The organism is Paenibacillus sp. FSL R10-2778 (assembly GCF_038593035.1).
Lineage (GTDB): Bacteria > Bacillota > Bacilli > Paenibacillales > Paenibacillaceae > Paenibacillus_AQ > Paenibacillus_AQ odorifer.
Map to the genome: position 1 here is coordinate 3,862,731 of NZ_CP151956.1, position 56,048 is coordinate 3,918,778.

Annotated in this window: 67 protein-coding genes and 1 pseudogene (1 of these 68 only partly in view); 9 read left to right on the forward strand and 59 right to left on the reverse strand. The window is 44.4% G+C overall.

The features are described from left to right. The 13 genes from glnA to mutS all read right to left on the reverse strand — a co-directional run. Positions 1-1,175: the 5' portion of a type I glutamate--ammonia ligase gene (gene glnA, locus NST40_RS17205; protein ID WP_036687730.1), read on the reverse strand. Its footprint begins 154 nt before the window's first position; 1,175 of the gene's 1,329 nt are visible here — the first part of the coding sequence; its start codon is at positions 1,173-1,175; its stop codon lies off the left edge, out of view. Between the two features lie 33 nt (positions 1,176-1,208). Next, positions 1,209-1,619, reverse strand: coding sequence for a MerR family transcriptional regulator (locus NST40_RS17210; RefSeq protein WP_019910684.1), 411 nt, complete (start codon positions 1,617-1,619; stop codon positions 1,209-1,211). A gap of 62 nt (positions 1,620-1,681) precedes the next feature. Next, positions 1,682-2,956 carry a methionine gamma-lyase family protein gene (locus NST40_RS17215; RefSeq protein WP_076277325.1) on the reverse strand — a complete coding sequence of 425 codons (1,275 nt, stop codon included), beginning with the start codon at positions 2,954-2,956 and terminating at the stop codon, positions 1,682-1,684. A 133-nt stretch (positions 2,957-3,089) separates the two neighbouring features. Beyond that, positions 3,090-4,379: a GTPase HflX gene (gene hflX, locus NST40_RS17220; RefSeq protein WP_076128387.1), complete on the reverse strand. Its 1,290-nt coding sequence runs from the start codon at positions 4,377-4,379 to the stop codon at positions 3,090-3,092. A gap of 254 nt (positions 4,380-4,633) precedes the next feature. Then, positions 4,634-5,608: an AAA family ATPase gene (locus tag NST40_RS17225; RefSeq protein ID WP_076098759.1), complete on the reverse strand. Its 975-nt coding sequence runs from the start codon at positions 5,606-5,608 to the stop codon at positions 4,634-4,636. Between the two features lie 317 nt (positions 5,609-5,925). Next, positions 5,926-6,582, reverse strand: coding sequence for a YdcF family protein (locus NST40_RS17230; protein ID WP_076277324.1), 657 nt, complete (start codon positions 6,580-6,582; stop codon positions 5,926-5,928). Between the two features lie 2 nt (positions 6,583-6,584). Further along, on the reverse strand, positions 6,585-7,139 hold the full coding sequence (locus NST40_RS17235) for a DUF402 domain-containing protein (RefSeq protein ID WP_076190185.1): 555 nt from the start codon (positions 7,137-7,139) through the stop codon (positions 6,585-6,587). Between the two features lie 186 nt (positions 7,140-7,325). Further along, on the reverse strand, positions 7,326-9,884 hold the full coding sequence (locus NST40_RS17240; RefSeq protein ID WP_076218629.1) for a PBP1A family penicillin-binding protein: 2,559 nt from the start codon (positions 9,882-9,884) through the stop codon (positions 7,326-7,328). A 139-nt stretch (positions 9,885-10,023) separates the two neighbouring features. Then, a complete protein-coding gene (hfq, locus tag NST40_RS17245; protein WP_036687741.1) occupies positions 10,024-10,263 on the reverse strand; it encodes an RNA chaperone Hfq in 240 nt (79 codons plus the stop codon). Between the two features lie 19 nt (positions 10,264-10,282). After that, entirely contained in the window at positions 10,283-11,263 is a 981-nt protein-coding gene (miaA, locus tag NST40_RS17250) for a tRNA (adenosine(37)-N6)-dimethylallyltransferase MiaA (RefSeq protein ID WP_175619957.1), read from the reverse strand. After that, positions 11,253-12,002, reverse strand: a complete 750-nt coding sequence (locus tag NST40_RS17255; RefSeq protein ID WP_305954107.1) for a class I SAM-dependent methyltransferase — start codon at positions 12,000-12,002, stop codon at positions 11,253-11,255. The genes miaA and NST40_RS17255 overlap by 11 nt, the downstream gene beginning before the upstream one ends. Before the next feature lie 74 nt (positions 12,003-12,076). Then, entirely contained in the window at positions 12,077-14,062 is a 1,986-nt protein-coding gene (gene mutL / locus NST40_RS17260) for a DNA mismatch repair endonuclease MutL (RefSeq protein ID WP_342409758.1), read from the reverse strand. A 42-nt stretch (positions 14,063-14,104) separates the two neighbouring features. Then, a complete protein-coding gene (mutS, locus tag NST40_RS17265) occupies positions 14,105-16,834 on the reverse strand; it encodes a DNA mismatch repair protein MutS (protein WP_342409759.1) in 2,730 nt (909 codons plus the stop codon). A gap of 207 nt (positions 16,835-17,041) precedes the next feature. On the opposite strand from mutS, the gene NST40_RS17270 reads away from it, so the two are divergent. Next, positions 17,042-17,839, forward strand: coding sequence for a GNAT family N-acetyltransferase (locus tag NST40_RS17270; RefSeq protein ID WP_076218627.1), 798 nt, complete (start codon positions 17,042-17,044; stop codon positions 17,837-17,839). 14 nt (positions 17,840-17,853) lie between these two features. Here NST40_RS17270 and NST40_RS17275 read toward each other — a convergent pair whose 3' ends face one another. From NST40_RS17275 to NST40_RS17335, 13 genes and pseudogenes are all read right to left on the reverse strand, one after another. Beyond that, complete coding sequence (locus tag NST40_RS17275) at positions 17,854-19,164, reverse strand: hypothetical protein (protein ID WP_342409760.1); 1,311 nt, start codon at positions 19,162-19,164, stop codon at positions 17,854-17,856. Between the two features lie 150 nt (positions 19,165-19,314). Then, the gene (locus NST40_RS17280) at positions 19,315-19,872 is read right to left on the reverse strand and encodes an outer spore coat protein CotE (RefSeq protein WP_036687755.1); all 558 of its coding nucleotides are present in this window, start codon (positions 19,870-19,872) and stop codon (positions 19,315-19,317) included. Between the two features lie 226 nt (positions 19,873-20,098). Continuing rightward, positions 20,099-21,121 carry an HD-GYP domain-containing protein gene (locus tag NST40_RS17285; RefSeq protein ID WP_051491532.1) on the reverse strand — a complete coding sequence of 341 codons (1,023 nt, stop codon included), beginning with the start codon at positions 21,119-21,121 and terminating at the stop codon, positions 20,099-20,101. A 164-nt stretch (positions 21,122-21,285) separates the two neighbouring features. Continuing rightward, positions 21,286-22,272 (reverse strand): aromatic acid exporter family protein, encoded by a 987-nt coding sequence (locus NST40_RS17290; protein WP_076128366.1) that lies wholly within the window; start codon positions 22,270-22,272, stop codon positions 21,286-21,288. A gap of 93 nt (positions 22,273-22,365) precedes the next feature. Next, on the reverse strand, positions 22,366-23,202 hold the full coding sequence (locus tag NST40_RS17295; RefSeq protein ID WP_076128364.1) for an ABC transporter permease: 837 nt from the start codon (positions 23,200-23,202) through the stop codon (positions 22,366-22,368). Continuing rightward, positions 23,202-23,978: an ABC transporter ATP-binding protein gene (locus tag NST40_RS17300; RefSeq protein WP_076142119.1), complete on the reverse strand. Its 777-nt coding sequence runs from the start codon at positions 23,976-23,978 to the stop codon at positions 23,202-23,204. The genes NST40_RS17295 and NST40_RS17300 overlap by 1 nt, the downstream gene beginning before the upstream one ends. A gap of 50 nt (positions 23,979-24,028) precedes the next feature. Then, a pseudogene (locus NST40_RS17305) lies at positions 24,029-24,637 on the reverse strand (ABC transporter substrate-binding protein); the annotation flags it as partial. Positions 24,638-24,698: 61 nt separating this feature from the next. Beyond that, on the reverse strand, positions 24,699-24,911 hold the full coding sequence (locus NST40_RS17310; protein ID WP_076277319.1) for a hypothetical protein: 213 nt from the start codon (positions 24,909-24,911) through the stop codon (positions 24,699-24,701). 38 nt (positions 24,912-24,949) lie between these two features. Continuing rightward, the gene (locus NST40_RS17315) at positions 24,950-25,420 is read right to left on the reverse strand and encodes an ArpU family phage packaging/lysis transcriptional regulator (RefSeq protein WP_076277318.1); all 471 of its coding nucleotides are present in this window, start codon (positions 25,418-25,420) and stop codon (positions 24,950-24,952) included. A gap of 56 nt (positions 25,421-25,476) precedes the next feature. Continuing rightward, on the reverse strand, positions 25,477-26,004 hold the full coding sequence (locus NST40_RS17320; protein WP_342409761.1) for a hypothetical protein: 528 nt from the start codon (positions 26,002-26,004) through the stop codon (positions 25,477-25,479). A gap of 169 nt (positions 26,005-26,173) precedes the next feature. Beyond that, positions 26,174-26,674 (reverse strand): hypothetical protein, encoded by a 501-nt coding sequence (locus NST40_RS17325; protein WP_342409762.1) that lies wholly within the window; start codon positions 26,672-26,674, stop codon positions 26,174-26,176. Positions 26,675-26,687: 13 nt separating this feature from the next. Further along, positions 26,688-26,966 carry a hypothetical protein gene (locus NST40_RS17330; RefSeq protein ID WP_342409763.1) on the reverse strand — a complete coding sequence of 93 codons (279 nt, stop codon included), beginning with the start codon at positions 26,964-26,966 and terminating at the stop codon, positions 26,688-26,690. A gap of 423 nt (positions 26,967-27,389) precedes the next feature. Continuing rightward, positions 27,390-28,145, reverse strand: a complete 756-nt coding sequence (locus NST40_RS17335; protein ID WP_342409764.1) for a phosphoadenosine phosphosulfate reductase family protein — start codon at positions 28,143-28,145, stop codon at positions 27,390-27,392. A gap of 132 nt (positions 28,146-28,277) precedes the next feature. On the opposite strand from NST40_RS17335, the gene NST40_RS17340 reads away from it, so the two are divergent. Further along, positions 28,278-28,649 (forward strand): 4-fold beta flower protein, encoded by a 372-nt coding sequence (locus NST40_RS17340; protein WP_342409765.1) that lies wholly within the window; start codon positions 28,278-28,280, stop codon positions 28,647-28,649. 197 nt (positions 28,650-28,846) lie between these two features. Here the strand turns inward: NST40_RS17340 and NST40_RS17345 are convergent, their stop codons facing one another. The 25 genes from NST40_RS17345 to NST40_RS17465 all read right to left on the reverse strand — a co-directional run bounded on the left by NST40_RS17345 (position 28,847) and on the right by NST40_RS17465 (position 44,159). Continuing rightward, on the reverse strand, positions 28,847-29,212 hold the full coding sequence (locus NST40_RS17345) for a hypothetical protein (protein ID WP_342409766.1): 366 nt from the start codon (positions 29,210-29,212) through the stop codon (positions 28,847-28,849). Between the two features lie 142 nt (positions 29,213-29,354). Beyond that, positions 29,355-29,735 (reverse strand): hypothetical protein, encoded by a 381-nt coding sequence (locus NST40_RS17350; protein WP_342409767.1) that lies wholly within the window; start codon positions 29,733-29,735, stop codon positions 29,355-29,357. Then, complete coding sequence (locus tag NST40_RS17355) at positions 29,732-30,133, reverse strand: hypothetical protein (RefSeq protein WP_076277310.1); 402 nt, start codon at positions 30,131-30,133, stop codon at positions 29,732-29,734. Before NST40_RS17355 ends, NST40_RS17350 begins: the two co-directional genes overlap by 4 nt. A 203-nt stretch (positions 30,134-30,336) precedes the next feature. Then, positions 30,337-30,516 (reverse strand): hypothetical protein, encoded by a 180-nt coding sequence (locus NST40_RS17360; protein WP_144024925.1) that lies wholly within the window; start codon positions 30,514-30,516, stop codon positions 30,337-30,339. Continuing rightward, a complete protein-coding gene (locus NST40_RS17365; protein ID WP_076218632.1) occupies positions 30,513-32,015 on the reverse strand; it encodes a DNA cytosine methyltransferase in 1,503 nt (500 codons plus the stop codon). Before NST40_RS17365 ends, NST40_RS17360 begins: the two co-directional genes overlap by 4 nt. After that, positions 32,012-32,176, reverse strand: coding sequence for a hypothetical protein (locus tag NST40_RS17370; protein ID WP_179087479.1), 165 nt, complete (start codon positions 32,174-32,176; stop codon positions 32,012-32,014). Before NST40_RS17370 ends, NST40_RS17365 begins: the two co-directional genes overlap by 4 nt. Before the next feature lie 12 nt (positions 32,177-32,188). Beyond that, positions 32,189-32,872, reverse strand: coding sequence for a hypothetical protein (locus NST40_RS17375; RefSeq protein ID WP_342409768.1), 684 nt, complete (start codon positions 32,870-32,872; stop codon positions 32,189-32,191). A gap of 208 nt (positions 32,873-33,080) precedes the next feature. Beyond that, positions 33,081-33,329, reverse strand: a complete 249-nt coding sequence (locus NST40_RS17380) for a hypothetical protein (protein WP_342409769.1) — start codon at positions 33,327-33,329, stop codon at positions 33,081-33,083. Further along, on the reverse strand, positions 33,301-34,653 hold the full coding sequence (locus NST40_RS17385; RefSeq protein WP_036687867.1) for a DnaB-like helicase C-terminal domain-containing protein: 1,353 nt from the start codon (positions 34,651-34,653) through the stop codon (positions 33,301-33,303). The genes NST40_RS17380 and NST40_RS17385 overlap by 29 nt, the downstream gene beginning before the upstream one ends. Beyond that, positions 34,643-35,029, reverse strand: coding sequence for a replicative helicase loader/inhibitor (locus NST40_RS17390; RefSeq protein ID WP_081389398.1), 387 nt, complete (start codon positions 35,027-35,029; stop codon positions 34,643-34,645). Before NST40_RS17390 ends, NST40_RS17385 begins: the two co-directional genes overlap by 11 nt. Continuing rightward, the gene (locus NST40_RS17395) at positions 34,962-35,885 is read right to left on the reverse strand and encodes a replication protein (protein WP_342409770.1); all 924 of its coding nucleotides are present in this window, start codon (positions 35,883-35,885) and stop codon (positions 34,962-34,964) included. Before NST40_RS17395 ends, NST40_RS17390 begins: the two co-directional genes overlap by 68 nt. 18 nt (positions 35,886-35,903) lie before the next feature. Then, positions 35,904-36,524: a hypothetical protein gene (locus tag NST40_RS17400; RefSeq protein ID WP_342409771.1), complete on the reverse strand. Its 621-nt coding sequence runs from the start codon at positions 36,522-36,524 to the stop codon at positions 35,904-35,906. Between the two features lie 194 nt (positions 36,525-36,718). After that, complete coding sequence (locus tag NST40_RS17405) at positions 36,719-37,048, reverse strand: hypothetical protein (RefSeq protein ID WP_076316019.1); 330 nt, start codon at positions 37,046-37,048, stop codon at positions 36,719-36,721. Next, positions 37,048-37,866, reverse strand: coding sequence for a PD-(D/E)XK nuclease-like domain-containing protein (locus NST40_RS17410; protein ID WP_342409772.1), 819 nt, complete (start codon positions 37,864-37,866; stop codon positions 37,048-37,050). The genes NST40_RS17405 and NST40_RS17410 overlap by 1 nt, the downstream gene beginning before the upstream one ends. Beyond that, a complete protein-coding gene (locus tag NST40_RS17415; RefSeq protein ID WP_342409773.1) occupies positions 37,853-38,662 on the reverse strand; it encodes a RecT family recombinase in 810 nt (269 codons plus the stop codon). The genes NST40_RS17410 and NST40_RS17415 overlap by 14 nt, the downstream gene beginning before the upstream one ends. A 3-nt stretch (positions 38,663-38,665) precedes the next feature. Further along, the gene (locus NST40_RS17420) at positions 38,666-40,297 is read right to left on the reverse strand and encodes a hypothetical protein (protein ID WP_342409774.1); all 1,632 of its coding nucleotides are present in this window, start codon (positions 40,295-40,297) and stop codon (positions 38,666-38,668) included. Between the two features lie 87 nt (positions 40,298-40,384). Further along, positions 40,385-40,597 carry a hypothetical protein gene (locus NST40_RS17425; protein WP_076218643.1) on the reverse strand — a complete coding sequence of 71 codons (213 nt, stop codon included), beginning with the start codon at positions 40,595-40,597 and terminating at the stop codon, positions 40,385-40,387. Between the two features lie 15 nt (positions 40,598-40,612). After that, complete coding sequence (locus NST40_RS17430; protein ID WP_076218644.1) at positions 40,613-40,885, reverse strand: hypothetical protein; 273 nt, start codon at positions 40,883-40,885, stop codon at positions 40,613-40,615. A gap of 380 nt (positions 40,886-41,265) precedes the next feature. Continuing rightward, entirely contained in the window at positions 41,266-41,457 is a 192-nt protein-coding gene (locus NST40_RS17435; protein ID WP_342409775.1) for a hypothetical protein, read from the reverse strand. Then, complete coding sequence (locus NST40_RS17440) at positions 41,454-41,624, reverse strand: hypothetical protein (protein ID WP_179087480.1); 171 nt, start codon at positions 41,622-41,624, stop codon at positions 41,454-41,456. The genes NST40_RS17435 and NST40_RS17440 overlap by 4 nt, the downstream gene beginning before the upstream one ends. Then, a complete protein-coding gene (locus NST40_RS17445; RefSeq protein WP_036687892.1) occupies positions 41,621-41,875 on the reverse strand; it encodes a hypothetical protein in 255 nt (84 codons plus the stop codon). Before NST40_RS17445 ends, NST40_RS17440 begins: the two co-directional genes overlap by 4 nt. A gap of 21 nt (positions 41,876-41,896) precedes the next feature. Then, positions 41,897-42,424, reverse strand: a complete 528-nt coding sequence (locus tag NST40_RS17450; RefSeq protein ID WP_342409776.1) for a sigma-70 family RNA polymerase sigma factor — start codon at positions 42,422-42,424, stop codon at positions 41,897-41,899. Then, the gene (locus NST40_RS17455) at positions 42,421-42,825 is read right to left on the reverse strand and encodes an ORF6C domain-containing protein (protein WP_342409777.1); all 405 of its coding nucleotides are present in this window, start codon (positions 42,823-42,825) and stop codon (positions 42,421-42,423) included. The genes NST40_RS17450 and NST40_RS17455 overlap by 4 nt, the downstream gene beginning before the upstream one ends. Continuing rightward, the gene (locus NST40_RS17460; protein WP_342409778.1) at positions 42,794-43,723 is read right to left on the reverse strand and encodes a DUF3102 domain-containing protein; all 930 of its coding nucleotides are present in this window, start codon (positions 43,721-43,723) and stop codon (positions 42,794-42,796) included. Before NST40_RS17460 ends, NST40_RS17455 begins: the two co-directional genes overlap by 32 nt. A 193-nt stretch (positions 43,724-43,916) precedes the next feature. Next, positions 43,917-44,159, reverse strand: a complete 243-nt coding sequence (locus tag NST40_RS17465; RefSeq protein ID WP_342409779.1) for a helix-turn-helix transcriptional regulator — start codon at positions 44,157-44,159, stop codon at positions 43,917-43,919. A 168-nt stretch (positions 44,160-44,327) separates the two neighbouring features. Between NST40_RS17465 and NST40_RS17470 the strand changes: the two genes are divergently transcribed. Next, positions 44,328-44,975: an XRE family transcriptional regulator gene (locus tag NST40_RS17470; RefSeq protein ID WP_342409780.1), complete on the forward strand. Its 648-nt coding sequence runs from the start codon at positions 44,328-44,330 to the stop codon at positions 44,973-44,975. 288 nt (positions 44,976-45,263) lie between these two features. Here NST40_RS17470 and NST40_RS17475 read toward each other — a convergent pair whose 3' ends face one another. From NST40_RS17475 to NST40_RS17485, 3 genes are all read right to left on the reverse strand, one after another. Next, positions 45,264-45,959, reverse strand: a complete 696-nt coding sequence (locus NST40_RS17475) for a hypothetical protein (protein ID WP_341163962.1) — start codon at positions 45,957-45,959, stop codon at positions 45,264-45,266. Positions 45,960-46,056: 97 nt separating this feature from the next. Then, entirely contained in the window at positions 46,057-46,281 is a 225-nt protein-coding gene (locus NST40_RS17480) for a hypothetical protein (protein ID WP_342409781.1), read from the reverse strand. 25 nt (positions 46,282-46,306) lie between these two features. Then, on the reverse strand, positions 46,307-46,978 hold the full coding sequence (locus NST40_RS17485) for a hypothetical protein (RefSeq protein WP_342409782.1): 672 nt from the start codon (positions 46,976-46,978) through the stop codon (positions 46,307-46,309). Between the two features lie 256 nt (positions 46,979-47,234). On the opposite strand from NST40_RS17485, the gene NST40_RS17490 reads away from it, so the two are divergent. The 3 genes from NST40_RS17490 to NST40_RS17500 all read left to right on the forward strand — a co-directional run bounded on the left by NST40_RS17490 (position 47,235) and on the right by NST40_RS17500 (position 48,728). Further along, positions 47,235-47,423, forward strand: a complete 189-nt coding sequence (locus tag NST40_RS17490) for a type II toxin-antitoxin system HicA family toxin (protein WP_342409783.1) — start codon at positions 47,235-47,237, stop codon at positions 47,421-47,423. A 37-nt stretch (positions 47,424-47,460) separates the two neighbouring features. Next, positions 47,461-47,883 (forward strand): type II toxin-antitoxin system HicB family antitoxin, encoded by a 423-nt coding sequence (locus tag NST40_RS17495; RefSeq protein ID WP_342409784.1) that lies wholly within the window; start codon positions 47,461-47,463, stop codon positions 47,881-47,883. 251 nt (positions 47,884-48,134) lie between these two features. Next, the gene (locus NST40_RS17500; RefSeq protein WP_342409785.1) at positions 48,135-48,728 is read left to right on the forward strand and encodes an Ltp family lipoprotein; all 594 of its coding nucleotides are present in this window, start codon (positions 48,135-48,137) and stop codon (positions 48,726-48,728) included. A gap of 70 nt (positions 48,729-48,798) precedes the next feature. Here the strand turns inward: NST40_RS17500 and NST40_RS17505 are convergent, their stop codons facing one another. After that, positions 48,799-49,137: a YolD-like family protein gene (locus NST40_RS17505; RefSeq protein WP_342409786.1), complete on the reverse strand. Its 339-nt coding sequence runs from the start codon at positions 49,135-49,137 to the stop codon at positions 48,799-48,801. A 10-nt stretch (positions 49,138-49,147) separates the two neighbouring features. After that, entirely contained in the window at positions 49,148-49,447 is a 300-nt protein-coding gene (locus tag NST40_RS17510) for a hypothetical protein (RefSeq protein ID WP_342409787.1), read from the reverse strand. A 199-nt stretch (positions 49,448-49,646) separates the two neighbouring features. Between NST40_RS17510 and NST40_RS17515 the strand changes: the two genes are divergently transcribed. Next, positions 49,647-50,885, forward strand: a complete 1,239-nt coding sequence (locus NST40_RS17515) for a kelch repeat-containing protein (RefSeq protein WP_342409788.1) — start codon at positions 49,647-49,649, stop codon at positions 50,883-50,885. Positions 50,886-50,953: 68 nt separating this feature from the next. Next, entirely contained in the window at positions 50,954-51,817 is an 864-nt protein-coding gene (locus NST40_RS17520; RefSeq protein ID WP_342409789.1) for an ATP-dependent DNA ligase, read from the forward strand. 35 nt (positions 51,818-51,852) lie between these two features. On the opposite strand, the gene NST40_RS17525 is transcribed toward NST40_RS17520, so the two are convergent. Together NST40_RS17525 and NST40_RS17530 are read right to left on the reverse strand one after the other, a co-directional pair. Continuing rightward, on the reverse strand, positions 51,853-52,071 hold the full coding sequence (locus tag NST40_RS17525) for a hypothetical protein (protein ID WP_342409790.1): 219 nt from the start codon (positions 52,069-52,071) through the stop codon (positions 51,853-51,855). Positions 52,072-52,172: 101 nt separating this feature from the next. Continuing rightward, entirely contained in the window at positions 52,173-53,228 is a 1,056-nt protein-coding gene (locus tag NST40_RS17530) for a fibronectin type III domain-containing protein (protein ID WP_342409791.1), read from the reverse strand. A 270-nt stretch (positions 53,229-53,498) separates the two neighbouring features. Here NST40_RS17530 and NST40_RS17535 point away from each other — a divergent pair, with 270 nt between their 5' ends. Continuing rightward, a complete protein-coding gene (locus tag NST40_RS17535; protein ID WP_342409792.1) occupies positions 53,499-54,014 on the forward strand; it encodes a stalk domain-containing protein in 516 nt (171 codons plus the stop codon). Here NST40_RS17535 and NST40_RS17540 read toward each other — a convergent pair. Next, positions 54,008-56,047, reverse strand: coding sequence for a phage tail spike protein (locus NST40_RS17540; RefSeq protein ID WP_342409793.1), 2,040 nt, complete (start codon positions 56,045-56,047; stop codon positions 54,008-54,010). The genes NST40_RS17535 and NST40_RS17540 overlap by 7 nt on opposite strands. Position 56,048 lies beyond the last annotated feature (1 nt).

A 56,048-nucleotide genomic window follows, 5' to 3' on the forward strand; every position in this document is an offset into this window, starting at 1 on the left:
TCTTTCAAATCGGATGGCAAGCTTGGGATGCCTTCTTCAATACGCTCTTCCTCAGACATCACATAGATGTTACGGTCAATTGGAGCTGGAAGATCAAGCTTACGCTTAATTCCGTCTAGCCCTGCTTTCAACATAACAGCAAGTGCGAGGTATGGGTTAGCTGCCGGGTCCGGGTTACGAACTTCAACACGTGTGCTAAGCCCTCTCGAAGCCGGGATACGAATCATCGGGCTACGGTTACTTGCAGACCAAGCTACGTAACAAGGTGCTTCATAACCAGGAACAAGGCGTTTGTAAGAGTTCACTGTTGGGTTAGTAATCGCTGCAAAAGCACGAGCGTGCTTCAAAATACCAGCCATATAATAACGTGCAGTTTTGCTCAGACCTAGCTTGTCACTTTCATCGTAGAACATGTTTTCTTTGCCATTAAACAAGGATTGGTGAGCGTGCATACCAGATCCGTTAATACCAAACAATGGTTTAGGCATAAAAGTTGCATGCAAGCCATGTTGACGGGCAACCGTCTTCACGACGAGCTTAAAGGTTTGAATTTGGTCAGCAGAAGTGATCGCGTCAGCATATTTGAAATCAATTTCATGCTGGCCGGAAGCCACTTCATGGTGGGAGGCTTCGATTTCAAAGCCCATTTCTTCAAGGGTCAATACGATTTCACGACGGCAGTTTTCCCCTAAGTCTGTAGGAGCTAAGTCGAAATAACCACCTTGGTCATTCAATTCTGTAGTTGGGTTACCTCTTTCGTCTGTTTTGAACAAGAAGAATTCAGGTTCAGGTCCAACATTCATCGCTGTAAAGCCCATTTCTTCGGCTTCCTTCAGACAACGCTTCAGGATACCACGTGGGTCTCCAGCAAATGGAGTACCATCCGGCATATACACGTCACAAATCAGACGTGCAACACGGCTATCAGTCACCCAAGGGAAGATTACCCAAGTATCAAGGTCTGGGAAGAGATACATATCGGATTCTTCAATCCGAACATAACCTTCGATGGAGGAACCATCAAACATCATTTTGTTGTCGAGTGCTTTTTCCAATTGGCTAACCGGAATCTCTACATTCTTGATAGTACCTAACAGATCTGTAAATTGCAGACGAATGAAACGAACATTCTCTTCCTTGGCAATGCGTAAAATATCCTCTTTAGAAAAGCTCACGTGATCCTCTCCCTTTCAAAACTCTGTATATTATTATTTATTAAAAAACCGGGATAACTCACCTTGAATAAGCGATACCTGTCCCGGTCTTTTACCGGAAACTAGTTCTTGCTTCAGCAAACGGTGAAGCTGCGAATCTGATAGCTCTCTACGTCTAACCTCTGTGTCAGGGGTAATCACAGTAGCTTCTTCGGATTCCTTCGAGACTGGGTTCATTACTTGCTTGATGCCAGCAATGTTAACACCCTTTTCAATCAAGGCCTTAATTTCTAATAGGCGCTCAACATCATTAAAAGAGAACAAACGTTGATTCCCAGAGGTACGTGCAGGTACGATCAGACTATGCTGTTCATAATAACGAATTTGTCTTGCAGATAAATCAGTTAACTTCATTACAATTCCAATAGGAAATAATGCCATATTTCTGCGGATTTCATCACCCATGACTCATCCAACCTTCCAATGATCTTTTTCTGATCTCATTGTACATTTCCTAATACAGCGTGTCAATGGTGTGTAAGATTTTCTGACAGTAATTTTCGATCACGCATACTTTGGAGTGCCATCAAAACGCCATATTTGACATGGGAGTAGGTTAATCCCCCTTGCATATAGCCAATATAAGGCGCACGGATAGGCGCATCTGCCGATAACTCTAAGCTACCACCTTGTATAAACGTACCTGCCGCCATGATGACAGGATGTTCATATCCCGGCATATCCCATGGTTCTGGAACTACATGGCTGTCTACCGCCGCAGCACGTTGAATTCCCTGCACGAAGGCAATCAAGTGATCCGGTCCATCAAAGGAAACCGCCTGAATCAAATCTGTACGAGGTTCATTCCACGCTGGTTTCGTCTCAAACCCGCAGCGCTGAAATACAGCTGCCGCAAAAATACTGCCTTTAAGGGCTTGTCCAACTGTATGCGGAGCCATGAACAGACCTTGGTATAACCCGCGGGTAGTTCCTAACATTGCGCCTACCTCGCCGCCGATACCAGGAGCTGTAAGACGGTACGCTGTAAGCTCTACTAGATCTCTGCGCCCACAGATGTATCCACCCGTCTCAGCAATTCCACCACCAGGATTTTTAATTAATGAACCCGCTACTAGATCCACTCCAACCTGTGGAGGCTCAAGCTCTTCAGTAAACTCACCATAGCAATTATCAACGAACACAATAACATCCGGTTTCAATGACTTCACTCTCGCTGTCATGTCACCTATTTCGGCTACTGTGAAGGAAGCACGCCAATCATAACCACGCGATCTTTGGATTCCAATTACTTTAGTTTTCTCATTGATAGAGAGAGTTACCTCTTCCCAATCAATCTTACCCTCTGATGTAAGGGCAACTTCCCTATATGTAATTCCGAAGTCTGCGAGTGAGCCTGTCCCATCTCCTGCTTGGCCAATCACCTTGTGTAAGGTATCGTACGGACGACCTGTGATGTATAAAAGCTCGTCTCCTGGTCGCAGCATACCAAAGAGGGCTGTTGAAATGGTATGTGTTCCTGAAGCAAAATGCGGGCGCACCAAGGCTGATTCCGCACCAAAAACGTCAGCATAGACAAGATCCAGCACTTCGCGTCCACGGTCGTTGTAAGCATACCCCGTTGAACCCGCAAAATGATAATCACTGACCTGATGACGTTGAAACGCTTCAATAACCTTCCATTGATTCTTATCGACAATTCGATCAAGAGCTTTGACTGCACCTTCGATTTCAACTTCTGCGGACTCTGCCGCTCCTAAAATATCTTCTGCAAAAACTGCCATTAGTTCTTATTCGCTCCTTACATTTACTTGCCATCATAATGACAGAAAGCGACAGTTGCCTGACGCTTTTTGTCATTAGCTATTATTTTATACCTATACAACAAGCATTTCCACTTTAGGGGAACAAAGAAGATTACGGCTGGTCCACAAAATCAGCAAGCATGTAACCCCATTTATCATAATCCTCTTTATTAAGACGGACGTTATAGATAACATCGTTCTCATCATAGGTGGTTTCCAGAACCTCACCTACTCTGTAAAGCAGGGAAGAAATATCGCCTCGGTCTCCAGGAATGCGAAAATTCAGCGTATCTCCAGCCAACTCATCAGAGATAATTTCAATAATCCGGGTTAAATCCTCCGGGTTAAACGCACTGATCTTCAAAAACCCTGTGCCTGTTGGCAGCATTTCCAGTTGCTCAGGCTCACATAGATCGATTTTATTAAAAAGTACTATTTGCGGTTTGCTAGCTGCCCCTAAGTCCTGCAAAATAGTTTGTACAATCTCCATCTGCTCCTCACGCATTGGAGATGAGGCATCCACTACATGCAACACCAGATTGGCCTCATTGACTTCCTCCAGCGTTGCGCGGAAAGATGCTACAAGATCATGAGGAAGATTCTGAATGAAACCTACAGTATCCGTAAGCACTACCTCTTTGCCACCCGTTAGTTGAAGCACACGTGAAGTAGGGTCAAGCGTAGCAAACAATTGATTCTCAATATAAACATCCGCATCCGTAAGCTGCTTAAGCAGCGTCGATTTACCAGCATTCGTGTAGCCGACTAGAGCAACCTGCACTGCCCCTGCCTTACGGCGGCGTTCACGGTGCAATTCACGGGTTTTAACTACCTCATCCAACTGGCGTTTCAACTCCGTAATCCGACCGCGAATATGACGGCGATCGGTCTCAAGCTTACTTTCACCTGGTCCTCTGGTTCCTATCCCCCCGCCTAATCTGGATAAGTTTTTGCCTTGACCGGATAACCGTGGCAAAAGATAGGACAGCTGTGCCAGCTCTACTTGAATAATACCCTCTCGCGTTTTGGCCCGCCCAGCAAAAATATCCAAAATGAGCTGCGTCCGATCAATAATCTTCAGATCCAGAGACTCTTCAAGGTTCCGTACCTGCGCTCCAGATAATTCCTGATCAAAAATAGCCGTATTAGCTCCAAGACCATCAGCGGCCATGCGGAGCTCTTCTACCTTACCTTTCCCGATAAACCATTTTGAATCCGGTGTTTCCTTATTCTGACGCAACACATCCAGGACTTCAACACCTGCTGTTTCTGCTAATTGTACTAATTCCTGCAGAGAAAGCTCTGGGTCAATACCGGTACGTTTAATTTTATCTGTGACGAGAGTGACCAATATCGCCCGATCTTGAATATCCGTTTCTGTATCATGCGTAGTTATTGCCATTTATTCATGCTCCTTATGACGGTAATAGAATCTTTGTGTACCATTTAATCAGTTTTTCACTTCTTGCTGATGTTATACAGATGAACCTGTTCATTCACAGCGCTTCAAAACATTTTATCATAAGTTTCATTGGTAATATAGGCTGATAATGGAACGGCTCACCATTCTGTCAGCATTTTCTTTATGATAATCTTCAATCTTTTATAAAAGATAAACCGACTAAGCATGTATAAACTTAGCCGGTGTCAATTTATTTAAGAGATTATACTCTCCCCTTTTGAATAATCATCGACCGGAAGAACAAGGTCTCTCGGTAAGATCTCCATCAAAGATTGTTTAGATATTTTGACATGCCTGCTTATTAATCTAACCGCTTGATGGCGGATTGCCTGTTCGAGGATATTGCGTACATAACGGGCATTACTAAAGTTTTCTTCAATAATTTTCTCATTAAGGATTAACTCTTTTAGTTTCCCGTTTGTTTCTGGAGTAATTATATAGTCTCTTTCAGCAGCCATTTTATGTGCAATCAATATCAGTTCATCTGTTGTGTAGTCCTGAAAATCGAGTTGAATTGGAAATCGTGAGGGAAGCCCGGTATTAGCCTCCATGAACATCTCCATTTCATTTGGATAACCCGCTAAGATAATAATGAGATCATCATTCCTGTCCTCCATAACCTTTACAAGACAGTCGATTGCCTCTTTTCCAAAATCCTTATCTCCGCCTCTAGCCAAGCTATAAGCCTCATCAATGAATAATACGCCACCCATAGCCTTCTTAACAAGGTCTCTGGTCTTTTGAGCTGTATGCCCTATGTATTCCCCCACTAAATCCGCTCTCTCTACTTCGATTAATTGACCTTTACTTAATATGCCCATATTCTTTAACAGCTTGGCAACGATTCTTGCTACAGTTGTCTTTCCAGTCCCGGGGTTGCCTTTAAACAACATATGATAAACCTGATTAACTACATTTAACCCCAGTTCTTGTCTCATTTTTTCCACTTGGATAAGCGCATGAATTTCATATATGAGATCCTTCACCTTTTCAAGACCGATAAGCTCATGAAGCTCTTGCAGGATTTCTTTTGTAGATTCTAAATGATTATTTTGAGCCAGCGCGCTCTCCAATGTTTCATTCGTAATATTTGTTGGGTCTTGATTTTTGAAAGTTATATTCATTCTGGAATCATTAATGGTTATCTTTCTTAAATTTTCTTCACCCATTGTAATCACCTCGTTAGAGCATTATATGCAATAACTGAATGACATCATGCACTTGTTTTAAAGAATGGGGTTTCGACATTGGATTCCCTGCTATCTCTCGCATCTTCTACGATGGTACACGAGGATAGAATGACCGAAATGCATAAAAGCCATAAGCAGACATTTATTTTTTTATCATTTCACAACCCCATTATTTTTGATATACAAATAACAAATAGCCCCCATTTAGAGTTTAGTCCATTTGGGGGCTGGCTTTTCTAATCAAGTCTCTTCCGGAATAGGAAGCATTATTAGAAGATTCTGATATTTGGGAACAATTACAGGAACAACTGCTGGATTTTCCATTTCGTATAGGCTAGAATTTCACGCGACTTATGCCTTGTCATCGACAGAACAGTGGATTCTGTAAGCCCCAGTTCAGGATTCACATAACCGAGCTCGTCCGCGATTTCGTGTGAACGCCATCCATGATATGTATGCGTAATAATAATTGCTGAGGACAATCCCTCACTTGTCATAATTGCTTTGCTATACAGAAGATTCTCGTAAGTGCTGGTAGCTTTATTTTCAACAGAAATGGCGCTATCCGGAACTCCATGAGCTACTAAATAATTGCGCATGCCTTGACCTTCGGTATATTTCAGATCAGGTTTATCCAAACCTCCAGAAACTATGATATGCGGGAACATCCCCTCTTGATAAAGCTTAAGCCCGTAATCCAATCGTTCCTTCAATCCCGGGCTAGGTTCATCTCCCCACATCGACATGCCAAGAATGATCCCTGTATCGGCTTTGAGCATAGGATCTGTCGTTGCGGCTTTATTGATATTCCTCAATGCGTACGCACACCACAACAAACCAACTACAACAATAACCATTAAAGCAATAAGCAACGTTCGTTTAGACCAAATTCGGCGTTTTTTGCGAACAATCCGAATCGGGGAAGAGTCTCTTCCATAAACGTACCATTCCATCTTTATTTCCTCCTGAATTCTCCATGATGAAATAATTCGGCACGATGTTTCAAAGAGAGTGAGAAATAAGGGAAAGCATGAGCATCGATGCCACGTAAAATAGTATGGGCAGTCTCCCAGGCTAGCTTATAATCGTTTTCTGAGATGTCTTGCCTCTCCAGTGCTTCCTCCAGTTCATCCTCATCGAGCAAAAACACCTCGCCGTTCCAAAGTACTACCACGTCCAGATACAAATCGTCAAACCAAGGCACACCTTGGTCAGTAACGCCTTGCACTTTACAGGTGTCTATGTACCATTGAACAATATTTTGTTTTTCGTCGAACATAGCCGTCACAATATAGTGACTATCTTTCGGAAAATATTGCAGCCAGGAATAACCTTTATCTGCAATACGATATGTATGTCGTCCATAGCTCTTCCACAGTGGTTCTTTCAGCCCGTAGATGGTATAAAGCGTAATATATCCGCTGAATTCCCGGCTCTCCACATAGCGGCAGGCAAAATGGCGACGCGTAATCCGGCGCCAGTTGGCCCGGTCTCCGAATTTACGTTTCATAGAAATTACCCTCTCCAGTATGGTCTATTCAGCTTAACACATTTAGAGGATACACTCAAAATATCCCGCAAAATACAAGAAATTTTTCTTCTAAACCTAATAAAAACGGCAGTCCAGCTTCGCTCTATAAATAAAGCAAAGCTGGACTGCCATGGATAAAGCTATTGTTCGTAATTCAAATTCGTTTTATTGAGTGGAAGAATCCCCGTTCACAAAACCTGTCTCTGGATCAGGGTTTGTGGATACATTCCCACTCTCACCGCCGGAACCCTCTCCACCGATAGTGGGTTCTGGAGTTGGGATCGGCATTGGTGTTGGCGGTGGCGGGGTGATTTCAGGGATTGTAGTACCACCGTCATTTCCGCCTCCCTCATTGCCGCCTCCGTTATTGCCACCATTTCCATTCTCTCCGTTGTTGCCACCGTCCTCTGGGGTCGGGGTCGGAAGATTAGGATCTATGGTGGGTTCAGGGGTCGGCATTTCATCCTGCACGGATACACTAACCACATTGGAGGGTTCGCTCTCCACTTTTAGCGCAGGGTCATAAGAAGTTACATAATACTCGTAAACCAAACCAGGCAGTGCACTAAAATCGCCTGCGCTGGTAGTCACTGTATTTAACAGTGAGCCAAATTCAGCTTCCGATGTCTCTCTACGATAAATACGATACTCAACGCCGGCAACAGGAACTGCCTCCCAATTGAGATTTACAGTCATCGTAGAAGGATCATATGCTGCTGATAGTCCAGTAACGGTCTGAGCTGTTTCTGGTGTTTCAGTAGGCTCAGGAGCAATCTCGTTATCGAGCTGCGGGAAGGATTTCTTAGGAACATCCTTCAGCGCTTCCTCCATGACCTTACCCCAGAAAGCAGCGGCAAGCGGACTGCTGTTCTTAAGCAGATGCTTTTTACTTGGCTTGTCGTAACCCATCCAGACTGCTGCAGTCCATTCTGGCGTATAGCCTACAAACCATACATCACGGTTCGAGCTGATTCCAGAATATCCACTTTGCGTCGTACCGGTCTTACCGGCAACAGGACGGTCAATCCTAGCTTTTCTACCCGTACCGCTCTCCACGACCTTCTGCATCATCTCAGTCATTTGATAAGCTGTTTCCTTACTCATCACTCGCTCAGGCGTTGTATTCGCTTTGTAGACCGTCTCACCACTGCTGTCAGAGATGGATTTAATGGAATAAGCCTCTCTTAGTTCGCCGCCATTTGCAAAAGCGCTGTAGGCTTGCGCCATTTCCAGCGTATTGGTCCCTTTGCTCATGCCTCCAAGAGCCAGCGAGAGGTTCTTATCCTCATCTTCCAATCCAATGCCTAGTTTCTTGGCAAATTTAAATCCGGTATTCACACCAATTTCATTGAGCAGCCAAACAGCCGGAATATTCTCTGATTTCTGAATGGCATCACTCATGTTGATGCTCTTAGAATATCCGTGCAGGTTGGTTGGACAATAGTTCGCGAAACATTGCTTCTCGTTGCTTAGCGTTGAATTCATGGTGAATTTCCCAGTTTCCAGCGCTGGAGCATAAGAGACAATTGGTTTGAAAGCAGAACCTGGAGAACGACGGCTGCCAGTTACACGACTGTAGCCTTTTTTCTCATAATTCCGTCCGCCAAGGAGTGCGACAATGCTGCCATTCTCCTGATTCACAATCGTCATTGAGCCTTGTACCAGCTCTTCATCTACACTCTTTTCAAAATTATCACTATCTGCAAAAGCATCTTCAACCGTTTCTTGAGCATGCTTATCCATGGTAGTGTAAATTTTGTATCCGCCGATATTCAGATCATCTTCTGACAATCCAAATTTTTCTTCCGCCTCATCTACTGCAAAATCAATAAATGCTTGATAACGCTGTTTCTTTTCTGGCGGCTTATAGTTATAATCTACGGCTTTTGCTTCGTCTCTTTCCTGCTCCGTAATGTACCCTTGCTCATACATAAGCTGAAGCACTACTGCCCGGCGTTCCTTCGAAAGATCAGGGTTACGCAGCGGGTTGTAACGAGACGGGCCTTTTGGCATAGCCGCCAATGTCGCGATTTCCCAAACCTTAAGCTGACTCAAATCACTTTTACCAAAATATCTTACTGATGCTGCTTTAATTCCGTAAATTGTACCCCCGAAGTTAATCCGGTTCAGATACATGGTAATAATCTCTTCTTTAGATTTCTGATTCTCCAGGGCTACGGCAATCGACACCTCAGTTGCTTTACGGAAAAACGTCTTGTCCCGTGTCAGGAAGATGTTTTTGGCGAGCTGTTGAGTAATGGTACTACCGCCCTCTACCATACTTCGTGCGGCTATATCCTTTACTGCTGCCCGGCCAATCGACCATAAATCCACACCAGAATGTTCGAAGAAACGTTTATCCTCTGTGGCTACAAAAGCGTTAACCAATAACGGTGGAATTTCTTCATACTCTACTGGATCACTTTTCTCCAGTGATAATTCGCCGATTAAATTAGCATTGCGGTCATATACCTTAGTCGTTTCATTCACTGTTAGCTTATCCTGGTTCTCAAGCAGAAGCTTTTGACCATTTAGCATAATGAACAGATATCCACCTAATGCACAGAAAATGGCCAATGCCGTAGCGAAGAACAAGCTCCACAGCACACGCTTCTTCGTCAAAAATTTCTTTTTCTTTTTTGGTTTTGATTTTGGTTTTGATTTGGAACTGGACGATCCTCTATCTCTATTGTGATTCGTCCTGGATGTATCGTCTCTAGACATAATGCCTCCTGACTCCCTTTCGGAAATAAACATAAATGGTCTGCCATGAATGAAAAGAACAACCTTCACAGGTTGCTCTCTCACACTCTATTCAAACGATTTATAAACAAGAAAGGTTTCAATTCATTTTTGATAAATGTTATTCTTCACTACTGCTGTCTTGCATCAGTGATACACTACGTTGTGGTGTGAACGTGGAAATCGCGTGTTTATACACCATTTGCTGGCGTCCATCACTGTCAATGACGATTGTAAAATTGTCGAATGCTTTAATTATTCCCCGGATTTGAAAACCGTTGGTCAGATATACCGTAGCAGGGATATTTTCTTTGCGTAGTTGGTTCAAGAATGTATCTTGGATGTTAATGGACTTGTTCATATGACGTACCCCCAATGGTTCAATTAGATTGTTCAGAAGTATATTCAAGACCTGAGAGAAACTTTCCTGCTATTATACCACGTATTTTTGAGAAATTCTCAGAAAAGTTTTGTTCACCTTCGACATCGATCCACTCGATTTCCTTCATGTGGCGAAACCATGACAACTGTCTTTTGGCGAATCGGCGAGTATCGCGTTTAAGCAGTATCACAGCTTCTTCCAGCGTCAGCTCTCCCGCCAGGTAAGCGGCAATTTCCTTGTAACCCAATCCCTGCATGGACACAAGGCTTCTGCTGTAACCGTTATCCAGCAGTCCCTTCACCTCAGCAACGAGACCATCCGCCAGCATGCTATCAATTCGGTCCTCAATACGTTTATATAGTATTTTCCGGTCCATTGTCAAACCTATGAGACATAAGTCATAGGGAGATTCCTTCTTTTGAGCAGCATGAGAAGCGGAAAGTGTAGTGTTTGTCTGGTGTTGAATTTCCAGTGCACGGATAATTCTGCGACGGTCGTTAGGATGAAGTTTGGCTGCGCTGACTGGATCAACCGCCTCGAGTCTGGCATGCAGTGCAAGCGCTCCATGTTCTTCCGCAAATTGATCCTGCTCTTTACGGAAAGCTTCATCAGCCACTGCTTCCGAGAACTGAAAGCCGTAACATAAAGACTCAATATACAGTCCAGTCCCCCCTACGATAAAGGGAAGCTTCCCTCTAGCGCTTATCTCCTCGATGAGTCTAGTGCCCTGCTCTTGAAATTCAGCGGCAGAATACGCATCCTGCGGATCATGAATATCGATCAGGTGATGGGGAATGCCGTTCATTTCGGCGGGTGTAATCTTAGCTGTACCAATATCCATACCACGATAAACCTGCATCGAATCGCCGGAAATAATCTCAGCGTTATAAGCCGCTGCCAGCTCCAGACTTAACCGGGTTTTGCCTACGGCAGTTGGTCCTAACAGCACTAGAACCTTATGCCTTTCTTTAGTTGTCAATGTGTATCACCCCGTACGATGTTTTGGAGTTGCTTCTGAGCAGCTCAGTAAACCCAAGGCGTTCAAATTCGCCACTCAAAGCCTTTTCTTTTAAAAGAACAGTCTTACGGGCGACCCTAACCGCTTCGGCTACACTCTCTGTCGATAAGGCTGCACGGTTAGCGAATTGCCGCAGCGGGGAAATCGAGGCAGAACCCGTCAGTGGCACGCGAAACATAGGATCAAAATAAACAATATCCACACTTCGATCTGGTTGAGACCGTAAATAATCCAAATGTTCACTATGCACGACATTAACTCTGCGTAAAGCCTCATTGACCTTTACTTGCCCAGAGGTGTAATGAGACATCCCTTCACTGAGCAGTGCGTACAGCGGTAATGAGCTCTCCAAAGCGGTTACCTCTGAGGACTCACCACCATGTACAGCAAACAGTAAGGAGTCAGCTCCTAATCCAGCTGTACAATCCAATACGCTATCTCCGGGAAGCATTCGAGCCGCAACAAGCATCGGCTCGATCTCACCCTTTAGAATTCGTTTAGCGCGAACGAAGCCCATGCTCGGATGAAACTCCATAGGCTCCATTCCTAAGCGGTGTAGTCGAACAGCGTCCTGAGATAGAATCAGAATATCCTCATCTCCGTAATGTTCAACCATCCTTGTAATGGAGAGCTTCTCACGTGGAGCATAACTACAACCCGTTCTCTCCGCAAGGCTTTGCGCGCGTTCTACTATTTCCATTATCGGGCTATACCCCGTAGTTATAATCATGGTGCCTCCAGTCTTGCTCTTAACAAATTTCAAAAAATGTATAATTACATAACCCGCTTGAACAATTTCTCTAAATCATAGGATGAAAAAGAGATCACAATCGGCCGTCCATGTGGGCAAGTATACGGTTGTTTGCACTCTGCCAGTCGGGACAACAGAGCCTCCACTTCCTGTTCTGTTAGTTTATGGTTGGCCTTAATCGAGGCTTTACATGAACACAGAATCGATGACTTTTCTCGTAGCTTCGCAAGATCAATCATACGCTCGCTTAAGACCCACTCCGCCATTTCTTCAACGACCGCCTTCTCATCCCCTTCAGGAAACCAATAGGGCAAAGAACGAACAAGAAAGGTCTGTCCGCCAAAGTGCTCAAGGTATACCCCGGCCTGCTGAAACCAATGTAGACGTTCACTAAGCTGACGACTTTCAGAAGGCGTGAACTCCAGTGTAATCGGCAGTAGCAGCTCCTGTGAGGCATCCTCCGGCCGACCAAATTTCTCATAGAAGTATTCGTAATTAATACGTTCATGTGCCGCATGCTGATCGATTAAATAGAGTCCTCCATCATTCTGGGCAATAATATAGGTCCCATGATGCTGGCCTATATAATTAAGCTCAGGAAAGGCTGGAAGTCCAGGCTCTTCTTGTTGTGGTGGAGCCCATAGCTTCTCAACCGAAGGGAGCTGCTTCTGCGCCATTGACGTTTCTTGCGGGCGATAGCTATTGGAATAACTAGTATTCGCATTAGTTTGGCGCCCCTGCGAAGATGAAGACGGATAGCCTGACCCGTAAGCTGGAGCTACCTCGCGAGTCACCTGATGATCCGCCTGACCTTGCTTGCTAAAATCATGGGAATTACGGTCAAGGTTCGATGACTGTAGTCCACTTAAGAAGCTGGCAGATCCCGTGGGGGCTGTATCCTTCTCATCACCATTCGAAGATGACGGCGGAACAGCTCCTTTGGAAAAAGCAAATTGCTCCTGGATAAAGGAGCTGCTGCCCTTGGGTCCGATTGTTTCCTTGCTTGGACGTGGAATCAGACTTTGCCCCAGCAGTATTTTGCGGATCTCCTGCTCAACAAAGGTGTAAAGCTCATTCTCTTTACTGAATCTAACCTCGAGTTTTGCTGGATGTACATTGACATCTACCAAAGAGGGGTGCATATCCAGTTCAATAACTAATAGCGGATAACGGTTAATCGGAAGCAAGGTATGATAAGCACGCATGATTGCTGCGTTCAGACCATTACTGCGAATATAACGTCCACCGACAATAGTAGTGATTGCATTTCGATTGGAACGTGTCCATTCTGGACGACTAATATATCCGGAAATCCGGTAATCCAAGTCTTCTGCCGTAATCGGCAGCATTGCTTTGGCGGCATTGGTTCCGTAAACAGCTGCGATGACCTGCAGCAGATCACCATTTCCGAGCGTATGCAGCAGCTGATTGCCATTATGATGCAAGGTAAAAGAGATCGCCGGATGAGCCAGCGCCATGCGGTACATGGCATCTGAGATATGGCCCAGCTCCGTCTGAATACTCTTCATATATTTCAGCCTTGCCGGCGTATTAAAAAACAATTCACGAACGGCAAGATCACTTCCCCGGCCGGAAGGAGCGTCCTCATTTCGTATGAGATTGCCACCCTCAATGTCTACTAGGCGCCCTTTGCCGTCATCGGCAGTTGCAGTTAGAAGCGATACCTTGGAGACCGCGGCAATACTGGGAAGTGCCTCTCCGCGGAAGCCTAAGCTTGTGATTTGAAATAGATCGCGGCCATTCAGAATTTTACTTGTAGCATGCCGGTAAAAGGCGGTCTCGCAATCTTCAGGATCAATCCCGGAGCCATTATCTTTAACGCGGATGCTCTGCAAGCCCCCCTCTTCTACCGATACCTCAATTCTTGTACTGCCAGCGTCAATTGCATTCTCGACAAGCTCCTTTACAACAGAAGCTGGCCGCTCTACTACTTCACCCGCAGCTATCTGGTTGGCAATATGCTCGTCCAATATATGAATTTTGGCCATTTCATTCACCTCTTATTTAGGCAATCAATTATTATTAAATCTTTATTGCAGATCCTTAACCTTCATCTTCAGCTCGTTCAACAGACTCATCGCCTGCAGCGGCGTCATATTCATAAGATCAGCGTCACGCACAGAAGAAATGAACTCTTTTAGCGCAGGATTCTCTTGGATTTCGGTTACCGCAACTTGATGTGCACTACCTTTGCGATTCTTGCGTGGTTCTTCCTCACCAAAGATAGACAACTGAACAACCTCATTTTCTACAGGTGCCTCAGTGATGACACTTACGACTTGCGCTATCGAGGATGCGCTAGCAACTTCTCTTACAGCCGCCTGTCTTTCGAGGCTTCCCCCGTAATGAAGTTCAGAACCACCAGGATGGGCTGCCTGCTCAATGCTCTGCAAGAGACCATAAGCTCGGTCAATAATCCCTTCAGGAAGACCCGCAAGACGTGCACAATAGATGCCATAGCTGCTGTCAGCCGCTCCAGGAACTAGCTTGCGCAGGAAGTTAACTTTATCACCGCTCTCTTGAACAGCCATAGAGTAATTCCGAAGTCCTTTAAGACTTCCTTCCAAATGAGCCAATTCATGAAAATGCGTCGAAACTAGAGCTTTGCAAGAAATAACATCATGTACATATTCAATAACCGCCTGAGCGATGGCCATACCTTCACTGGTCGAGGTACCTCTTCCCAGCTCATCAATAATAATCAAGCTACGAGCTGTTGCTTTCTCTGTCATAACCTGGATATCAGCCATTTCCACCATAAATGTACTTTGTCCACCGATCAAATCATCAGCTGCTCCAATACGAGTAAAGATCCGGTCTATAAGCGGAACTTCAGCACTGTTTGCTGGTACAAAACATCCAATCTGAGCCATGATGCAGATCAGCGCCACCTGACGCATGTAAGTACTTTTTCCCGCCATATTAGGACCTGTAATTAGAAGAATATTACCTTCTTCCTTACTCAGCGTGCTTCCATTTGCAATAAAAGCAGAATCTTTAAGCACCGCCTCCACAACGGGATGACGGCCCCCTTCAAGCCGAAGATCATAACCATCCGAAAGGACTGGCTTCACAAAACGATGTTCGGCACTAACTGCCGCCAAGCATTGATATACATCAATTTCGGCAACCTTTTCCGCAAGATTTTGCAGGCGGGGAATTTGCCCGCTGATGCGATCACGCAGCTCAGTAAACAGGCTGTATTCCAAATCCGTCATTTTATCCTGAGCTTCAAGGATGAGTGCTTCCTTCTCCTTAAGCTCAGGAGTGACAAAACGCTCTGCGTTGGCAAGCGTCTGCTTACGTTCATATCTTCCTTCCGGCAGTGCAGCCAGATTGGATTTGGTGATCTCTATGAAATACCCGAAGATTTTGTTATAGCCGATCTTCAGTGACTTAATGCCAGTGGCCTGTCTTTCCTTAGCTTCCAGTTCTGCGATCCAACGTTTACCGTTACTGCTAGCTTCCCTAAGCTCGTCCAAACGTTCATGATAACCGGAACGGATAATGCCACCGTCGCGCACAGACACCGGGGCATCCTCGACGATTGCGTGGTCAATATCCTCTCGCAGCTCAGCGCATTCATCCATACTTGCACCGATCTCTCGTAAAGTAGCTGAACCGGAGGTCATACATAAATCCTTCAATGCAGGAATTTGCGCCAGCGATAATTTCAGAGCATTCATATCACGGCCATTGGCGCTGCCAAAAGCAATACGACCCACCAAACGCTCCAAATCATAAATTTCTTTAAGCGCTAAACGCAGGTCCTCGCGAACGATAAACTGATTGTACAAATAATCGACAGCCTCTAGGCGCCGTTCGATCGGAGCTCGCTGCAATAGCGGCTTATCAATTCTGCGACGCAACAGACGGGCGCCCATCGACGTTTCCGTTCGATCCAGCAGCCAGAGCAGGGATCCTTTTTTGGAGCGTTCGCGAACCGTCTCGGTTAGTTCAAGATTCCGGCGTGTAAATGGATCTAGAATCATATAATTGCCTGGTTCATAAGGAGAAATCTGACTAAGCTGCCCTAACGAACGCCGCTGGGTCTCATTCAGATAAGAGATCAGAAGCGCCAGACATTGTCCACGTTCCTTCTCTAGACGTACCCATGCCGCTTCACCGAACTGACGACGTGCCAGCTCCTCCTCGCGTTTCTCCCAAGGGGTGTAAACTACAGGTTTGGCTAACAGCGGCGTTTCGCTTCGCAGGATCTCCAAAAGTGCAGCGTCTCCGATGATCTCAGCCGGTTCATAAATGCCAATCTCATCACGCAGCCATTCGGCTCCAGATAATACCGAAGTAACATACAGCTCACCAGTTGTTAAATCGCAGGCAGCTAATGCCATCATTCCGTCACTTTCGGTGACGCAAACGAGGTAGTTATTGCTCTTGTCAGCAATGATTTTTCCATCCATCACGGTTCCTGGTGTCACGACGCGTACAATATCCCGCTTCACCATGCCTTTAGTGACTGAAGCATCCTCTAACTGCTCACAAATGGCGACTTTATATCCTTTTTCTATCAGGCGTTGAATATATCCCTCGGCGGCGTGGTAAGGCACTCCACACATAGGGATTTTCTCCTCGCCCCCGCCTTCGCGGCCTGTCAACGTAATCTCAAGCTCCTTGGAAGCCAAAATGGCATCTTCAAAGAACATTTCATAGAAATCGCCTAGTCTAAAAAATAGGAAGGCATCCTTAGCCCCTTCCTTTACCTTTAAATATTGCTCTATCATCGGCGTATATTGTGCCATGGTCAACCTCCATGCCTATTTAATGCTGTCCCCCATTATAACAGAAAATTGATGGACAAAGTTACCCTGAAACCTCACATTAGTACAACGAAAGACTAGAATACTTATCAGACAAACACTTACTTGAGGTATATTCTTCTGCTTTTAAATATTGTAAAATCTTAACACAGAGCGTCAGCCCATATAAAAATCAAAGGAGAATACAATATGATACGAAAGCTAACGAAGGATGATCAAGAGCTGCTGATGGCATTGCTGCGGAAAGAGCCGGCGCTTAATTTATTTATCATTGGCGATGTGGAGAATTTTGGGTTTGAGCAGGATTTCATGGATTTATGGGGAGAGATTGATCCAGCCGACGGGCGGATAAAAGCCGTTCTGCTGCGCTTCTATAGAAGTTACCTTCCTTATGCAGATGGCCCTTTTGATGTCGAGGGGTTCGCTGAGATTATCCGAAAGGATAATGACATACATATGATCTCCGGAGCCTCAGAGGTGGTGAAGGCTTTTGACGGGGAAATTAATTTCAAACAAGTAAAACAGCTGTTTTTTGCTGAATTAAAAGAAATGAACAATAAAATAAGTGAGTCCTTCTCTTCAGCTGAGCCTATTAAAAAAGCTACGGTTCAGGATGTAGAAGCGATTTGCGCACTCACGGATACCATTGAAGAATTTGAAAGCAGCCGCAATGGTTCAAGAACCAGCCTGCGTAAAACGCTGGAAAGCAACACCGGCCGCACCTATTATATAGAACGGGAAGATAAGGTCATTGTCACCGCTTCAACTTCAGCGGAAAATTCCATGTCAGCGATGATTGTAGGGGTTGCCACACATCAAGCATTCAGAGAGCAAAGCCTTGCTTCGCGCGTAATGGCACAGCTATGTGCAGACCTGCTCCATGAAGGAAAGTCATTGTGCCTCTTTTATGACAACCCACATGCCGGAGTTATTTATAAACGACTTGGTTTTCAAGATATCGGTTCATGGACCATTGTTAACATGTAGACCAAATAGTAAAATCACACTTTTACTTTGCTGCACCATAACTCACGTATATCCCGTGATTCATCCCACGTCCGTTCAGCGGCAATATAGTCGAATAAAGGCTCGATATAGGGGGCGGCAATCTCGTAGCCGCCTAGGGAACGCAGCCGCGCCAGCAATGGGGGGATTGCGGCGCGCAGCGGAGATTTATCGCCGCTGTAGTAGGCGATATGCAGGTCTTCCCGGTCGAGCGGGCGTTGCGTCAGGTCCTCATAATGGCTCACGATTAGGTGAGCCAGATAGACCGCGCCTTTAGCGATGACCGGGGATACCAGGAAGCTCGGCAAGGTCCGGTACTCGAAGCCGCCATGCGGCTGAGTCCGGAAATCGCCGAGCACGCCGTATCGGGGACGACGCGCCCCTGCGCGGACGTCTTCGAGCAGAAGCATGGGCAGCGCGAGATAGTTATCGAGCGCGCGCAGCAGCGGCGCCGTCAGCGTCACGCCGCTGAAGTGCAGATGGCCGCCGAGGGCCCAGCCCGTCAGCGGCATGCCTCCCGCCCGCCAGCGCAGCGAGCGGTCGGCGATGAGCCGGTCCGCCAGCGCCGCGGCGGACATCAGCTGCGCCAGCAGTGCGCGCGGTTCCCCGCGCGGCTGAGGGCGCAGCTCGGCGACCGGGAACGCGCCGCGCGTTCCCGGAGGTCCGGCGTCGCAGCCAGCGACGCCGTCCGTGGGCAGGTACCGCGACGCAGGCACGACGCGGCCGGTGGATTCCCGGAGGATGATAAACTCCGGGTCCATGCCCATCAGCAGGCCGCTGCGGTCCGGCTGCTCCAGAGCCAGCTTTCGTTCCAGCGCTAGCGCTGCGGACCGATAAGGCTCGGGCAATCGTTGCCCGGAGGTCTTTACTAGTGGAGTGACTCCCTCCACCACATACCTCCGGTTCCCCATTGCCCTCAGCAGGACCTCACCGCTATCCAGCCCCAAGCTGTACAGCGTGCGGACAGCAATCCGCTGGAGCAATTTCATCACCCCGCGAAGCTCTCCCCGCACTCGGCCTCCCGTGGTATTGCTCTCGGCATTAGCAATCCTCACAGCTTCGCTGTAATTATCGGCGGCCGCACGCATTCCAAGACCTGCACCAAGCAAAGAGATGTGGAGGACAGTCAAATGATAAACCAATATCTTATAACACTGCCTGTGGCCCTTCTCAGTAGCATCTGAAGCATATGTATCGACAAACCGTTTTCCAGAGGGCGTCAGCGTTGCTTCAACCCCGCTTCTAAGCAATCTGGACTCTCTCTCTGCCACAGACAATTCTGAATACACCTTAAGACCTTCATTCATACTCTTTAGCGCCTCCATCCGAGCGTGAACCTTTTTTCATCCTAAAAATAAATAAAAAAAAGGAGGGCATTCGCCCTCTACGCCGCCGCACTCCCTACATATAATGGACCATAACCCATTGATACTCAGTTAACGGCGGCGTATCCTTCCTTACAGCTCATCATCCAGATTGTCAGGGTCCAGATCATCGTAATCGAAGCTATCACCTTCAAAATCATAATCCTTGTCTTCTGGATCATCACTTTGCTCAGTGACATACACACGGACTTTGGTCTCAGCCACCAACTCCACTTCGAATTCGCGCTCTACGCGAAGTGTCACACTGCCTCCGCCTGGCGATACGCCCGCTTCTACACAATTGGGTTCCTGCGTTGCCTCCGCAGAGACCTCAACTGTTGAAGTGCGGTGTCTCGTGTCCAGGTAGGAAAGCGGAATGAGCTCCACATAAGAGACTGTTTCCTTTGCTACCTCGGTCTGCTTGTTCTTGTCGTACGAGTACCAGATGTTTACATCATAAGTACCAATTACTTCGATTCCGTTCCCGGCGGCAACCGCTTCGTATTGGTGGTTGATAATCCAAGCCCCCAAAATACTAGTCGGATGATGTGGCGGAGTCACGGTATGGGTTGCTGTAGAGAACTTACGACCTTTGCCGCAAATTGCCTTCGTAATGATCTCCCTTGTTTGACGTTTATGGCTTAATGACATCTTTGAACCTCCTCCATACAATCATTCACTATCAAGTGTATGCAGGTTCTAGGCATTTGTTGATTGTTAGACTATAAATAAATTTGAGTAAGCCCTCAAGAAGGCTTTTTCAGGAGACTCATAGTTCATTTTATTTCAAAATTTGTACATATATGAGTAGATTCCAAAAATGGTCCAACCTGTTCCGGAGCCATTCCTAACCCCTCAAAAAACCTTAAAACACCAGCTATTGCGGGATTACCCGCACAATTCCAAGTGATCTATGTTTGCTTAAGTCAATAAAATCCTCATCAATATTCACCAGTGGCCGCAAAGGGTCTGTAGCAAGAATCATAACAATTTTTCCTTTTCGCCCATCTGTCAATTCCACTTCGTTCCCTAGCATTGACTGCATTAACTTATTAATAAACACTCTGCAAATATAAGGGTCGAGCTTACCGAACACGCTCTCCTCCATTTGCAGTAATACTTCGTATAAAGGAGCCGCTTTACGATAAAATCGGTCGGAAGTCATCGCGTGAAACACATCAGCCACAGCAACGATTTTACTGAAATCAGTAATCCGGTTCCCAAGCACACCAAATGGATAACCACTGCCGTCCATTCTTTCATGATGCTGTAAGGCTACTAGCGCTTGAGTATGGTTTGTGCCTACCGTATCCCTGATCATCTCATACCCAAAGGTCGTATGCTTTTTCATCAGCTGAAACTCTTCGTCGGATAATGGACCGGGCTTGGTTAATATGTCATCCGGGATTCTCATTTTACCGATATCATGAAGAGTTGCTGCAATGGTCAACATGCTCAAATCCTCAGACTTTAGCTTCAGCCATTTGCCTAGCAGGGTAGATATTATGCCCACAGCTACATTATGTCTGTATGTATAATCATCTTTGGTCTGCAAAGCAGCCAATACTCCGTAGAAGTCATTCTTTTCGCTTACCTGCTGGATAAACGGAATCACTTCATTTCTAACTTCCAGCATAGGAATTCTTTTATTTTTGTTATGACGAATCTGTTCAAAAATATTCTCAATCGCAGCTGTACAATCATCAATTGCAAGCTGGAAAAATTCCGCGCTATCCAGCTGGACGACGTCATGAGATTCCAGAGTGATCTTATGTTGACGAATTAATCTAATATGTTCAGCACTCAATAAAGTCAATGCGGGTAAAACAAATACTCCTTTGTCATTAAAGAGGTTAGCTACAAGTTGTTTTCCGATAAATGATTCCATATCTTTGTCCATACGCCTCACCTGCCAATGCGGAAAATTCGTATATGAATTTCCTGCTTGAATTTGAACTCACCCTATAATTGTTAATCTCTTTCGAAGATCAACTTTTAGTTCATACATATTTTATCGTGATTTCAGGGGCGAATGTTAATACTTCACTTTATTAAAGCCTAATTTTAAGCTTTTTTCCGGGTGAGTAAACGTTTCTCAGGCTTATAGCTGACCGGTATTTTATGGCGTTTCGCAATTTTTAAATACAGTGCCAATTCTCTGCAAAGCTGCAGAATCGCTGATCGCACTTCAAATTCCTCACGTGTCTCTGGCAAATCCATGCTTTCAAACTCATGTTCAAGCTCTTCCAGCAAATGTTCCGTGCGGCCTGTATATTCTTCAGCCAAAACATCTCCGCTAAGCTGGTCGAACAATTCAGCTACCATCTCTCCATGCGGTAAATGGCGATATACTTGAGAAATCAGCTGCATCATGCTTTGTATCGATTCCAGCTGCTCCTTACGCATATAGAAATAGACATTCCAAGCTTCATCAGGATGAATTACATGATTCTCCATCTCGCGAGTAGCTGCTGTCAGTCCCCGCTGCACTGCATTATCCGCATCAATTAATTCTTTGCCATCCCACATATACGCAGGCTCACGCAAAGTACGGGCCATTTGAGTAAAAATAACTGAAAAGTATCGATCCACTTCCTTGCGGATTCCATAAATAACTCCCCCAGTCTGTGGCATGTAAATTAAGTTGACCACCCCCGCTGAACCGAGACCTATGGCCAGTAGCTCTACTTGCTGCAACAACACATGTAGCGATAACTCAGCTTGTCCAAACACACGAAACACAATAACAGAGCTAGTGACAATCCCTTCCTTGTAGCCGGACTTCACAATCATCGGAAAGCCAACAAGAACGTACAGTCCAAGTACCCAGTAATGAAACCCTAATATCCAAAATAAAATACACCCAAAAAAGAGTCCCACGAGCGAGGCCAAAAAACGCGCCGTTATCGTCCGGAAACTCCTTTTCAAGGTAACCTCCACACCCAGAATGGCTAAAAGCCCTGCACTTTGTGCATTGGGTATGCCTACTGCAGACGCGAGAAGAACGGACATTAACGTCGCAGCAGCTGTTTTAATCACACGAAATCCCATAACCCTATCTCTCCTTAAAAGCACTAACCGTTAATAGGTAAAGATATAGACATGTTACAAGATTTTGTGAATGGACACAACGTTACATTAGACTTACCGACGGTATAACAAGCGCTTCTCCAGATACACTACCAGTTGATACATTGCCGTTGCTACGGCTGCAATAATCAGCAGACTGGACATTACAAGCGTGAAATTAAACACCTGGAATCCATATATGATCAGGTACCCAAGACCGGATTTTGCTACTAGAAACTCTCCTACGATAACCCCGACCCATGACATTCCCACATTCACCTTTAGGGTAGAGACCACCGTTGGAAAAGATGCCGGAAGAATCACTTTAAAAAACACCTGAACTTTAGAAGCTCCAAAAGAGCGGACCACCTTCACCAGATTAGGATCCACACTGCAAAAGCTATTGTAAACAACAAGTGTAGTAATAATCACCGTAATCGATAAGGTTGTCACAACGATAGCGGTGAAACCCGCCCCGAACATTACGATAAAAATCGGCCCCAAGGCCACCTTCGGCATACTGTTAAAGACAACCATAAACGGATCAAGCACCGCTGATAAAAACGGAGACCACCAAATAATCACTGCCAGCAGCGTTCCTAACAAGGTTCCCAGAACAAAGCCTACCGCAGTCTCTCCTACCGTCATCCCCAAATGAGGCCACAAGCTTCCACTGATCATATCCTGCCAAATCTGTTTGAAGATTTTTGTCGGGTAGCTGAACAATAACTCATCAATCCAGCCCATTCTTGCTCCCGCTTCCCACAACACAAAGAACAGCAGCAACAGACTGCTTCTTACAGCAATAACCTGATTACGCCGGCGCTGTTTAGTTTTTTTGAAATCCACATGCATTTGCTGCAGCCACAGTTCACGGGAAGCTAAGACACCCGCTTGCTCTGTTCGTTTCATTAGCTTTCCCTCCCTGCGATCTCCATCTCTGTCCATACTTCATGAAAAAGCTCCGCAAACCCTGGCTGATCACGCGCATACAGCGGTGGGGCTGAGCGGATTAGCTCCGGAACAGGAAAAACTTTACGAATCTTCCCTGGATTTCGCTGCAATAAAATAACCCTACTGCTGACCGCAATCGCTTCTGACAGATCATGCGTGACCAAAATAGCCGTGGTTCCCCGGCTGCGTAAGGTCTCTGAGACTAAATCTTCCAGCTGAAGTTTGATCTGATAATCAAGTGCCGAGAACGGCTCGTCTAACAGCAGCAGTCCTGGATTGGTAGCTAATGTTCGTACAAGAGCCACCCGTTGCCGCATCCCTCCGGATAACTGAGAAGGATAGGCCTGTTCTTTCCCTTCTAGTCCCATCTCGCGCAGCAGCTCCAAAGTCCGTTTATGGCTCTCCTCGTTTAAGCTTCCGGTCAGCTCCAGTCCAAGCACGGCATTGTCAAGAATACTCCGCCAAGGAAAAAGATAATCCTGCTGCAGCATATATCCAACCTCAGGTGAAGGGCCTAGAATGGGTTGGCCATTTACGAATACTTCACCCTCAGAGGGCTGCAGCAGTCCGGCAATAATCGATAGGAGAGTCGTCTTACCACAGCCACTTGGGCCTACTAAGCTGACGAATTCTCCTTGCTCGACATTAAGATTTAGATCCTCAACGGCCAGTGAAGCTTCCCGATCGCCGAGATAGGCATGCGTTACTCCCTTTAATTGCACTACTGGAAGCAAGGTCATCCCCTCCTTATAGTTAACAAAATCCATTTAGGATCTTATCTCTCTTATTTAGAGCTACTGCTCTTTATAGTCTTTTCAGCTTTTTCAGCAAAAGTATTATTCACGATCTTTTCTGCTGGAACACGTTCTTTAAGTTCACCTGCGTTGTCCATAACATCTAGCAGATTATTCCATTCTTCATTATCAACAACCGGATTAATGGCGTAGGTGTCCTGTTCCTTGTAGCGTTTTACAGCAGAAATCACAATGTCACGATCCGTTTTATCAAAATAAGTTATTATGGCATCCGTAATTTCTTCAGGACTATGTTCCTTCACCCAAAGCTGAGCACGCTGGATGGCATTAGTGAACTTTTGCACGGTGTCTCCATTTTTGCTAATGTAGCTGTTTTTTGACATGAATACCGTATAAGGTAAATAACCGCTCTCCACCCCAAACGATGCCACTACAGCTCCCCGGTCTTCTCGTTCGAAGATAGAGGCCTGCGGCTCAAACAGCTGCACATAATCCCCAGTACCTGAAGCAAATGCACCGGCAATATTAGCAAAATCGATATTTTGGATCAAGGTAATATCCTTCGCAGGATCAATTCCCTTTTTAGATAAAGTAAACGCGCCTGCCATTTGTGGCATTCCGCCTTTTCTTTGGGGTAAGGTATATTTAGAAATACCATATCAACGAAAGAAAGACCACCTGTTGAAGGTGGTCTTAAATCTATAAGGCCCTGTGTTTTTTTCCAGTAGTTGCCCACATTATACGAGCGAGAAGTTTGTTTCGTTCAGGCTGACTTAATTTGGTGAATGCTTCCTCCATGCTATTGAAAACGACATTCCCTTCATCATCAACAAACCTCATTGTAACAGTCAATTTTTTCTCTTCTTTTATTTTATTCACAGGCACCACCTTCCTATTAAAGGCTATGCTCAAATGGATGTCCCCCTTTACCAACAATTAAGTGTACTTGGTCATGTTTCATCATTCCTGAGTTCAATTTCCTTTTCCACAATCAAATTTAAATGAAGAGCTAGTTTATAAAACGCCTTCCAACGAAGTTTGCCATAGGTTCTCGAACTGATCGGCGGAGCGAATTCGAGAGTGTAAACCTTCTCGTGAGTGATATAGTCATGATCGTTACTCATATATTTTGTCTCTATCAGAAACTTTTCCATCCGTGGAAGCCTATTTACAATACTTTCAATTCTCTTACAGTACTCCTTACGTGCTGCTAAGCTGTCTACGTTGTGTATTGCTATACTCGCCGTCTGATCTGATGTAGTACCTGTATCACTTCGGGGAGTTGCTGACCAAGCTGCTGTTGTAGTTGCTTCGCGTTCTTCGAAAGTAAGGAACTTATTAATGCGGTATCGTTCGAACGCCGCCTCTACAGCAGCCTGTGTCTGTTCCCGGTCTATCTCTGGTAAAAAGCTCTGTTGCACTGGGCAATCACCCCTTTGTAAAGAATCCCCCGACAGAATCCGGGGCGTATATCATCTTAGAACGGCAGATCGTCTTTATTCTCAGGAATTACTGGACCGCCTTCTCCTTCTGCCTGTTTAGCTGCTTCTGCCTCTAATGCAGCAATCTCTTCTATAGTGAGTTGGTTCTTATCATCCAATTCAATCGTACCGTCTAGATTAACCTTGCCTCGCACGCCCTCTCTTGGCTCCTCACGATCCTCTTCATCGTCATCACCTCGGAACTCTTCGATGCTCATTTGAGATTCAGCGATTTCCAAGACTACATCTGATCCAGCCTTCCGGTAGAATTCATAGGAGTTTTCAGAGGATGTGTCACCCTTGACGATGAACTCCAGTACTGTCTTCTTGGCATCCTTCGTACTCTTACTGAACTCTGTAGTCAATGCCTGTTCTACGCCGTCAATGTTCAACACAACCACCGATCTCGTCATAGCATTAAGCTCAGGCTTCTTCTCGTCATCACCCTTTACGTGGAACTGTACAAGCTCCTTTTTGGAGTCCTTCGTTTGCTTATTGAAGTGCGCTGCGATTTGAATTTTCATTTATAATTGCTCCTCTCAAATTTGGGTTTTATGAGAAAATAACGACAGCAGCTAGTGCCAAAATCCCTGCAATGCAGATTGCAGCCATATGCATGCTTCTTTCCTGTTCCAGTCATTTTTGTCTATCGGAAATCCTAAAGATACTATGATTACAATTGCAAAGATGATCTTAATCCACATTGACGTCAGTTCCTTCCTCAATCACTTGATTACATGGACCGCAAAGCCATATGTTAGCCTGACTTGGATGGGGTATGAGGTTCCGATTCTTACACTTAGGGCATTGAACAAGTGAACCATCATCCTTGGCTTCCAAATCCGGTCTGCACTCTGAACACCATTCATATCCTTCAACGGGCTTATTTCTTCCACAGCGGGCACAAGACTCTTCGTTAAGCCAATCTGTTTGCTCCTTCGGTGCTGGGGTATCTGGGTAAAGGGTAGATAAGGTGCGTTGTAATTGTCCTAACACAACGTTCGCCGCCGTTATTTTGTCACCCCAAAGTCCGAGATCATTAACTGCAAGCTGTACCGCCTCTTTTAGTTGTTGTTCCCGTGCCTCTGCTGCCTTTGCTACGCCATAATTGTGCATGGCAAGCATTCTCCATTCGTCATGCGATTGTTTTAAATGTTCATAGGTCATCGGCGGGTGTTGTGGTGTTTGTGTCATTGGGCTCCCTCCCTCAATATTCTTTTAATGATCTCAGGTCGATGTTCATCAAGTCCCAATTGCTTGATAATGACGGAACAACTCGCTGAGTAATAAGCTTATCCACGATTTCTTTTTCTACTGGAACGGTACCCGTGTTCTTGTAGTACAGCGGCCGCGACTTGATTTGATCCTCTGTATAAACGCCTGCTTGGTTCAGATCATTTGTATAACCACCGTTGTTAGGTCCCCACCAAACGTATATCCCTTTTCCGTTTGACCACTTCAAACTCAAGATGTAATACTCTTTCATCTCTTATATCCTCCTTGTGGGAGAGAGGGCTATTAACCCTCTCTGTCCCTGTATCTTCGTACTGTGCAGCATGTGGACATCAACCTAAGTTGGCATGATATAATACATTTGTTAATAATTATCATTTTTTTGAAAGGGGATAAACATGAATAACATAAAGAAGGAAAATCAAAATATTAATAAAGTGATTTCTATTATTTGTCTTGTATTAATCCCTCTCGCTGCTAGCATCGGAATTGTTTTCGATATTAATCGAGATCCAATACAACTTCTTATTATGACATTAGGTTTTTTAAGCATCTCTTGGATTAATTGGTCAAAGTATAAAGAGAAATCTAAGTTGTAAATACTTTTGCTTCACAGTTGTTGGGAGAGGAGGGATACTCCTACTCCCTTAATTTGACAGTATCTTCGAACAACGTATTAACTGATCTTTATTCCAACATGATCCTCTAGGCTGATCGGCACTTTCCCCTTCATGAACATGGTATGTCCAATCTGTTTCTCCAGCTCAACGTATCTGCGGTATAAATCTGGGTTGCAGATTGCTCCGTGCCGTAAATCGTTGACGCTGCCCATGATGCAGAACACACATGATAGCCGTTCATTTCCGTCAGCGTATGCCCAGAATGGTTCTTCCCCGGCTTCCCGAATCTCCTGAAATACTTCTGCCGTGGAAAGATCAAATATCGGAAGCCAGTCCCACACATGCCGGATAACTCGCCCATTTACACTCTCTTGGGTGTTATATCTAAACGGTTCTCGTTTCGCTCTTGCTACGGATTCCACAGCTCTTAAACCTATACAGTTCACCGCAACAGTAGCTCCACGTTCCTTCAGATCGTTACGAATATATTTGAAAATAGGACCTCTCTTCAGATCGCTGGTGCATTGACGATATGCTGCGCTGGGCCACATCCCCCGGGCTTCCACCATCCCCAGAAATGTTTTATTTGCTTTAACAATATGAAATGGGTGTATGACATAACGCCGAATGTGGTCAATGACTCCCGGCCACTCCACCTCGCCCAAATTAGCATGAATGACGACCAATTGTTTCTCGGGAATTACCTGACGGAGTCTTGTGTACATTACCTGTGAGTCCTTGCCGCCTGAATGAGAGCAGTAGAAGATTGCTCCTAATTCTATTAAATCCGTAATTTCCTCTGGTAGATTCACGATACTATCCACCGCCTTTCTGATACGCCGTATGCTTGATTAGAAACTTTCAATATTGCTTTCTTTTAATTCGCAACCTCGTATTAAAACAAGCGTATAAGAGTGTGTTGTTAATAAATGGAGGTGTTAAGAATGTCATTGGAACCATTGTTCAACCCTCAAAGTAGATTAGTAGGGTGGATCGAAAGAGATGAGCATTTATATGACCTAAACTTGAAATGGGTTGGATTCATTAGTGATGGCAATGCATTTTCCGTTACCACTCACAGATGGTTAGGTCCGATAGATGAATTGAATTGTTTAGACCGAACAGGTAAGGTAGTTGCTTGGAATCCTTCTCAACCCATAAAGGGCAGAATTACACCTATGCAACCACTTACGCCCCTAACACCTTTGAGACCATTAACACCATTGCGGCCTTTAACACCTCTCACTCCTTTGACTCCACTTACTCCTTTAGGAGGGTGGTCAGCACTACAATTCAATACTTGGATTAATCAGTAGCCGCCTTTAAAGCGGCTTTTTTCTTGGTAGGCTTTGTGATCTCCAGTCAGGTAGGCAGTTCTGCTAACCTCTTCAGCAATCTGCAGAAGCCTTTCCAGCTGGTGCTGCGTCCATTGCTCATTTACCTGCCTGTAGTGTCATATACGCTGTTTCTGCCCTCTCTCGGGGGCAAATGTTTGTCTTATCCTTTACCTGTGTCATGACTTACCCTCCGTCACTTTCAACGCCTCATACATGCCAGTTAACACATTATCGAAGTCCGATTCCATATCTGCCGTTTCATAGATTGTGATGGCTCGGGCTATGGTCTGCTGTGCCTCTACCAACTTGCCTTGCACCCTCTGCATTTCAGTTTCGTACTTCCCGTCTTGGAACAACATTTCTTCTCCGGCTAATTGTTTGCAAATTTCGTTTAACCGTTCCCCCTCTTGTCGTGACTCTTCTAGAGCAGCCAGCAACTCAATTGCGTCTTCTAGCGATAGTCCATTGTTAAGATGTGCGTATTTTCTGTACGCTTCTATCCGTTCTGGTGTCGGTAAGGAAACTTTTCCTGATTCACTCATTTGCCCCACACCTCCTTATAGCAGGATTTGCACACTTCGAGCTCATTCCCATTGAACGTATTTTTCATGACCAGTTCTGAATGTTTTTCCTCGCAAAGTTGGCAAAGCTTCCGACCACAATCAGGGCATTTCTTGATTTCGGTCATAGCACCTTACCGCCATGTCGTTGCGGTCGTGTTGCGTTGTACGCCATCTTTTCATTAATTGCTTGTTCGAGATCAATTCCATAACGACCACAAGCGTCAAATACACGAATCACAATGTCTGCCAGCTCGGACGGTATGCCGCATGGTTTCCAAGTATCGTCTGCCATTTCTAAGCGAGTGAGCGTCATCCCGAAAGCGGACTTTTCTTCGTACCAAACCTCTGTAGGCTTCTTGCCATTTCTAAAGTCCTCCAGTGCCTCCGAAGCCTCTGAATGAATCAGGGCAATGATTTCACCAAAACTCCGTTCCTCAACCCACCAACCTTTGTCTACAGCATTACAGTGGGCTTCATTAACCAGCTCATTAATTGTTTTCACGCCTTCGCCGCCTCTCCTTCATCATCCACAACTAAAACTGACGATTCTCTAAGATTCCATCCGCTGTCTTTGCCTTGGCTGATATAAAATACAGAGCTTTCCTCACTGTATGCAATAACGCCTTCTGCCCATTGTTCGTCCTTGGAAAATCTGCCTAATGATAGATTAGTGAATTTGACTCGCTGCCCTTCGAAAAGGTCTTTGCCTTTATCATCAGCACGACCGATATATTGACCGACTGTCTCTGGTCGTACTTGGTAAGCAAACGGGAGTCCTGCCTCGTTGGAAATGTAATACCCCTTTTTCAGATGCCGCACGTCCTCGGGCAGTATTGCTAGATTCCCAATGTGCCAGTTTCCTTCAAGGTCCATGCCCCGGAATTTGTGCTCTCTGCTCATACTGGTTATCTCCTCTCATGATATAAAGCACATAATCAAAAACTATCGAATGGTATTATTTGGGCTGAATAGGTGTTAACTTGAGTAATATAGAGGTGATTGATGTGTCCAAATTTTTATATTTCCTACTTATCTTTGCGATGATTATGGTGTGCGCCCGTATTTGGCGGTCAAGACGTAAGTGAATTGTTTGTTGGGTGCTGTTATACCCCCTTATTTACTAATATCTCAGCAGCAGTGTTAACCTCACTCAACCATCTTTCGTAGGCTTCTCTCCCGGCACCAAGATTTCGTACACATTGCGAACGCAATGGGCAACGATGGCAGTTGTCTTTGAGATTTTCCCGACAGATTTGCTTGGCTGCTTCACTGAGATCTGTCATAGGCTAAACTCCATCTGACCAACTGCAGGCTTGTAGCGCTCCAGCGACAAAGAACTTCCAGAGCCGACACAGAATTCCGGCATGCTTGCTTGGACCTTTGCTCTCGCCATTTCTGGGGAAACTGAGTTCCCGCATTTCGCAACTTGCTGAGCTTTTGGAACTGGACGCCCGTTCTCCTGATAGCCATCAATGATATAGGTCCCGGGGAATCCTTGAGCTGCATAGAGTTCCTTTGGCTCTAACATTCGGAACCCGATGTCCACCACGACATATGGTTCACCCTTCACATGAACGATCACCAATCCAAACCGATCATGTGTCGGTATCGTATGCAGTGGGCTATTCAGATCCTGCCCAATGCTTGCCCCGTAATAAGCCACTAAGAACGCGTAAACCAATCCATGGTGATTCCCGCCCGCTGTCACCGTATGCAGAGGTTCGGTGACAGGCTGCCCAATATTGGTGCCGCGGAACTTGATAATGTTTGCCGTGACCAGACCAAACCGATTAGCTGTATCCAACGTAAGCAGCGGTTTATCTATTGTCTGGCCCCGAGCTTCTTGCCCACTGAGTTCACCGTGATACTTAGCCAGGAAAGGAAGCACAAGACCGTATCCGTTTTTAGCCGTCATTGTTCCGAGTGGCTTGTTGATCTCCTGCCCCCTGAATCCATCGCCGGAATGATTTACCGTTACAATAAATGGATTAGGATTGTTGACGACGAATTTCATAAATCCATGGGCTATGCGCCGGCAGGTGCTATCTGCTAATGGGCGCTTAACATTCAAACCGTATTTCTGTTTGATGTCCACCACAGATTCGAAAATACTTGGACAAGGAAGGGACCAATCAATAATCTCAGCTGCTGTCCGCCACGCTTTCCGCTTGCCAGCTTGCACCTCCAAACTGCCCGATGCTCCGTGAGTCGGTTCTGGCCAGACAATCGGTTTGCCATCCCGCCGCATTTCCATACACAACCGTTTCCGGTTAGTGGGGGCACCGTAATCACAAGCTACTAGTTCCCGCCATTCAACTACATAACCGAGCTGCCGAAGCGACTCAACGAATGATTCGAAGATACGCCCTTTCTCAGCTTGAATCGGCTGCCCATCCTCATCCAACGGACCCCAGTCTTGGAATTCCTCTACGTTTTCAAGGATGATGACGCGCGGCTTAACCAAGATAGCCCATCGAATTACGACCCACGCCAATCCACGTATTTTCTTTTCCCGCGGCTTACCGCCGCGGGCTTTACTGTGATGCGTGCAATCTGGCGAGAACCAGGCCAGACCAACCGGACGCCCGCGGGTAACCTCTACGGGATCAATATCCCAAACATCCTCACAGTAATGTTCAGTTTCTGGATGATTCGCACGGTGCATGGCTATAGCTGCTGGATCGTGGTTAATCGCTATGTCCACTGATCGTCCAGTTGCAAGCTCAATCCCTGTGGAAGCACCTCCGCCACCTGCGAAGTTATCAACGATGATTTCTCTCATCTTGGATACACCGCCTTGATCTTGTGATTGACCTTGCTCATAGGTTTTTTCCGTCTCCGCTGAATTTCAGCAAGAGCATTGTGTTTATAAATTGGTGCAGCTCCATCATCGTTATAGGCAATCTCGTAAAGCTGTCCAAGCGTTGCTTTTTTCCAGTTCACCCCTGCACCTCCCTAAAATAAGAACTGTTGTTCCTTCAAATGGGTGTGACTGCCCGCCGCCGCAGGCTTCCCTGGGCGTGTGTTCGTTTTTTTGGGTTTCTTCTTTTTCGTTATTTCGTACTCCTTGTATGCCTCTGGATCAATGATGGACCAGATCACTTCATGTTGGTAAAGAGGGTATGAGTCCATTGGTCTTCCGTTCCGCACCCTATATATCGCCTCACATATCTTTGCGATAATATAGGCATCTACAATGTCATGACTGGGATTCTCGTATCCGAAGTGCTTCAGAGCTGCGACAGCCATTGCTTCCTTTTTGGCTTTGCCTTTGAGCAATACCTTCGATCCCGGTTCCCCTATCCAGCTTTGGACATCCACATATTTTTTCACCGCTAGTGGAGCTATCTCCTCAAAGGTTAACCCCTTCCGGGTAATCATCCCTTCCAGCCCACCGTGTATTTTAGCAGTGGTTATGAGCATTTGAGAGCCGTTCGCTACCCCTTCCTTCAGGATTACATCCTCGGGTTTTAGAACGTTATAAAGCTGGTCCTCAAGCGACATGCGTTGTTCTGGAGATATACCACCTTTGACATCCTTTCCTTTTCCTCGAAAGGTCACTTCAAGAACTGGATTTCCATCTTCATCAAGAGCAACAACGGCTGTTTGAGTGGCGGGGTCAATCCCTACGAATCGCATGCCCCCACTCCTTCCGACTCCAAGGAATCAAGAAACTGATGCTCATATATGTTAATCGTGCAGAATATGCGATTCGCTTTTTATAGTAAAGGTGTGTTTCTTGTTTCACTGCTTCAAAGTGTTCTTGACACAATGGCACTAGCGCCCATGTATGTGTGGCTGCTGAATTGCAATTAGGACATCTGCATTCTTCCATCTTCCATCCCCCCTATTTGAATTCTTGATACGCAACCCCTGCAGCCTTGTATAGCTTGAGGCGTCCCGGGTCTGTTAGCAGCATCTGCCCACGGTTGTACTCAAGGGCACGTTGCTCTACAAAGTCATAGATTCGTTGCAGTTTGTTGCGTTCTTCCACTGCCAGCGTTAAAGGATCATCCAACAGTTCCGCCTTCTCTACCATCCATGCAAGCGTATTTTCATAGGCTGCATCATCTTCGATTCTTCCTTTGCTGCTCATGCTCTCTCACCTTCTCAGCGAGCTTGTATTTTTGATCCTTGTCCAAGTTCACAAAACGACTGATACTCGGTACGAAGGCCATATCAAATGTGCCTGTCCCAATCTTTCTGCCCTTTGCAACGATGATCTCAGCGAATCCTTTTTTAGGACTTTCCGGATAGTAATAGTCATCTCGATAGATGAATGTCACAACATCAGCATCTGATTCAATGTCCCCGGAGTCACGTAAGTCTGACATCAACGGCCGCTTATCTGGACGCTGCTCACAACTCCGCCCTACTGCCGATAAGCAGACAACGCAGACCTGTAACTGCCGTGCCATTCGCTTCAGATACTTCGTAATGTATCCAATACGTTCTTTGGTGTTTTCAAAGTTTTTTTCTGTTTGGATGAACTGTAAAAAGTCGATATGGATCACCCAGCGCTTGCCGGGATGTTTCTTTTTCAATGACTTCACTTGTCGGCGAATGTACTCTACAGTCGCTCCTGAACGATCATCGATATACAACAACCGCCCGGCGATAATCTCTAAGGCATCCCCATACCGAAGCCAGTCGTTATCAGACATCTGCCCCGATGCTATGCGGTCTCTTTTTATTCCTCCGATACATGATGCAATCTGTTCAACAATCTCCATTCCACCCATCTCCAATGAGAAGACTGCATCCCCCCACCCAGATGACGTTACTGCGTCCACATCATTTGCCATGTAGAGTGTCTTGCCCATTGAAGGGCGGCCTGCCAGTATCTCCAAATCACCAATTTGATGTCCTTTACTCAATTGTGTGAAATCTTCACTGGCTGCTTTCGCCCCGGTTATACCACCACTGTTGGCACGTTTAGCTATTACTTTTTCATGTCCTTCCAGCAACGTAGCCATATGGACAAGCCCGCCGTCACTGTCTCCTTGCTGCAACTCCTCTAACTGCTCCATCTTGGCTTTAAGCTCAGCGATGTCACCGCCACCGTTTGTTGCAATTTGACGCCCTAACTCTGCCAATTCCTGCTGAATACGATCGGTACGGACTGCCCGCTGGTAATAAGTGAAACTGTCTGTACTAGGGACAGAATCACGTAGAGCCATGAGGCGTGTAAGCCCTCCAATCCGCTGCAGTCTTGCTCCCCATTTGGATACAAGTACAACAGGATCAAATGGGTTAGCTGCTTCGTCCGAATGTTCCTTTGCATATTGCAGAACCTTGAAAAGGAGTCGGTTATCCTCTTCCTCTTCAGTGAAGTCAGCAGGCACAAGAAAACAATCATCCATCAAGGTGTGATCCTTTAGTAGTGAACCTAGTAGCGCTCGTTCAGCATCAAGATTCATCTGTCTTCACCTTCGTTCTGTAAATAGCATCGATCTTTTTCTGAATGAAGTCCGGTGGTGGACCTACCTTTTCTGTCTCATGATACTCTTGAAGTTCCAAGACTCTCTGCTCCTGCTCCAGCCGTTGAGCCTGGTAAATGGTCATCTCTGCTTTGTGTTCAGTGCATGCGAGATAAATATCTGCTGGATCAGGAGCAAACTTAGGTCTCACCCTACAAAGATTCCTTACAGTTGCATAAGCCACTTCATTAGGAATGTCCTGAAGAATGTCCTGCCAGGTGGATATAACTGCATCTATCTCGTTGTCATTAATCACAAAGCTCCGGTATGCCGAGCGGAGATATTTCAGAATTGCTGTCACGCCGACCCGATCCAATGTTCATCAACTCCCTCTGCATAGCGCGGTCTATTACATCGCCTGTATTTTGGTTTTCTGTTACTGCTGGCTTGAGCATTCCTTCCGGATCTACCACCGGATAATCTTTATAGCGTTTCTGGTTTAGAAAGGTTGAAGGATGAGGAATGTATTTCTTATCTGTTTGAAGCAGTTTACAGGTCTCAGCAAAATTGGCTGTATTCTGAATAACAGTATCCGGATCAAAGTCCTCTATCTTACATAACTTTTCCCATGCCTTTTTTGCAGCTTCTTTCGATATCTTTCTAGGGTAGTTATTATAGAAATCATCAAACATCGCTATATTTTCTTTAATACTTTTCTTTAAGATCTTTATTTCTTTTAATGGGGGTCGGATCTGATACCTCGAAACCTCTACTTGAGGGGTCAGATCTGATACCTCGGGGGTACTAGATCTGATACCTCGGATTTCATTATTAAGTGATTCTTGAGGGGTCAGATCTGAACCCTCGGCTGACGTAAACAAGTCATTTTCACAATCCATTTCATCACCGCTTTTCTGAATAGTCCATTGTTCATAATGTTTATTGAATGATAGCCGTCTAGGCATTACACTCGTTTCTTTTTGAGTAACAAGAATTACTTTTGATTTAATGAGCAGCCCTACCTCCCTTTTAACAGTGCTGGCAGAGAGGCAAGTGAGCTGTTGCAAGAATGTTAGTGCGAAGTCATGGTCTTTCCGGCGATAACCGTAGGTGTACCGCCAGACGATCATGATAATTCTCAGTTGTGTGGCATTGAACTTTCGTAGTGCCACCTGCTCCAATATCTCATTGGCTACACGGGTATAACCATCTTCAAGTTGCGGCCCGTCCATTACCTCACCTGCTTTACTTTAAAAGGGCAGTTTGTCATCCCCGTGCCGCTGAAAGTGGTCAAAAATCCAATCGGTCAAACGTTCAGCGTCGTTTCCCTCGTCAGCTACAGGAGGTGTGCCCATCCAGCACTTAATAATTTCAGTTACCTCTGATCGGATATTCGATGGAACATCCTTCTCTGGCTCTGGGGCTTCGATGTATCCATTGACTAGAGCTGATAGGAAAATCATAACTCGAACTTTGCCTTGCTCTGTTCGACCGTGCTCCGTCCATTCTAAAAGTTCGCTCACTCCATAGTGTTCTTCGTCCTCATCTGCAGCCGTGAAAAACCTATTCGCTATAGCCGAATTTGATATTCCTTTAATAATTAATTCATCAAGTTCAGCAGCCACTTCCCTTGGTAGTTGTACTTTCTTGCTGTTACGCCAAGACTCCAATTCCCACTCTAGCTGTTGAATACGTTCCTTGAGTCCTCCGATATAATGCGGGGCATAATTCACTGCATACTCACCGTTACGAAGCTTTTCATTTTCTTCTTTAACTCGTTTGATCACCTTGTCCTGTTCTTGGATTGTCCGAGCAGCTTCTGCTAGACACTCAATCATCTTGTATGTTCTTGCTAGTAACTCTGTTGACATTAGCCACACCTCAATTTCATTGTTTTTTGATTCTATATTTCCGATCCTTGCGATCTCTACCGCTTGTCAGCTCACCATAGCAGCGAGGACATACCCGAGTGCGTCCAATGTATTCCTCGCGGTCTGGGTTGATCTCTTGACCACACACCTTGCAATCTGGACTGAGGACGTGTATCTCTACTTGTACGGCGGGTTCATTTCTCATAGAGATGATCCCTGAAATCTACCGCCCACTGTTTGCCATCCTTCGTGTAATCAATCCAGTTGTGGCAGGTCCCAGTATTAACACTAGGACCGCAGAGCATTGCCACATCCTTCACAGTCGTTTTACCGTCGATCTGCCAGCGCCGAATTAGATGGGCACACTGTAAGCCCTCTTTACTCCCGCAACGCTCACAGCGTCCACCTGATCGTTCCATTGCTGCGTTGTAGACCTCATTGTTAATTGCTCCACGTTGTTTGGCTGTGGGCTTATTACGTTTATGCGCTGGTTTCGGCACCGGGTGGAAACCGAAGGCGCTCATTAGTACAGGCTCAATTCTTGAAAGTGTTTGATGCGACTAATCTTCTTCGTTTGACGGCAGTACTCGCACTTTTCGCAGCGTACCGGTTCTACCTTCCCTGACTTAACTTCCTTCACTCTTTCAATGTGATTTCCAACAATCCGCAAGTGAGCAGCGATTGCATCATAATCGAAATAAATGATTTCATGATCCGGTGGGTCTTGCTTGGTTACAACAACCATGTGAGGCAGCAACCAATCCTCTTCTTTGCGTCCAGATACTTTCCGTTCAACCTCGGCATATACAGACATCTGAATGATGTAGCCGTAGTGATCAAGGAAGTTCTCATAAGCCTGAGCCTCGCGATTCCAAAACTTCCCGTCCATCTCTTTCATGGTTTTTAAATCTGCGAAAATTTTATGTTCAGGTTGGTAACTGTCCAGCATGACCTTCCAAGGGATACCGAACATTTCCGTGGTCATTATGACCTCTTTCTTTCCAGCCAGTGCCTTCATTACCAAAGGATCATTCTCTAGGACCTCGATCATTTTATTGCAGTGTTGAAAGTTTGATTTAAGCTGTCCTGCTGTTGGGCCCCTGCTGCTGTATAGATCCGGATTATCCGCTTTGAATTCATCAAGCATTCCTTCGTTCCAAGCGTGGACGAAATGCCCCTCCATGAAAGTCACGGAAGTCGGACGAACATATTCTCCATTGATAGTAGCCATTGCCTGAGCCTCACAACCCCCATAAGAGGGAAGGAAGCTCTTGAACTGGCTCACGCTCATGTAGTGGCGGTTGGCTTCTTGGCTAAAATAGTTTGATTTATTCAGTTCCATCAGTCGCACCCTCCCCGACCTCTGTAAACTCCCCGTCGATCACAGTTACTTTGGGATTCAGTGGACTTTCCTGTGCCGGACGCGCCCGTTCCCGTTCCTGGTTAAAGTCCATGTCTGCAGCTTCTTCGAAGGCTTTCTTTTGCTCGATTGTGTCAAAATCCAATTCAATGTTCTTGCAAAGACGGCGGAGTATTGTTTTCTTATACATCTCTCCCGGAGTTGCTACCCATGCCTTGGAATATTCATTCGTCCTTTTGTTCTTCCGTGAGAAGTTGACCTTGATTTCCTCGATCTCTTTTTTACTCATGGTGTCATAGTTCATTGAGCCGTCTTCGTATAGGACAATAGCGAAAGCTCCTAATATTTCCCCATCATTAAACGGGAGTGGCTTAAATGAAATTGACTGCTTGCCACCTTCAATCGTCTCGGTAAATTCATCGCCAACTCGCACCAATTTTGCATAAATGTCCTTGATCTTATTAATGCTGTACTTCTTGGCAAGCTTGACCTCACCTTTGTAGTCTGTTTGAAACTCGACGGACCCTCCATAGATAATGGCGTAGCATTCCTTATTAAAGAAATCTAGCCCCAAGAATGCTCCTTTGAGCATCGTTCTGGCTACGCTCATGGCGTTACATTCTGCAATTCCATTGGTATCCTGCAGAACGGTCAGACAGTTTTGCATAAATCTAGTCTTATTAAAACCGGAGGGCAATGCCTCTGATTTAGCATCAATTAATTTTTCAAGATTGCTATGAATTGTGGCTAACTGAGTATTTGGCTGTGCGTTTGTCATTTCTTATCCCTCCACAATTTCGATATTCAGATCTTTGCCCTCAACCGTCGAGAGCAAGAAGTATTGATAATCATCGTGCTGTGCGTTCTCCAGAATGGATTGTTGCTTGCTTCCAAGGTTTTGATAACCATCAATGCAGATTACCTTGAGTGGACCTGACTGAGCCTTAGCAAGCTTAAATGCGAAATCCAGCGCCTCCCCTTCAGATAATCCATCGATAAGTGTGCCGTCAATTCGGATACGGCCTTTATCATCTACTGTCAGTCCATCCACTGGCAGAGCAGCTGTTTTAAGCAATTCTTTCGGCAGCTCGCGCGCCTTCTCAATCTTTGAAGTTAGGTCAGCGGACCGCGCTTCTTTTGGAGATGACTTCTCGCGAATGATATCGTTCATCCGTTCCCACTCTCGAAGATACTCTTTCATCTCAGCCGCTTTATGAGCAGCAGCTTGTAACGGCTCTGGGTCAATCCATTCAACATCTGCAATCACTTGCTCAGCATCGCCTGACTTCGCTTTCTCTGCCGAAATTAGGCTGGCTTCGTGATCTTTGATCTTCTCCAGATCCTTGCGCTCATGCTCCGCGATATTATTAAGTGAAGAAGACTTTTCTGCGATCAATTGGCGGTGCTCGCTGACATATCCCTTATTCAGTTCAACCTCACGTTGGACATCTTCCCGGACGTTGAGTTTTTTCTGTTGATATTGAAGTTTGAGGCGTTCAATCGCCTGCTCCATTTCGTTGTCCAACTGTAGGGACGCATCTGCGATTCGGCGGTCAGCATCGTCAATGATCTTTTGATCCTGCTCGATACGCTCCTCTAACCGCTTGATGCTGTCTTGCAGTGTGTCGCGTTGTCTCCGATAACCTAGAACCCTTTCTTCTGTAGCGTTAGCAGAGCGCTGCTTTATGTCCTCTATTCGCAACGTCAATCCATCAATTAATGTCTTCGCCTCTTCCAACTTCTTATTGGATTCCTGAGCATCTGACAGTTTGCGGTAAAGCTTCTGCAGGTCTACCCCGCGCCACTCTTCGCCATCATAGTTCGGTGGAAGGTCTCGCTTAATCCCTTCGATGTTTGCTCGTAATAGATTGATCTCACGATTGATGCTGGAACGTTCTTCGAAATATGCTGATTCGATCTGCTGCAGGATTTGCAGGATATGAAGCTGATAGTCCGCCTCAGGTAGTTCTCCAAACCATGATTTGATATCTTCAACTGTCCAATCAATCTGCAGCATGTTGAGAATAATTTTGGTCTGCTCTTTAGCATCTTTCTGTACAAATTCAATCGGTCGGAAAATATCACCGTTTATTAGCTTTCGTAAAAATCCTTCCGTGCTGTTTACAGCCTTACTGTCGTGCTTAACCTTGAGATAGTCCGCCTTTTCCGACCGAACCTTGCGGGTGATCTGTAGACCGTCCGTCAGCTCTACAAACAATTCAGCCTCTTCATGTCCGTGGCTAACGACTTCTGTACGCCGACTATTATTGGTCAGTGCCTTTTCCAGCGCCTCTATCAAACTTGTTTTTCCGGCGCCTGAGTCACCATCAACTTTATTTATTTTGCCGGGAGATACTTCTAGTTCGCTGATCCCTAGCCAATCCGTGATTTTAATCCGTTTGATATGCAGCATCTTTACAGCCTCCTGATTTTTGTGTTATAGTGACCGTGAATTTTTGAATAAGTGTTTGACTAACGTCCCCGGTTGCAGCCAGGGGCGTTATTTGTTATTTTCACCGTTGAGACCACCCAGAACGCCTTGCGTGGCAACGATGTGAAGTGCCTGCGACTCCGAGAAGCCTGCTTTAACAAGTTCCAAGAAGTAAGCTCTGTGAGCCTTTGCTACTGCTCCATAAGCTCCTAGTAATGCTGGTAAAGCCTTCGTCAGCGAATCAGCAGCCAATTCGAACTCCATTCTTTCATGTGGTTTCATTTAACAAGTCCCTCCTTATAGTGCAGCCAGTTCTTCCTCAAGCTGCTGGATTTCTTCGTTGATTGCCTCGACAGCGAATGTTTTGATATTCGCAACCACTCTGGCTGATGCACGGCGACCACTGTACCCCACAGAATCCAAGGTCACTCCGTTATCTCTCCACGAGAATTTGATCTCTTCGGCATTAATTAGTCGCTCAGCTTGCTTGCTTAATTCATCGATCTTGTTGACAATTACAGTGGCTTTCTTAGTGCGATCGGTCATGTACTCCAGTGTTTTTCTGTCCATCGTTTTGCCCCGCTTTCTCCTGTTTTTGGGCTCAAAACCCCATTTTTGGCAAAAAAATAATAGGCCTTCGAGATTTCGCCGTTTTTTAGACCTGCCGATTAACCTTTTTCACCTCCCTTTACGTCTACTTGATCTCCTGTCTTTCGCAAATGTAGAATCACTAGGGTAACCTATATTCACCTTCTGAGCTGGAACATGACCTTCCAGATTCTTGTCTACGGCTTTAGGATCGTAACCGATTTTTTGCGGTTTACCGAATCTCCCGATCAGTTCTTTGCGCTCCATGCTATGAGCTTTAGTACAATGATTGTTAGTGATTACGTCGGCTGTATAACAGCAATTGGGATAAGGGCATCTAACTGTGGTATTGAAGATTACTGTCATACGCACACCGCTAGTTGTTCTACAGGTGTTGCCCATAAAGTTAGTACAGCATCACGATGTTTGCGGCGTTCCTTGATAGCAAACTGTTCAGTTTCAACATCGCCTCGCCATTGAGCGTCTTTTTGAACACTTAGCCAGTAAGCCATTTCTTGGCGGTGAAATCTGAGAGCGTCTTTTTTCTCATTCATGCCATTCCCTCCAGTTCTAATTGCAATGACTCAACCGCCACTAACATTCCTGCATTCCCAGACCAATAGCTCCGAGCTCTGTCGATAAAACCCTGCATCTGCTCCTTAGTACAGCCTCGACGCTTACAATCCTGTAAAACATTTGATAAATCAGTTGATGCGCTCATTTCAGTTGTGCCTCCCATTCAATCAATTTATCTGTGAAGTGCTGCGCCAGATCCATGTTTCCTGTACAATGCGCCGCTAATGTCGCTTCTTTAATGCCGTCCACCTGCTGGACGATGTTCAAATTATCCATGAGTAAGGGCATAATCAGTGCTAGTTCTGCTTCTCCGATGATAAGCTCGCCTTTAATGTTGCTATTCATGTAAGTAATGCGAGCTAAAGCGCGATGTGTAGGATGGATGAATACTGCCATTTGCAGGACCTCCATTCGTACTCAGATTAATTTCAACTTTGAGTTGTTCTCGTAATAGGCACGAGCTTTAGTTAGTATCCGTGAAATATATGAGGGAGTGTACCCCATCTCTTCAGCAGCTTCCCGCTGTGAAAAACCTCTAAACAGAAGTGATACCAATTGTCTTTGTTTGGCTGGCATTTGCTCCAAAACTACTGAATCGATCTCCAGATAAGACGTATCAGGTTCCCAGTGACCAACCAAATTCCACCAGTCAGGGATTGCATCCAAGCTCAGATACCGACTACTAATGCGCCGAGTTTTACGAAGATAACCCAACATTTCATTGGTGATGCAATGGCTGGCGTAAGTTGCAAATTTAAATCCTTTGGTTTCGTCGAAGGAACGAGCTGCCTTGATAAGACCAATAGAACCTTCCTGAAAGAGTTCCAGATACTCCACACCTGTTGTCTTGTTGATTTTATGAGCGATCGATCCAACCAGTCCCATGTTGTTTTGAATCAATTCGTCCGGCGTCAGTTGCCGTTCAGGTATTGCGGTTACGCTCATTGGGATGCCCCCTCCTCCAGTTGACACTGGGGCTGTTCCATTAAGTAAGTCGGTAGCGTCCATGCATCAATCCAATGGAGAGCCTCCTCAAAACGATGTTCTGGAGTGTCTCGGTAAGACCTAGGCAGCCCAAAGTATTTTTTGTATTCGCTCCACATTCTCGTAATGGATCGGCGCAGATTGACCACCAACCCCGACTCTTCTGCTAAGATAGCCCATTTACCTATGTGCGCTTTACCCTTAGCTTGCAGCTTGTTTTGATCCTTCTGGGTGCAAATGACACGGAGGCGAAGTTTCTCATTGTCTTTCTGGTAGAGAACCTTCTCCTCTTCTGCCTTGGCAACCCGCTCAACCAATGCCTCAATCTCCTCAGATGTCAATAATTGCAGTTGGTCTTGCATTTGCCTCAACCTCCTCAATGACTTTGTTTTGCATTACCACTGCCCACTCCTTGCGACTTTTCGCTATGGTTGCGTCAAGTGAATTCCAAAAATGATCTGCAACCTCCTGTGCTTCTCGCTGGTCCCGAACGGAAACGAAGTACATTAATGCCGATGACAGGTCAACATCCACATAAGCACGGGTCTTACTGAGTGCCTCTTTCATTTTTCGAAGATCGTATTCACGCTTTTCCACCAAGGTGTTCCTCTCCGTTATTTCCTGTTCAAGATGCCTCTTGGCTTGGGACAGTTCGGTATTTTCTTCAATCAGCCTGCGGAGCGTTTCTTCGTCTTCTTTAGAGCGACCATTGCGGTTTTTAAGTGCATCAATTTCCTGTTGCAACTTCTCTTGCTGAACAATGAGTTTTTCCTGCTGTTCAGAGTGCTGTTGAATTGTTAACTGCCTATCAGCTTCGGCTTGCATAGCTCGGAGTTCGGCGGCGTCCTTCTCTTGCTGGGACTCCTTGAGAGCTTTCTTGACTTCACGCAGCTCTTTAACAGTCATACTCTCTACCTTCTTGGATTCGCCTGTAGAAGGGACAACGTGCTCCTGCTCAACGAATTCAGAGCGGTCAATTGATTCGGGGAGGGAGAGCATTTCGAATAAAGAGCTGGTTTGTAACGACGTCGTTACGTTACCAAATTGCTCGTATACCTCAATGAACCGATGGGCTTGCATTCGACTGAAGTCCACGTTTTCTTTAAGCCACTCTTCCCACTTACCGTGAACCAGGTCATTCTCTTTCACATACTTCAATCGCTTGCCAATCTCAAAGAGTGATTGTCCCGCAACTTGTTTGTAGCTATTGATCTCAGCTGTGATAACTTGCAGATCAGTTGATAGTGCTAGTTGATTCATTCTGCGCCTCCTTCTTTAATCGATAACTAAGATGTCGATACATTTGAATCCACCTGAACCATTTCGATTCACCTTCTTTGCGCACCCATCCACCTTTAAATTCCAAAGCTACGCCAGATCTGTATGATAGATTTAGTAGCGCCTGTTTTGAAACGTGATTCAAATTATTAGCCTCCAATTGAAATCCGTTGTTTTATCTAACCTCAAGCGAAGTATCTTCTAGAGTGTGTGTCTTAATATGACACCCCGCTTCAAAAAAATTTTCAATAGGAACCTTGAAAAGACCGCTCAATTTAACGACTTCATCAAGATAGAATCTGACATGGCCGTTTTCTTTTCTAGAATATGCATTTATCGAAAGACCTAACTCCTTCGCGGCTTCCTTGGCTTGCATGCCTGAATTAACTCTTGCTGCCTTCACGGTAATCTTCAACATCTGCTCACCTCCTTGTTGTATAAGTCGTGTCTTTTGATGACACCCATAGATTAGCATCACTTTTAAGGTGCGTCAACCCTCTAAATGACACGAAATAATATTTTACTTGTATTAAGTGTCTTTTTATGGGTATAATAAATCCAACCATTAGATGAAGGAGAATTTTAAATGAGTGTTTCGGATGAAAATAAGTTTTTTTACATAGCAACAGGGAAAAACATAAAAAAATACCGCGACCTGCGAAATTATAGCCTTCAAGTATTAGCCGAAAAAGTTGGTTTAACTAAGAAAACTATTCAACGTTATGAAAACGGGGAAATTAGAATTGGTATGGATCGCATTAAGGACCTGTCTGTCGCTCTTGATGTGACGGTGAACCAACTTACTGAAGGCGCATATACATATCTGGGAACCGAACCCGAAAAGTCAGAATACATAAGTTTGCCTATCGTAGGAAAAATTTCTTGTGGAAATGGTGTTTTAGCGTATGAATCCATTGAAGGATATGAAACGACGCCTCGTTCCTGGATCAACGGGGGGGAGTACTTTTATTTGAGAGCTAAAGGGGACAGTATGAACGGAGCTCGTATCTTTGAAGGAGATCTATTGTTAATTCGTAAACAAGAAGAGGTTGAGGATGGAGAAATCGCCGCTGTTCTAATCGATGATGAAGCTGTGTTGAAGAAAGTATATAGACAAGCTGACACCCTTGTATTGCAATCGGCCAACCAAAACTATCCACCCATAATTTGTGGCGGAGATGAAACCAACATTCGCATAATCGGGAAACTTAAAAAAGTTGTTATTAATTTTTAATTGTAATAATAAAAGAACATTCCTCCTAATAATGGCGGGATGTTCTTTTATTCGTCCAGATGAGTTGTTTTAATAATTATAATAAACATGCAAACATTGTAGAGATTCGTAGTGACTATTTCCTTATTCTATTAGACTTACCTTGTAAATTATTATTAACATAGGGGGATCACAAAGCTCAAGTAGTCTATGAACTAATAACATTTTGGGGTGCAGTTCATTTTATATAGTATCAAAATAAAAAAAGCCCGCACCTCTTATTGGATCGCGGACCTTCTTACTTTTCATCTATTTTATGAACTTATGCTTAAAAAAGATCGCACATTGATCTGCTGTTATATTAGTACCTCCTTCCTGAAAATACATTAAGTTATCTGGATTCTTGTTGTGCCCCTTATCATTTGGAGCTGGATCTGGATCACTAAAATTACTTAGAATATGACCAACTTCATGAGCCAAAGTATACGGACCTGCTTTTTCTGTAATTAGAACCAGTGCACATGGATTTTCTCCATTATCTACAAAAGATTTCCCTATTCGTTTACTATTCGAATCTTCATTTAATGAAATGTAATCACCTCTAAGATACCAAACCAAAATATCTGTTTCAGGAAAATAAGCCTTTTCTTTATTCCTCTCATCCAAAATTGTTTTGGCCTTAGTTAAGTCTAATGGAATTTCCTCCGCTTTCAAAAATTTCGTACTGGATGTCCCTACCATATTCCAGCTACTCCAAACCATTCTGAGTTTAAGCCTCTTTCCACATTGTGAAGCGAATAACGATTCAAATGCATTTAAATGATCTATAACTCTTTTTTTTATTTCCTCTGGTAAATTGCTCGGATCAGGAAATGGTTTGGGGTCAGGATGGGAAGCTAATAAAAATACATTTATGTACTTACAATCAGGTATTGGAGACCTAGGGTGCCTGCCATTAACAACCTGCGGTTTTACTTGAGGTAAACTAAATCCTATATCACTCATATTTTTCAACTCCCTTTTTTTTGTTATGATTACCTAACTACATAAATTCTATGCAAAAACAAGCCCACCGACCGTTAAGGTTAGTGAGCTTGTTTTGTTACTTGGACATAGAAATATGTGTCCTAAATTCATGCGCTGTCCGAGTATAGTATGTATCAGCAATCTTAACAAAATCAGGCGTATACTTTTGTATTACTCCTCCGTAATCTATGATGCTATCAGAGGCGTCCTCGCCAACTTGCACAACATAAACCCTCACTTGCGCCAATGCTGCAGCAAGTAAGTCTGCATCGCTGGTAATAACCTTATATTTAGCACTCAAACGATCACTCCTACAAAAAAAGCATCTAAAAATTATCCACCTTATGTTTCTCCATCAATTTATTTATCGTTAGATATTTTTCGTCTAATACTTTTCTTTCCTCTATATTTCTATGGAATAAATCTTTAAAGACAAAATTTTGGACATTAGTATTTACGTCCATTAAACATGCAAAAAAATCTAGAAATCGATCATGTGTAATTGCAATAGAATTAACAAGTCCCGCCCGCTGTTCCTCTTTAAATTCTATCCCTTCATTTAGGGAATAATGGAATGCATTGTATCCCATATAGCAATTATTAATAATCATGATCATTTCTTTAAATTCTTCCTGTAGAGCATATCTTTGTTTTACAAGTGGAATAAATACAATTTCATATTGTTCCCATGCATAAGAAAACTCTAAGTACGAACTACTCGCAATGTTTTTAAGGTTTTCAAACTCTCTCTCCTTATATGATCTTAGTAAATAGTTCATATCAGCTTGGTATAATATTGATTCCACTTGTAAGCTTTCTAGATGTCTCCTCGTAATATCAAGATACGTACAAAAATCAGAATTTTTTCTAATAGCATTATAAAGTGGATCCTTTATGAAATTGAAGGCACTAATATATGTAGTGATTCGCTTATCTCTAATTACATTTTTCTGACCCAATTTATATACATAAATCCAACCAGTTACTGTTACGGTCATCGGTATAATAACTCCTAATAACCATTTAATATTATCTCCAGTTATATACCCCAGCATCTCTGTATTCCCAACCTTCCCTAATGCAGATTATTCATTTGTATAATCTGAATATAATAGTTATGGAACATTCTGTAAACGGTAAAAAACAAACGCTCTAAGTCATGGGCTTTTTGCTCCCTCACTAAATAGTACGTGTTTTTTATACGTTGACACGTATTATAAATACGTATATAATATAAGTATAAGGAGGGTTGAGATGAAGTCATATAGTTCAAGGGAAATCATAAAAATTATCGAAGAAGACGGATGGTACATAGTTGGAGTACATGGAAGCCACCACTACTTCAAACATCCAAGCAAGCCGGGGAAAATAACAGTACCACATCCTAAAGCAAGCTTTCCTCCCAAAACACAAAAGAGTATCCTAAAATCAGCAGGGTTGTAGGGGCGCAAGCCCCTCTCCCCCAAGGAGGTTAATATAAATGAGTAAGAAAGATGTTTATCGCTACTGGGCGCTGCTAGACACAGCAGACGAAGGAATCTCTGTTCGTTTTCCCGATCTGCCCGGATGTCTGACTTCCAGTGATACAGCTGAAGAAGCACACGCCGCAGCACGTGAAGCTCTTGAGGGGTTTATGTATGTGATGGAGCAAGACAATGACCCTATTCCTTCACCATCTGTGCTCGGTGATATCTTGAAGCAAGCAGATCCGACAGAGGCCGCCTGTGAAGTGCAGGTCTATATGCCAACTGTTAGGGATGCAATGGAAGCTAAAGCTGTAAAAAAAACACTGACGGTGCCGAAGTGGTTAAACGATGAGGCTGAAAAACAGCATCTGAACTTTAGCCAAGTATTGCAAGAGGGATTGAAACGAAGTCTTGGAATCGAAAAGCAACGCATTTAATTAGATACCTCCTTGCACATATTCCTATAGTATAGGCTGATTCGCAGGACTACCTAATACACCGCCTGATGATGACCGGATGGGCATCGGTCGAAACCATTTTGCGCTACGGCGCAGGATGGTCGCGGGAACCCAACTGGCTTCGCAAAGTTCTTCTTCACATATATTGATCTTTGTAAATTACATAGATTACCATCCCTTTATCTGGTAGACTGTTTTTGTCATTTATTATCAAAATTAGGGGGAACATCATGAAGAAGCCGATTTATAAGAAATGGTGGTTTTGGTTAGTACTGATCCTTGTAATTGGATGGATAGGAAGCTTGGGTGGAGATAAAGAACCTACTACTCTTGCAGACCCTGAACCTACCGTCCAAGCCGAAACTGTTATCACCAAAGAAACAGAAAAACCAGCTGCGACACCAACCGAAGAAGATAAAAAAGTTAAAGAAGCTGCTGAAAAAGCAGATGCCGAGAAAAAGGCTAAGGAAGAAGCAGCAGCTAAAGCTGAGGCTGAAGCCAAGGCAAAAGAAGAAAGTGTCCCTAGAGAATATAAAGCGGCATTAAAACAAGCAGGATCATATGCAGAAACTTTGAATATGTCAAAGGCAGGCATTTACGATCAGTTGACTTCTGAATATGGAGCAAATTTTCCTCCAGAAGCCGCTCAATATGCCATCGACAACATTGTAGTTGACTGGAAAGAAAATGCATTGAAATCTGCACAATCATACGCAGAAACGTTGGATATGTCAGATTCCGCCATTTATGATCAATTGATTTCAGACTATGGTGCGCAATTCACTGCAGAAGAAGCGCAATACGCGATAGATAATTTAAAATAAACAAAGCCCTACCGACCATATATAGGTTAGTAGGGCTTTGTCATAATCTCAAAGGCTTGGGAATTATCTTCTATGTAGTAGCTCCTAAAACATCTCTCATCTTGATCCATTCCCAATCATCATCACTTATTCTCAACTTGATCTGCTTCAATTGCTGATCTACGCGCATCACAATACCACGTATCTCCTTATCCTCAACGGGATCAAATAGTGTGAGCGTAATTGGGCTATGGTCTTCCATTGATTGTGCAAATACCTGTGAGATTTCAGCTAAGGCTTGAGGGTCTAAATCAGACTTCTTACGTATCTCCTCATTCAAGATATCGTCCAGCATCCTATTTTTATGTTCTGGCATAATCATTCGACTACTTTCCCACAATCCATTACCTTCGAGTTTTTTTCGCTGCATACATATCCCCCTAATAATACAACCAATAGTCAGCGCTGCTCGCTACACTTTTATCTTTCTTTGCAACTTCCGGATCTCTGTGAGATGGATTATCTCTTTCCCAGCCAGATATAATGCAGGCCATCTCAGGTGGTGTATGTGGATTCCATTCAATGTAATTTTCTTCGACCAGTTCTTTTAACCCATTTCGGATATCGACTGGCATACGTCCGCTTAATCGCTCTAACTCAGGCAAGGATGGTAGACATCCGAAATGCCGTGAGTAATGGGTTATGATCAACAATAGTTTACGCGGTGTATCATTTAACATAAATAACGCCTCCGGAAATAAGAACATTTGTTTGTATTATAACCGAACAAATGTTCCATAAACAACAAGTAACTTATTCTTTGTTTGGTTAAGTACTTCCTAACAACCCTTAATAATAATGTAATTTTTTGTCGAACAACAGACTGTTTGTTCGCCTTTTATTGTTGTAAGCTTGATGCATACATATTAAAGGAGTGAGATGATGAAACGTTATTTAGCATTATTTACATTAATGATATTCATGATCGGGATATTCTCAAATCAAACATTTGCTGCAAATGAAGCGTGGGAGTATCAAGAAGATATGCCGTTTAGCAGAGTAGGCGCGGGAGTTGTTGAGTTGAATGGTAAGGTTTATTTTATTGGTGGCTATAGTGATAAAGCTTTGAATAATGTAGAGGTATATGACTCTGAAAATAAAACCTGGTATAGCAAAAAAAGCATGCCTACCGCTAGATCCTTTTTTGCTATAGAAGTTGTAAATGGTAAGATATATGTAATTGGTGGGACGCTTGGAAATCCTGAGACTTTGGATTCTGATTACTCAAATAAAGTTGAAATTTATGATCCTGCTTCTGACTCCTGGACTGTCGGAAGTAATGCTTCTATTCAAAGAGGAGTCGGGGCTTCGGCTAATCTAAATGGTAAGATTTATTACTTTGGGGGATTAAATAAAACATCAGAAGGTTTAGGAACAGTTGAAGAATATAATACTATAACGAATACGTGGTCAACTAAAACTGGCATTCCTACACCAGTGCATGCAGCAGGGGCGGTTACGAATAATGGGAAAATATATGTATTTAATGGAGGCTACTCAAGCAATACATATAATAAGGTGCAAGTGTACGATCCAGCGACTGACACATGGTCAAGTAAACGCAGCGCCCCAACCAGTAGAGATACTGTTTCAGCCATAAATTATCAGGACAAAATATATGTAATTGGTGGATATTCAAACCCCGCACTCGATACAGTTGAAATATATAATTCAACAAATGATACATGGGAAACAAGCGCAAGTCTTAATACGGGACGTTGGGGATTTGGGAGTGTAGTATTAAACGACTCTATATATGTTTTTGGAGGTATTACAAAAACAGTGGAGAAGCTTTCGATTGCACCTGAGCCGACTTCAACGCCAACGGCGACATCGGAGCCATCCCCAACCGTTACACCTTCACCAACTCCAGAACAGCAGTCAGGCGATCGTGCAATTCTGACAATAATAATGAATACCGACCTTGAGAAAGAGTACGACTTGTCAATGTCAGAGGTTCAAGCATTTTTAAACTGGTATGACTCAGCTTCCGGATCAGCTCGTTACGGAATTGATAAGCATGACAACAACAAAGGCCCATTCACTAAACGAACCGATTACGTTGTGCATGACAAGATCCTATCGTTTGAAGTTAGTGAGTATACTTTAACAAAATAGCTTTTCCCATCACTTACCTCCTCTATCCTTTGTAGCCAAGAGCTATAATTGGATGAAGGAGGTTTTTTATGTTTATATCGCCTATGTTATTACAAACTGCAGCTGGACCATTCAGTCACAGCGATTTCATATATGAACCAAAGATAGATGGGCATCGTCTTATTTATTCTCAAGAGTCCGGTAAGGTCCGGTTATATACACGGCACGATAATGATTGCACTCGGCAGTATCCTGAATTACATCTCCCATTTGCGGAAGATGTTGTTTTGGATGGTGAAGTAGCCTGTGTTGACCCTACAACTGGAGTATCAGATTTCGAATCTGTAATGAGCCGTTTTCAGACAAGACGAGCAGAGAAAATAGTACACCTCACCGGGACGCTCCCGGCGTATTATGCCATCTTTGATATCTTGATGTACAAAGGTCAGGATCTTCGTGGATTGCCCCTGATGAGCCGTAAGGAGATACTGGCGGGATTAACTCTACCCTCTAATAACTTTGGATTAGTACCTCATGTGGAAGGTGCTGGAGAGGCTTTATTTGAACAGATCGAAACTCGTGGTATGGAAGGCGTAGTAGGTAAGCGTAAAAACAGCGTATACGAGACTGGCCGCCGCTCTCATGCATGGCAAAAGGTCATCAATTGGACTTATGCAGAAGTATTTATAACAGGTTATCGCAAACAGGAATTTGGGTGGCTGGCTGCTGTTCCATCCGGTACGTCCGGAAAGCTACGTCCAGCAGGAATCATTGAACTCGGCGCGTCACCGCTCCATAAGCAGGCATTTAGAGGCGTTGCCCAACAGCTTGTAAAAGGCGAGGATAAGGATTTTGTACATCTTGAGCCAAGATTACGAGCTAAGGTAAGAATGAGGAACTGGACCAAATCAGGCATGCTGCGGAGTCCAGTGTTTACAGAATTTATCGTATAAGCAAAAACAGACCCGTCAGGCATAAGCCCGGCGGGTTATTTTATTTCTGCTCTAAATTCAAATCGCTCCCGAACAAAATGAGATCCAGCAAGTTTAATAGAATCCGGTGTATACCCCTCTACAATCCCACCATAATCCATAAGATGACCTATTGGATCTGGGTCCAGCCGAAACCATACGGATACTTTGGATTGTGTCAGTGCCGCTGTCAGAAACTCAGAATCTGTCACCAATATTTTATATGTAGCGCTCAAAAAATCACTCCCTAAACAACAAAATACCCCACCAGTTATGGCAGGGTACGGTGCTTCCGTTGCAGTTATTTTAACGCTACTGGAACAATGTGTAAATAATTTTATTTTGCTGAATATTCATCTATGCTAAAGGTAAGGATCTTGTCAAAAATCACATACTCAGCACGCTTGCTGAATGGTCCCTTATTATTATCGTGTTTATTAATAGCAAACTTAGCAGGTCCTGTTCCAGAATCACGAGCGTCATACCATTCTAAAAAGGCGTTTACTTCTGAATTTGATAGATCGAACTCTTTTTCAAGACCAGTTGTTAATGTAACTGTGAGTATAGCGCGATCACCTGACGGCTCTGGTTCAGGTTGGTTTGCCTTCTGAGGGGTAGCTGATGCTTCGTTTGAAACTAAACTTTCATCATTATTATTCAGTGCAGTAACTACATAAAAATAGGTCGTACCGTTAGTAACAGATGTATCTAAATACACCGTGCCAGTGACATTAGTTGCTATAGTATTATAAGGACCATTTGCAGTTAATCCTCGTTTTATATTATAGCCAGTTGCATTAGAGACGTTCGTCCAACTTAAATCAACCTTCGTATCTCCACCCGTGGCAGTTAGGTTAGATGGGGCACTTATATTCTTATTTATTAGGTATCCAGTTTCATTAATATCTATGGCATCAAATTCAAAAATTTGGTATGTCCCGGAATTAACAGCACTAATAACAACTGAATGCACCTTATTTTCTAAATTTAGTTTTTCAAATAGTAGTGTTGTCCCTTGTGATGTACCATTAGCTGAATAGTTATAATCTACCCCATCAATATTCACTTTTATAGATGATTGTCTATCAGGACCTCTGTAATTTATGAGTCTTAGTTTTTCTCCCACAAAACTGAATTTCACGGAATGTAGGGAAGCATCAAGTGTAAACTTTTCAGAATTACCTGAGAAAATTCCATTTGTTAGCAACTTCCACGATTGACCTTCATATACAAACCCAGAATTAGTATCTTCATACCGATGCCAACCATTATCCGGTACAGGTAAAGATTGTCCTACTGATGATGCATGTGTAATTGTTTGAAATGAAAAATACATCATTACGACAATAATTACCATAAACAACTTTGAAAATCCACTTTTCCAACCCTTCACTAACTTCATCTCCTTTAATATGTATGCTACAAGCCTACAACAATAAAGGGCGAACAAACAGTCTGTTATTCGACAAATATTAACAATATAATTAAGAGTTAACAGGAAATATGTGGATTATTCTCTTGATAAGACGTTTCTACATCATAAGAAAAATAGCCTTACCGAATCTGCTGTTAAGTAAGGCTGTATCTAAAATTATAAGATATAAAACCTCTTCCATCATTTACCGTAATGTATGGTAATATGAAATTAAAGGAGCTGAGTATCTTGAAGAAAGCAATCATCGGATTAGTGGCCGGCATGTTAATCGGTTCGGCAGGAATGGCCGCAGCTGCGACCACTCAGACTGTTCAGGCTGCCCTTGCAAAATTTACGTTTTCAGTCGATGGTCAGAAGCAAACACTTAAGAATGATCCACTTGTATATAAAGGCACTACATATCTACCAGTACGTGAAGTAGCTGAAATGACAGGCTATGGGCTGGAGTATGACAATACGAAAAAATCCATTGATCTTAAGTCGAAAGGAGGAACTGGAGTGAGTGCTACAGAAAACTGGATTACCCTCGATGAACTTAATGATCGAGGAGTAACCATTACGGGAAATTTGACAGATACTATGATTCTAAAAAATGAAAAACTAACATTGGAGATACCTTTGCCAGTAGTAAAAAAAGGAGTCTACTCCGCAAAGACAGACCTTGGAAGTATTGAATTTAATTTTAGCGAAACTGGAACGAAAATTAACTTAGAAGACCTTAAAGCTGCTGGAATCATTCAATAGTTACCTCCGCCTCTCGATGCCACAAATATTTGAGAAACTACAGTAGCCGCTATGCGCCCAAGATTATTGGGCGTTATTTTTATGGAATGATACTGCCCTCGATTCACCTTCCCGCTCCCATCTTTGCTTAGATACGGTATGATATCAATATCCTCTCCGCTAATATCCGTGAAGGGAACCGCATTTCCATCCACCTCTATAGTTATTGCCGTTGGTACTGGCCCGGCATAAATCCCGTATTCAATTCCGTGCGTGTGCGCTGGGATCTGGTGTGTATGCTCCATGTTATGGGTATGGCTCATATCGTGGGTATGATTCATGTCATGGGTGTGATCCATGTCATGCGTGTGGTCCATATCGTGCGTGTGGTCCATGCTGTGAATATGGTCAGGAATATTAAAAACATGTCTATGAGAAACGAGACCGTGCGCATGATTATCTGCACCAACAAATGTGACGAAACCACCTCCAGGAGTTGAAAGTTGCGTTCCTGATGCAATACCGTGATTATGTGCTCCTACTCGCTGTGAAACTTCTGGAACTCCGTAATTGTAGTCAATATCCCATAGTTGTTGTCCGACATCAGTGTTGATTTGTCGCCCGCCCGATGCTGTTGTATCGCGAGTGCTCGGCCCTGCCGTATCCCTTGTACTTGGTCCCGCAGTATCTCTCGTGCTCGGACCCGCTGTCTCCCTTGAGCTCGGCCCAGCTGTTTGTCTGGTACTTGGTCCTGCTGTTTGTGTACTGCTTGGACCGGAAGATACTGACGGGGCTGAGGCTATTGCCTTACTATAAGCCCGAAACGCCTCTACCTGAAACGACAACATTACCTTGTTGATCCGTGCGGTCTCCTCCGGTACATAGAACTTTAGGATAGCTGGATGCGTAGGATCGGCATTATCCGCAAAGTCACGTGTATCAAGATTTGTAGCCCCTTGAGCATAAGAATCGTTTATGTGCTGCCTGTTCTGCAGATCAGCAATACTACCCGCAATATCCTCTGTCCGGTTGGCGATCTCGATCTGAACATCACCGGGAGCTCCGATCATATCCCCTTTACCAACATTAACAACCCGAGCAATAAAGTCCTCTCCAAGCTCGTCATCCTTCACTCTGATTCTCGCACCGGTCTTAAACTTATATATTTGCTGTCCAGTAAGTCGGTGGATTTCAGAAGCGCCAACACCATAGGAGATACGCGGAACCTTGAGCTCATTAAGCAGCGTCTGACATCGTGCAAGTAGTGTCTCCGCATATTCAAAGCGTCTATCTACAAAGATGGATGAAAGTATACCGTGCTCAGCTTGAGCTGCTGCATCTTCTATATAAGGTAATCCGCCGTTGATATCTGCGAATGTCAGTTGATTAACGCCCTCCCCGAATCCAAGACCATAAAGCCGAGTACATAGGTTAGTTGGATCCACTACCTTTTCAATCTCGGTCATATTGACCCCATAACGAATATAAGCCGTAACCTCTTCATTTGGCTCCACAAGGTTCAGGGTCCACGGGTATGATGTAGTATCCCAAGTCCATTGATATTCTGAATCAAACGGTTTTGGCACACTGAACAGCGCCCCGAGCAACGTATCGTTTTCCCAATTGTATTCAAACTGCCGACCGAACCCGACTGTTCCAAGTTTCCAGCGTGGTACCACCTGCTTGGAAAGGATGTACTGAATTACTTGAGCTGTGTACACGCCCAAATTACCGACTGTATGAGATTGAAATAATACGTCATTCAGCAAGGTAGCAAGCACATGCTCACACTCATATTTGATAACTGGACCACTTTGATTCCTATTCATGGTATTTGGAACGATGCGAAATAACTCCACTCGCTCGTTGTTATCGTATAGCTCTACGAAGTAAAATGGCTTACATTCTGCGTTCTTGGGATCATCTCCCGGCAAGCTGAAGGCAGCTGTCCATAACGAGTTAAGTGGCATGCTGTATTCGATGTTAAACGCATTCTCTAGCAAAGCCACACGCCGCATCTGTGCATCGTAAATTGTTACTGGTGCTTTAGGCATC

What these genes read in the sequence shown, in the direction of transcription:
- NST40_RS17210 (WP_019910684.1), bottom strand. Translation starts at nt 1,619, where the DNA reads ATGGGTGATGAAATCCGCAGAAATATGGCATTATTTCCTATTGGAATT.
- NST40_RS17215 (WP_076277325.1), bottom strand. Translation starts at nt 2,956, where the DNA reads ATGGCAGTTTTTGCAGAAGATATTTTAGGAGCGGCAGAGTCCGCAGAA.
- hflX (WP_076128387.1), bottom strand. Translation starts at nt 4,379, where the DNA reads ATGGCAATAACTACGCATGATACAGAAACGGATATTCAAGATCGGGCG.
- NST40_RS17225 (WP_076098759.1), bottom strand. Translation starts at nt 5,608, where the DNA reads ATGGGTGAAGAAAATTTAAGAAAGATAACCATTAATGATTCCAGAATG.
- NST40_RS17230 (WP_076277324.1), bottom strand. Translation starts at nt 6,582, where the DNA reads ATGGAATGGTACGTTTATGGAAGAGACTCTTCCCCGATTCGGATTGTT.
- NST40_RS17235 (WP_076190185.1), bottom strand. Translation starts at nt 7,139, where the DNA reads ATGAAACGTAAATTCGGAGACCGGGCCAACTGGCGCCGGATTACGCGT.
- NST40_RS17240 (WP_076218629.1), bottom strand. Translation starts at nt 9,884, where the DNA reads ATGTCTAGAGACGATACATCCAGGACGAATCACAATAGAGATAGAGGA.
- hfq (WP_036687741.1), bottom strand. Translation starts at nt 10,263, where the DNA reads ATGAACAAGTCCATTAACATCCAAGATACATTCTTGAACCAACTACGC.
- NST40_RS17255 (WP_305954107.1), bottom strand. Translation starts at nt 12,002, where the DNA reads ATGGAAATAGTAGAACGCGCGCAAAGCCTTGCGGAGAGAACGGGTTGT.
- mutL (WP_342409758.1), bottom strand. Translation starts at nt 14,062, where the DNA reads ATGGCCAAAATTCATATATTGGACGAGCATATTGCCAACCAGATAGCT.
- mutS (WP_342409759.1), bottom strand. Translation starts at nt 16,834, where the DNA reads ATGGCACAATATACGCCGATGATAGAGCAATATTTAAAGGTAAAGGAA.
- NST40_RS17270 (WP_076218627.1), top strand. Translation starts at nt 17,042, where the DNA reads ATGATACGAAAGCTAACGAAGGATGATCAAGAGCTGCTGATGGCATTG.
- NST40_RS17275 (WP_342409760.1), bottom strand. Translation starts at nt 19,164, where the DNA reads ATGAATGAAGGTCTTAAGGTGTATTCAGAATTGTCTGTGGCAGAGAGA.
- NST40_RS17280 (WP_036687755.1), bottom strand. Translation starts at nt 19,872, where the DNA reads ATGTCATTAAGCCATAAACGTCAAACAAGGGAGATCATTACGAAGGCA.
- NST40_RS17285 (WP_051491532.1), bottom strand. Translation starts at nt 21,121, where the DNA reads ATGGACAAAGATATGGAATCATTTATCGGAAAACAACTTGTAGCTAAC.
- NST40_RS17290 (WP_076128366.1), bottom strand. Translation starts at nt 22,272, where the DNA reads ATGGGATTTCGTGTGATTAAAACAGCTGCTGCGACGTTAATGTCCGTT.
- NST40_RS17295 (WP_076128364.1), bottom strand. Translation starts at nt 23,202, where the DNA reads ATGAAACGAACAGAGCAAGCGGGTGTCTTAGCTTCCCGTGAACTGTGG.
- NST40_RS17320 (WP_342409761.1), bottom strand. Translation starts at nt 26,004, where the DNA reads ATGAAAATTCAAATCGCAGCGCACTTCAATAAGCAAACGAAGGACTCC.
- NST40_RS17325 (WP_342409762.1), bottom strand. Translation starts at nt 26,674, where the DNA reads ATGACACAAACACCACAACACCCGCCGATGACCTATGAACATTTAAAA.
- NST40_RS17330 (WP_342409763.1), bottom strand. Translation starts at nt 26,966, where the DNA reads ATGAAAGAGTATTACATCTTGAGTTTGAAGTGGTCAAACGGAAAAGGG.
- NST40_RS17340 (WP_342409765.1), top strand. Translation starts at nt 28,278, where the DNA reads ATGTCATTGGAACCATTGTTCAACCCTCAAAGTAGATTAGTAGGGTGG.
- NST40_RS17345 (WP_342409766.1), bottom strand. Translation starts at nt 29,212, where the DNA reads ATGAGTGAATCAGGAAAAGTTTCCTTACCGACACCAGAACGGATAGAA.
- NST40_RS17355 (WP_076277310.1), bottom strand. Translation starts at nt 30,133, where the DNA reads ATGAGCAGAGAGCACAAATTCCGGGGCATGGACCTTGAAGGAAACTGG.
- NST40_RS17360 (WP_144024925.1), bottom strand. Translation starts at nt 30,516, where the DNA reads ATGACAGATCTCAGTGAAGCAGCCAAGCAAATCTGTCGGGAAAATCTC.
- NST40_RS17365 (WP_076218632.1), bottom strand. Translation starts at nt 32,015, where the DNA reads ATGAGAGAAATCATCGTTGATAACTTCGCAGGTGGCGGAGGTGCTTCC.
- NST40_RS17375 (WP_342409768.1), bottom strand. Translation starts at nt 32,872, where the DNA reads ATGCGATTCGTAGGGATTGACCCCGCCACTCAAACAGCCGTTGTTGCT.
- NST40_RS17380 (WP_342409769.1), bottom strand. Translation starts at nt 33,329, where the DNA reads ATGAGCAGCAAAGGAAGAATCGAAGATGATGCAGCCTATGAAAATACG.
- NST40_RS17385 (WP_036687867.1), bottom strand. Translation starts at nt 34,653, where the DNA reads ATGAATCTTGATGCTGAACGAGCGCTACTAGGTTCACTACTAAAGGAT.
- NST40_RS17395 (WP_342409770.1), bottom strand. Translation starts at nt 35,885, where the DNA reads ATGGACGGGCCGCAACTTGAAGATGGTTATACCCGTGTAGCCAATGAG.
- NST40_RS17400 (WP_342409771.1), bottom strand. Translation starts at nt 36,524, where the DNA reads ATGTCAACAGAGTTACTAGCAAGAACATACAAGATGATTGAGTGTCTA.
- NST40_RS17405 (WP_076316019.1), bottom strand. Translation starts at nt 37,048, where the DNA reads ATGAGCGCCTTCGGTTTCCACCCGGTGCCGAAACCAGCGCATAAACGT.
- NST40_RS17410 (WP_342409772.1), bottom strand. Translation starts at nt 37,866, where the DNA reads ATGGAACTGAATAAATCAAACTATTTTAGCCAAGAAGCCAACCGCCAC.
- NST40_RS17415 (WP_342409773.1), bottom strand. Translation starts at nt 38,662, where the DNA reads ATGACAAACGCACAGCCAAATACTCAGTTAGCCACAATTCATAGCAAT.
- NST40_RS17420 (WP_342409774.1), bottom strand. Translation starts at nt 40,297, where the DNA reads ATGCTGCATATCAAACGGATTAAAATCACGGATTGGCTAGGGATCAGC.
- NST40_RS17425 (WP_076218643.1), bottom strand. Translation starts at nt 40,597, where the DNA reads ATGAAACCACATGAAAGAATGGAGTTCGAATTGGCTGCTGATTCGCTG.
- NST40_RS17430 (WP_076218644.1), bottom strand. Translation starts at nt 40,885, where the DNA reads ATGGACAGAAAAACACTGGAGTACATGACCGATCGCACTAAGAAAGCC.
- NST40_RS17435 (WP_342409775.1), bottom strand. Translation starts at nt 41,457, where the DNA reads ATGAATGAGAAAAAAGACGCTCTCAGATTTCACCGCCAAGAAATGGCT.
- NST40_RS17440 (WP_179087480.1), bottom strand. Translation starts at nt 41,624, where the DNA reads ATGAGCGCATCAACTGATTTATCAAATGTTTTACAGGATTGTAAGCGT.
- NST40_RS17445 (WP_036687892.1), bottom strand. Translation starts at nt 41,875, where the DNA reads ATGGCAGTATTCATCCATCCTACACATCGCGCTTTAGCTCGCATTACT.
- NST40_RS17450 (WP_342409776.1), bottom strand. Translation starts at nt 42,424, where the DNA reads ATGAGCGTAACCGCAATACCTGAACGGCAACTGACGCCGGACGAATTG.
- NST40_RS17455 (WP_342409777.1), bottom strand. Translation starts at nt 42,825, where the DNA reads ATGCAAGACCAACTGCAATTATTGACATCTGAGGAGATTGAGGCATTG.
- NST40_RS17460 (WP_342409778.1), bottom strand. Translation starts at nt 43,723, where the DNA reads ATGAATCAACTAGCACTATCAACTGATCTGCAAGTTATCACAGCTGAG.
- NST40_RS17465 (WP_342409779.1), bottom strand. Translation starts at nt 44,159, where the DNA reads ATGTTGAAGATTACCGTGAAGGCAGCAAGAGTTAATTCAGGCATGCAA.
- NST40_RS17470 (WP_342409780.1), top strand. Translation starts at nt 44,328, where the DNA reads ATGAGTGTTTCGGATGAAAATAAGTTTTTTTACATAGCAACAGGGAAA.
- NST40_RS17475 (WP_341163962.1), bottom strand. Translation starts at nt 45,959, where the DNA reads ATGAGTGATATAGGATTTAGTTTACCTCAAGTAAAACCGCAGGTTGTT.
- NST40_RS17485 (WP_342409782.1), bottom strand. Translation starts at nt 46,978, where the DNA reads ATGACCGTAACAGTAACTGGTTGGATTTATGTATATAAATTGGGTCAG.
- NST40_RS17490 (WP_342409783.1), top strand. Translation starts at nt 47,235, where the DNA reads ATGAAGTCATATAGTTCAAGGGAAATCATAAAAATTATCGAAGAAGAC.
- NST40_RS17495 (WP_342409784.1), top strand. Translation starts at nt 47,461, where the DNA reads ATGAGTAAGAAAGATGTTTATCGCTACTGGGCGCTGCTAGACACAGCA.
- NST40_RS17500 (WP_342409785.1), top strand. Translation starts at nt 48,135, where the DNA reads ATGAAGAAGCCGATTTATAAGAAATGGTGGTTTTGGTTAGTACTGATC.
- NST40_RS17505 (WP_342409786.1), bottom strand. Translation starts at nt 49,137, where the DNA reads ATGCAGCGAAAAAAACTCGAAGGTAATGGATTGTGGGAAAGTAGTCGA.
- NST40_RS17510 (WP_342409787.1), bottom strand. Translation starts at nt 49,447, where the DNA reads ATGTTAAATGATACACCGCGTAAACTATTGTTGATCATAACCCATTAC.
- NST40_RS17515 (WP_342409788.1), top strand. Translation starts at nt 49,647, where the DNA reads ATGATGAAACGTTATTTAGCATTATTTACATTAATGATATTCATGATC.
- NST40_RS17520 (WP_342409789.1), top strand. Translation starts at nt 50,954, where the DNA reads ATGTTTATATCGCCTATGTTATTACAAACTGCAGCTGGACCATTCAGT.
- NST40_RS17540 (WP_342409793.1), bottom strand. Translation starts at nt 56,047, where the DNA reads ATGCCTAAAGCACCAGTAACAATTTACGATGCACAGATGCGGCGTGTG.